51 protein-coding genes and 2 pseudogenes (2 of these 53 only partly in view) are annotated in these 56446 nt (G+C 71.5%); 24 read left to right on the forward strand and 29 right to left on the reverse strand.

The genetic code is table 11. The features are described from left to right. The 3 genes from ACFVKT_RS37140 to pssA all read left to right on the forward strand — a co-directional run. Positions 1-205: the end of an acyl-CoA dehydrogenase family protein gene (locus ACFVKT_RS37140; RefSeq protein WP_385740334.1), read on the forward strand. The gene continues 1001 nt to the left of window position 1, outside the view; 205 of the gene's 1206 nt are visible here — the last part of the coding sequence; the start codon falls outside the window, past its left edge; the stop codon is at positions 203-205. A gap of 173 nt (positions 206-378) precedes the next feature. Continuing rightward, complete coding sequence (locus ACFVKT_RS37145) at positions 379-1035, forward strand: phosphatidylserine decarboxylase (RefSeq protein ID WP_385740337.1); 657 nt, start codon at positions 379-381, stop codon at positions 1033-1035. A 28-nt stretch (positions 1036-1063) separates the two neighbouring features. Then, positions 1064-1882 carry a CDP-diacylglycerol--serine O-phosphatidyltransferase gene (pssA, locus tag ACFVKT_RS37150; RefSeq protein WP_385740588.1) on the forward strand — a complete coding sequence of 273 codons (819 nt, stop codon included), beginning with the start codon at positions 1064-1066 and terminating at the stop codon, positions 1880-1882. Positions 1883-1992: 110 nt separating this feature from the next. Here the strand turns inward: pssA and ACFVKT_RS37155 are convergent, their stop codons facing one another. Next, positions 1993-3117 carry a glycerate kinase gene (locus ACFVKT_RS37155; RefSeq protein WP_385740591.1) on the reverse strand — a complete coding sequence of 375 codons (1125 nt, stop codon included), beginning with the start codon at positions 3115-3117 and terminating at the stop codon, positions 1993-1995. A 186-nt stretch (positions 3118-3303) separates the two neighbouring features. Here ACFVKT_RS37155 and ACFVKT_RS37160 point away from each other — a divergent pair, with 186 nt between their 5' ends. The 3 genes from ACFVKT_RS37160 (at position 3304) to ACFVKT_RS37170 (ending at position 5854) form a co-directional block, all read left to right on the forward strand. Then, positions 3304-4419 (forward strand): ADP-ribosylglycohydrolase family protein, encoded by a 1116-nt coding sequence (locus ACFVKT_RS37160; protein WP_385740340.1) that lies wholly within the window; start codon positions 3304-3306, stop codon positions 4417-4419. Continuing rightward, complete coding sequence (locus ACFVKT_RS37165; protein ID WP_385740343.1) at positions 4416-4907, forward strand: NUDIX domain-containing protein; 492 nt, start codon at positions 4416-4418, stop codon at positions 4905-4907. The genes ACFVKT_RS37160 and ACFVKT_RS37165 overlap by 4 nt, the downstream gene beginning before the upstream one ends. Before the next feature lie 209 nt (positions 4908-5116). Beyond that, positions 5117-5854 carry an NAD-dependent deacetylase gene (locus ACFVKT_RS37170; RefSeq protein ID WP_385740345.1) on the forward strand — a complete coding sequence of 246 codons (738 nt, stop codon included), beginning with the start codon at positions 5117-5119 and terminating at the stop codon, positions 5852-5854. 40 nt (positions 5855-5894) lie between these two features. Here the strand turns inward: ACFVKT_RS37170 and ACFVKT_RS37175 are convergent, their stop codons facing one another. Together ACFVKT_RS37175 and ACFVKT_RS37180 are read right to left on the reverse strand one after the other, a co-directional pair. Next, positions 5895-6383, reverse strand: coding sequence for a hypothetical protein (locus ACFVKT_RS37175; RefSeq protein ID WP_385740348.1), 489 nt, complete (start codon positions 6381-6383; stop codon positions 5895-5897). A gap of 68 nt (positions 6384-6451) precedes the next feature. Further along, positions 6452-6643, reverse strand: coding sequence for a hypothetical protein (locus ACFVKT_RS37180; RefSeq protein ID WP_385740350.1), 192 nt, complete (start codon positions 6641-6643; stop codon positions 6452-6454). 274 nt (positions 6644-6917) lie between these two features. Here ACFVKT_RS37180 and ACFVKT_RS37185 point away from each other — a divergent pair, with 274 nt between their 5' ends. Beyond that, entirely contained in the window at positions 6918-7913 is a 996-nt protein-coding gene (locus ACFVKT_RS37185; RefSeq protein ID WP_385740353.1) for an AraC family transcriptional regulator, read from the forward strand. A gap of 266 nt (positions 7914-8179) precedes the next feature. Here ACFVKT_RS37185 and ACFVKT_RS37190 read toward each other — a convergent pair whose 3' ends face one another. The 3 genes from ACFVKT_RS37190 to ACFVKT_RS37200 all read right to left on the reverse strand — a co-directional run bounded on the left by ACFVKT_RS37190 (position 8180) and on the right by ACFVKT_RS37200 (position 12266). Further along, entirely contained in the window at positions 8180-8665 is a 486-nt protein-coding gene (locus ACFVKT_RS37190) for a methylated-DNA--[protein]-cysteine S-methyltransferase (RefSeq protein WP_385740356.1), read from the reverse strand. Positions 8666-8724: 59 nt separating this feature from the next. Next, positions 8725-10197, reverse strand: coding sequence for an AlkA N-terminal domain-containing protein (locus tag ACFVKT_RS37195; RefSeq protein ID WP_385740594.1), 1473 nt, complete (start codon positions 10195-10197; stop codon positions 8725-8727). A 116-nt stretch (positions 10198-10313) separates the two neighbouring features. Continuing rightward, a complete protein-coding gene (locus tag ACFVKT_RS37200) occupies positions 10314-12266 on the reverse strand; it encodes a heavy metal translocating P-type ATPase (protein WP_385740359.1) in 1953 nt (650 codons plus the stop codon). 35 nt (positions 12267-12301) lie between these two features. Here ACFVKT_RS37200 and ACFVKT_RS37205 point away from each other — a divergent pair, with 35 nt between their 5' ends. Further along, complete coding sequence (locus tag ACFVKT_RS37205; RefSeq protein ID WP_384393834.1) at positions 12302-12664, forward strand: ArsR/SmtB family transcription factor; 363 nt, start codon at positions 12302-12304, stop codon at positions 12662-12664. A gap of 46 nt (positions 12665-12710) precedes the next feature. Continuing rightward, the gene (locus ACFVKT_RS37210; RefSeq protein WP_385740597.1) at positions 12711-13865 is read left to right on the forward strand and encodes an MFS transporter; all 1155 of its coding nucleotides are present in this window, start codon (positions 12711-12713) and stop codon (positions 13863-13865) included. Positions 13866-14023: 158 nt separating this feature from the next. On the opposite strand, the gene ACFVKT_RS37215 is transcribed toward ACFVKT_RS37210, so the two are convergent. Then, complete coding sequence (locus tag ACFVKT_RS37215; protein ID WP_385740362.1) at positions 14024-14959, reverse strand: M48 family metalloprotease; 936 nt, start codon at positions 14957-14959, stop codon at positions 14024-14026. A 194-nt stretch (positions 14960-15153) separates the two neighbouring features. Continuing rightward, a pseudogene (locus tag ACFVKT_RS37220) lies at positions 15154-15522 on the reverse strand (BlaI/MecI/CopY family transcriptional regulator); the annotation flags it as partial. A 115-nt stretch (positions 15523-15637) separates the two neighbouring features. On the opposite strand from ACFVKT_RS37220, the gene ACFVKT_RS37225 reads away from it, so the two are divergent. Genes ACFVKT_RS37225 through ACFVKT_RS37240 form a run of 4 tightly spaced genes read left to right on the forward strand, consistent with a single transcriptional unit; the run spans position 15638 to position 19228 of the window. After that, positions 15638-16339 carry a DedA family protein gene (locus ACFVKT_RS37225; RefSeq protein ID WP_385740365.1) on the forward strand — a complete coding sequence of 234 codons (702 nt, stop codon included), beginning with the start codon at positions 15638-15640 and terminating at the stop codon, positions 16337-16339. Further along, positions 16336-16989 (forward strand): phosphatase PAP2 family protein, encoded by a 654-nt coding sequence (locus ACFVKT_RS37230; protein ID WP_385740368.1) that lies wholly within the window; start codon positions 16336-16338, stop codon positions 16987-16989. The genes ACFVKT_RS37225 and ACFVKT_RS37230 overlap by 4 nt, the downstream gene beginning before the upstream one ends. A gap of 8 nt (positions 16990-16997) precedes the next feature. Then, positions 16998-17660, forward strand: a complete 663-nt coding sequence (locus ACFVKT_RS37235) for a response regulator transcription factor (protein ID WP_385740371.1) — start codon at positions 16998-17000, stop codon at positions 17658-17660. Then, entirely contained in the window at positions 17657-19228 is a 1572-nt protein-coding gene (locus ACFVKT_RS37240) for a sensor histidine kinase (protein WP_385740374.1), read from the forward strand. The genes ACFVKT_RS37235 and ACFVKT_RS37240 overlap by 4 nt, the downstream gene beginning before the upstream one ends. Here ACFVKT_RS37240 and ACFVKT_RS37245 read toward each other — a convergent pair. After that, positions 19209-20060: a hypothetical protein gene (locus ACFVKT_RS37245; RefSeq protein ID WP_385740376.1), complete on the reverse strand. Its 852-nt coding sequence runs from the start codon at positions 20058-20060 to the stop codon at positions 19209-19211. The genes ACFVKT_RS37240 and ACFVKT_RS37245 overlap by 20 nt on opposite strands. A 39-nt stretch (positions 20061-20099) precedes the next feature. Beyond that, on the reverse strand, positions 20100-21425 hold the full coding sequence (locus ACFVKT_RS37250) for a histidine kinase dimerization/phospho-acceptor domain-containing protein (RefSeq protein WP_385740379.1): 1326 nt from the start codon (positions 21423-21425) through the stop codon (positions 20100-20102). Between the two features lie 161 nt (positions 21426-21586). Here ACFVKT_RS37250 and ACFVKT_RS37255 point away from each other — a divergent pair, with 161 nt between their 5' ends. The 5 genes from ACFVKT_RS37255 (at position 21587) to ACFVKT_RS37275 (ending at position 27193) form a co-directional block, all read left to right on the forward strand. Continuing rightward, positions 21587-22189: a hypothetical protein gene (locus ACFVKT_RS37255; RefSeq protein WP_385740381.1), complete on the forward strand. Its 603-nt coding sequence runs from the start codon at positions 21587-21589 to the stop codon at positions 22187-22189. 11 nt (positions 22190-22200) lie between these two features. Then, positions 22201-22905 (forward strand): ABC transporter ATP-binding protein, encoded by a 705-nt coding sequence (locus ACFVKT_RS37260; RefSeq protein WP_385740384.1) that lies wholly within the window; start codon positions 22201-22203, stop codon positions 22903-22905. Next, a complete protein-coding gene (locus ACFVKT_RS37265; RefSeq protein ID WP_385740387.1) occupies positions 22892-23605 on the forward strand; it encodes an ABC transporter ATP-binding protein in 714 nt (237 codons plus the stop codon). Before ACFVKT_RS37260 ends, ACFVKT_RS37265 begins: the two co-directional genes overlap by 14 nt. Positions 23606-23792: 187 nt before the next feature. Next, the gene (locus tag ACFVKT_RS37270) at positions 23793-26432 is read left to right on the forward strand and encodes an FtsX-like permease family protein (protein WP_385740390.1); all 2640 of its coding nucleotides are present in this window, start codon (positions 23793-23795) and stop codon (positions 26430-26432) included. A gap of 29 nt (positions 26433-26461) precedes the next feature. Beyond that, positions 26462-27193: a response regulator transcription factor gene (locus tag ACFVKT_RS37275; protein ID WP_385740393.1), complete on the forward strand. Its 732-nt coding sequence runs from the start codon at positions 26462-26464 to the stop codon at positions 27191-27193. Between the two features lie 13 nt (positions 27194-27206). Here ACFVKT_RS37275 and ACFVKT_RS37280 read toward each other — a convergent pair whose 3' ends face one another. Next, on the reverse strand, positions 27207-28148 hold the full coding sequence (locus ACFVKT_RS37280; RefSeq protein WP_385740396.1) for a lysylphosphatidylglycerol synthase domain-containing protein: 942 nt from the start codon (positions 28146-28148) through the stop codon (positions 27207-27209). Next, positions 28145-29647, reverse strand: a complete 1503-nt coding sequence (locus ACFVKT_RS37285) for a hypothetical protein (RefSeq protein WP_385740399.1) — start codon at positions 29645-29647, stop codon at positions 28145-28147. Before ACFVKT_RS37285 ends, ACFVKT_RS37280 begins: the two co-directional genes overlap by 4 nt. A 236-nt stretch (positions 29648-29883) precedes the next feature. On the opposite strand from ACFVKT_RS37285, the gene ACFVKT_RS37290 reads away from it, so the two are divergent. Continuing rightward, positions 29884-30267, forward strand: a complete 384-nt coding sequence (locus ACFVKT_RS37290) for a BlaI/MecI/CopY family transcriptional regulator (RefSeq protein WP_385740402.1) — start codon at positions 29884-29886, stop codon at positions 30265-30267. A 289-nt stretch (positions 30268-30556) separates the two neighbouring features. On the opposite strand, the pseudogene ACFVKT_RS37295 reads toward ACFVKT_RS37290, so the two are convergent. The 6 genes and pseudogenes from ACFVKT_RS37295 to ACFVKT_RS37320 form a co-directional block, all read right to left on the reverse strand. Then, a pseudogene (locus tag ACFVKT_RS37295) lies at positions 30557-31627 on the reverse strand (HoxN/HupN/NixA family nickel/cobalt transporter); the annotation flags it as partial. 147 nt (positions 31628-31774) lie between these two features. Then, positions 31775-32527: a class I SAM-dependent DNA methyltransferase gene (locus ACFVKT_RS37300; protein ID WP_385740405.1), complete on the reverse strand. Its 753-nt coding sequence runs from the start codon at positions 32525-32527 to the stop codon at positions 31775-31777. A gap of 72 nt (positions 32528-32599) precedes the next feature. Beyond that, the gene (locus ACFVKT_RS37305) at positions 32600-33109 is read right to left on the reverse strand and encodes an O-acetyl-ADP-ribose deacetylase (RefSeq protein ID WP_385740408.1); all 510 of its coding nucleotides are present in this window, start codon (positions 33107-33109) and stop codon (positions 32600-32602) included. After that, positions 33106-34515, reverse strand: coding sequence for a phytoene desaturase family protein (locus ACFVKT_RS37310; RefSeq protein WP_385740600.1), 1410 nt, complete (start codon positions 34513-34515; stop codon positions 33106-33108). The genes ACFVKT_RS37305 and ACFVKT_RS37310 overlap by 4 nt, the downstream gene beginning before the upstream one ends. A gap of 216 nt (positions 34516-34731) precedes the next feature. Further along, complete coding sequence (locus ACFVKT_RS37315; protein WP_385740410.1) at positions 34732-35577, reverse strand: inositol monophosphatase family protein; 846 nt, start codon at positions 35575-35577, stop codon at positions 34732-34734. 163 nt (positions 35578-35740) lie between these two features. Next, on the reverse strand, positions 35741-37732 hold the full coding sequence (locus ACFVKT_RS37320; protein WP_385740413.1) for a gamma-glutamyltransferase family protein: 1992 nt from the start codon (positions 37730-37732) through the stop codon (positions 35741-35743). Positions 37733-37902: 170 nt separating this feature from the next. On the opposite strand from ACFVKT_RS37320, the gene ACFVKT_RS37325 reads away from it, so the two are divergent. Beyond that, complete coding sequence (locus ACFVKT_RS37325; protein WP_385740416.1) at positions 37903-38967, forward strand: biotin/lipoate A/B protein ligase family protein; 1065 nt, start codon at positions 37903-37905, stop codon at positions 38965-38967. Positions 38968-38992: 25 nt separating this feature from the next. On the opposite strand, the gene ACFVKT_RS37330 is transcribed toward ACFVKT_RS37325, so the two are convergent. Next, positions 38993-39625 (reverse strand): DUF4232 domain-containing protein, encoded by a 633-nt coding sequence (locus ACFVKT_RS37330; protein ID WP_385740419.1) that lies wholly within the window; start codon positions 39623-39625, stop codon positions 38993-38995. Positions 39626-40131: 506 nt separating this feature from the next. On the opposite strand from ACFVKT_RS37330, the gene ACFVKT_RS37335 reads away from it, so the two are divergent. Beyond that, a complete protein-coding gene (locus ACFVKT_RS37335) occupies positions 40132-40584 on the forward strand; it encodes a hypothetical protein (RefSeq protein ID WP_385740422.1) in 453 nt (150 codons plus the stop codon). Between the two features lie 223 nt (positions 40585-40807). On the opposite strand, the gene ACFVKT_RS37340 is transcribed toward ACFVKT_RS37335, so the two are convergent. The 9 genes from ACFVKT_RS37340 to ACFVKT_RS37380 all read right to left on the reverse strand — a co-directional run bounded on the left by ACFVKT_RS37340 (position 40808) and on the right by ACFVKT_RS37380 (position 52378). Next, positions 40808-42337 (reverse strand): NCS1 family nucleobase:cation symporter-1, encoded by a 1530-nt coding sequence (locus tag ACFVKT_RS37340; protein ID WP_385740425.1) that lies wholly within the window; start codon positions 42335-42337, stop codon positions 40808-40810. 140 nt (positions 42338-42477) lie between these two features. Further along, on the reverse strand, positions 42478-43500 hold the full coding sequence (locus ACFVKT_RS37345; RefSeq protein ID WP_385740428.1) for a TIGR03842 family LLM class F420-dependent oxidoreductase: 1023 nt from the start codon (positions 43498-43500) through the stop codon (positions 42478-42480). A 40-nt stretch (positions 43501-43540) separates the two neighbouring features. Beyond that, positions 43541-44941, reverse strand: coding sequence for a dihydropyrimidinase (hydA, locus tag ACFVKT_RS37350; protein ID WP_385740431.1), 1401 nt, complete (start codon positions 44939-44941; stop codon positions 43541-43543). 139 nt (positions 44942-45080) lie between these two features. Continuing rightward, entirely contained in the window at positions 45081-45923 is an 843-nt protein-coding gene (locus ACFVKT_RS37355) for a nitrilase-related carbon-nitrogen hydrolase (RefSeq protein ID WP_385740434.1), read from the reverse strand. 148 nt (positions 45924-46071) lie between these two features. After that, entirely contained in the window at positions 46072-47628 is a 1557-nt protein-coding gene (locus ACFVKT_RS37360) for a PucR family transcriptional regulator (protein ID WP_385740437.1), read from the reverse strand. Between the two features lie 22 nt (positions 47629-47650). Next, positions 47651-48937 carry an aspartate aminotransferase family protein gene (locus ACFVKT_RS37365; protein WP_385740440.1) on the reverse strand — a complete coding sequence of 429 codons (1287 nt, stop codon included), beginning with the start codon at positions 48935-48937 and terminating at the stop codon, positions 47651-47653. Beyond that, positions 48934-49776 (reverse strand): nitrilase-related carbon-nitrogen hydrolase, encoded by an 843-nt coding sequence (locus ACFVKT_RS37370; RefSeq protein WP_385740443.1) that lies wholly within the window; start codon positions 49774-49776, stop codon positions 48934-48936. Before ACFVKT_RS37370 ends, ACFVKT_RS37365 begins: the two co-directional genes overlap by 4 nt. 163 nt (positions 49777-49939) lie before the next feature. After that, on the reverse strand, positions 49940-51949 hold the full coding sequence (locus ACFVKT_RS37375) for a hypothetical protein (protein WP_385740446.1): 2010 nt from the start codon (positions 51947-51949) through the stop codon (positions 49940-49942). Between the two features lie 174 nt (positions 51950-52123). Then, positions 52124-52378, reverse strand: coding sequence for a helix-turn-helix domain-containing protein (locus ACFVKT_RS37380; protein ID WP_385740449.1), 255 nt, complete (start codon positions 52376-52378; stop codon positions 52124-52126). 32 nt (positions 52379-52410) lie between these two features. Between ACFVKT_RS37380 and map the strand changes: the two genes are divergently transcribed. Next, entirely contained in the window at positions 52411-53178 is a 768-nt protein-coding gene (map, locus tag ACFVKT_RS37385) for a type I methionyl aminopeptidase (protein WP_385740452.1), read from the forward strand. Between the two features lie 46 nt (positions 53179-53224). On the opposite strand, the gene ggt is transcribed toward map, so the two are convergent. Beyond that, positions 53225-55030 (reverse strand): gamma-glutamyltransferase, encoded by a 1806-nt coding sequence (gene ggt, locus ACFVKT_RS37390; RefSeq protein WP_385740455.1) that lies wholly within the window; start codon positions 55028-55030, stop codon positions 53225-53227. A 104-nt stretch (positions 55031-55134) separates the two neighbouring features. Between ggt and ACFVKT_RS37395 the strand changes: the two genes are divergently transcribed. Next, positions 55135-55893: a hypothetical protein gene (locus ACFVKT_RS37395; protein WP_385740458.1), complete on the forward strand. Its 759-nt coding sequence runs from the start codon at positions 55135-55137 to the stop codon at positions 55891-55893. Positions 55894-56009: 116 nt separating this feature from the next. Beyond that, positions 56010-56446: the beginning of a CocE/NonD family hydrolase gene (locus tag ACFVKT_RS37400; protein ID WP_385740461.1), read on the forward strand. Its footprint extends 1138 nt past the window's final position; the window shows 437 of its 1575 coding nt (coding positions 1-437); its start codon is at positions 56010-56012; its stop codon lies beyond the right edge, outside the window.

A 56446-nucleotide genomic window follows, 5' to 3' on the forward strand; every position in this document is an offset into this window, starting at 1 on the left:
GGCGAAGTACCTCGCCTCCGAATACTGCAAGGAAGTAGTCGAGGACGCCTTCCGGATCCACGGCGGTTACGGCTTCTCCAGGGAGTACGAGATCGAGCGCCTCTACCGTGAGGCACCGATGCTGCTGATCGGCGAAGGTACCGCCGAGATCCAGAAAATGATCATCGGGCGCAGGCTGCTCGAAGAGTACCGACTGCAGGGATAGATGTCCCGGTTAGGGGTGTTTCCTTCGAGAAGAACGTCACACCCCGTCAGCACTCTTCAGCCGCCGACTCGGCTTCCTGGCTTGCCCAGTTGTGGCCCGCGACCGGTACGATCCCGGGAAAGCCGCCGTCCCCCGTTTTCTCAGCGCGGCATCATCCGCTACGAAGGTCATCCATGCCCCACAGCCAAACCTCTGCACCTCGCGACAGCCTGGCAGGCGTACGCCTCGCGCGCGGAGCATCGCCGTGGCTTCTCCCGACCGTCGCCACCGCAGCACTCAGCCTGGTACGCGCGCGCCGCTCCGGCGCCGCCAAGGCCGTGGCCGTACCCGCCACCGCGCTCGCGGCGGGCATGCTGTGGTTCTTCCGGGACCCCGAGCGCGAGATCACCCAGGGCCGGGTCATCTCGCCCGCCGACGGTGTGGTGCAGAGCATCATGCCCTGGAAGGACGGACGCACCCGCGTCGCGATCTTCATGAGCCCGCTGAACGTCCACGTCAACCGCGCGCCCCTCGCCGGCACGGTGACATCGGTCGAGCACATCCCCGGTGGGTTCGTCCCGGCGTTCAACAAGGAGAGCGAGAACAACGAGCGCGTCGTCTGGCACTTCGACACCGAGCTCGGTGACATCGAGATGATCCAGATCGCCGGCGCGGTCGCCCGCCGTATCGTTCCCTACATCCCTCAGGGTACGAAGGTCGAGCAGGGCGAGCGGATCGGTCTGATCCGGTTCGGCTCGCGCGTCGACATCTACCTCCCCGAGGGTGTCGAGGTGGACGTGGAGGTCGGTCAGAAGACCGTGGCTGGGGTGACTCGAATTGACCGTGATTGATCCCGAGACGCAGGCCCGCAGCGGCTGGGTGCCGGAGGCCGACGAGGCGGACGACGAGGAGGAGATGCCCCTCTCCCTCCGCCTCTCAATAGCGGACACCCTCACCCTGGGCAACGCGACCTGCGGCTTCATGGCGGTGTACTTCACCACCACCGGCATCCTGATCCCGCACCTCACGGGCAGCCAGGAGACCGGCATGGCGCGGCACAGTGCCGCAACGGCCGTCATCCTCATGCTGTGCGCGGCGGTCTTCGACCTCTTCGACGGCCTGGTGGCCCGCAAGCTGCGCTCCTCCCCCATGGGCGCGGAACTGGACAACCTGTCCGACCTGATCAGCTTCGGGCTCGCTCCGGCGTACTTCGTACTGGTCTACGGCATGGTCGCGGACGACGCGCACCAGCGGGTGGCGGCGGTGGGGGCCATCGTGGTCCTCCTCGCGGTCGTCCTGAGACTCGCGCGCTTCTCATGCGTCACGGTCAAGGACGGCACGTTCCAGGGCATGCCGTCGCCCTTCGGGGCGCTCACCGTAGTCTCCATCGTGCTGCTGGAGCTGCCGTTCGTCGCCACGCTCATGGCGATCCTCGGCACCGCCTGGCTGATGGTGAGCCGGGTCGAGTACCCGAAGCCGCGGGGGCCCCTCGCGGTGGCGATGCTCTCCTGGATCGTGGTCTCCATGACCCTGCTCGCCGCCTGGGCCTTCGACGCCCCGGGTGGCCAGCTGCTGCTCCAGACCGGCTGTGCGCTGCAGCTGGTGACGGGCGCGGTGATCCCGCTCTTCGCCACGGCCCGCAGGGTGAACAACTTCCGGGACAACCGGCGTGAGGCGCGCGCGGCTCAGCTGCCGTAACGCGCTTGTACGTGACTGAAGGGCCCCGAACCACCCTGGTTCGGGGCCCTTCGGCGTTTTTGCTGTCGGAGGGTGGGGGTGGGGGTGTTTTTTCGCCCCCACCCCCACCCTCAGTTCAAGAAGTCCCGTCCGATGTTCTCCGCGACCTTCTCCAGGATCGGCCCCGCGTCCTCGATGCACTTGACGATGTCGGGCTCCACCTCGGTGAGGGGGTACGCGCGACGGATGCCGGCCTTACCGAGGGCTTCCGGGCGCAGACCCAGGCGGCCGCAGACCGCGACGACCTCCTTGCCCGCGGCACGCGCGGCGGCGGCAACCCCGGCGGGAGCCTTGCCGTGGAGGGTCTGCTCGTCGAGCGAGCCCTCCCCGGTGATCACCAGCGTGGCCCGCTCCAGCGCTGCCCCGAAGCCGAGGACATCGAGCATGACCTCGATTCCGGGGCGGAAGCGCGCGCCGAGCACGAGGGCGCCGTACCCGATACCGCCCGCGGCCCCCGCACCGGGCGCCGCCGCGTACTCGGCGGCCCTGGAACCGATGGCCTTCTCCAGGACGGCGGCGAAGTGGGCGAGGGCCGCGTCCAGGGTGGCCACGTCGTCGGGGTTCGCGCCCTTCTGCGGCCCGTACACGGCGGGCGCGCCCTTGGGACCGGTGAGTGGGTTGTCCACGTCGGAGGCGAGCACGAAGTCCACCGAGGACGAGGAGAGCCGGGCGTCGAGTCCGGACAGGTCCGCGGTCACGACATCGCTCAGCGCACCGCCGCCCGGGGCGACGGGCTCACCCTCCGCGTCCAGGAACCGCGCCCCGAGCGCGGACAGCATGCCCGCACCCCCGTCGGTCGTGGCGCTGCCACCCACGCCGAACACGATGGACCGGGCCCCGGCGTCCAGCGCGGCCCGCAGCAGCTCTCCTGACCCGTACGTCGAGGACGTGAGGGGCGCGAAGACCCCGGCGGGCAGCCGCTGCAGCCCGCTGGCCTCCGCCATCTCCACGACCGCCGTGTCGCCGCGCAGCGCGTACGCCGCCGTGACCTCGTCACCGAGGGGCCCGGCGACCCGTACCTCACGCCGCTCGAAACCGGCCGCGACGGCCGCGACGACGGTGCCGTCGCCGCCGTCGGCCACCGGCAGCGACTCGACCTCGACCTGCGGCGCGACCCGGCGCAGCCCGGCCGTCACCCGCTCGGCGACCTGCACGGCCGTCAGCGATCCCTTGAACTTGTCCGCGGCGATCAGCACACGTGCCGCCTGCCGGGTCCGGTTCACAGCAGCGTCCGCCACCTTGCATCCCCTTGCTTTCTGGCCTTGCTCACGTCAAGGCAGTCGCGCCGCTGCGACCTTAACCGGAGGAAGCCCCCGCCGTCATGCCCCGCCGGTCCCCCGGAACACCGCGCGCGTCCGCCCGGAATTGGGTAGACCGGAACCATGACCTCTGTGGGCACCGAGTTCGCCGACCGCATCCATGGGGGCTGGCTGGGCCGGATCGCGGGCAACATGCTCGGCAAACCGGTCGAGCAGGGCGACCACTGGACGCGGGACCGGATCGACCGCTATCTGCGGCAGGCCTCGGCCCTGCCCCTCACCGACTACCTGCCCGGGCCTGCCGCCGACGGAGGCGGGAGCGGTGAGTTCGAGCTGCGGCCCGAGTGGCGCAGTTGTGTACGAGGCCGTATCCACGGGAGCTGCCGGGACGACGACGTGGACTACGCGATCCTCGGGCTCGACCTCCTGGAGACGCACGGCTTCGATTTCAGCACCGAGCAGGTCGGTGACCTGTGGCTGCTGCGGCTGCCGTATCTGCAGACGTTCACGGCGGAGCGGGCCACGTATCGCAACCTCGCCAACGGCATCAAGCCGCCGCTGACAGCGACGTACGACAATCCCTACCAGGAGTGGATCGGGGCTCTCATCCGCGCCGACGTCTACGGTTGGACCTGCCCCGACGCGCCGCGCCGTGCGGCCTCGCTGGCCCGCCGCGACGCCGTCCTCTCGCACACCGGCAACGGTGTCTACGGCGCGATGTGGGCCGCGGCGCTGATCTCGGCGGCCTTCACCGCGCCGACCGTGCGGCACGCGCTGGACACGGCGCTCACGGTGATCCCCGCGAGCTGCCGTCTCGCGCGCACCGTGCGCCGGGTGCTCACGCTCCACGAGACCCGGATGACCTGGGAGGACACGCTCGCCACGGTCTCCGAGGAGACCGCGGGGCTCGGCTGGATCCACACGATCCCGAACGCCGCGGTCCTCACCGCCGGGCTGCTGTACGGCGACGGCGACTTCACCCGCACCATCACCCTGACTGTCCGCGGCGGCCTGGACACCGACTCGAACGGCGCGACCGCGGGCTCCGTGGCGGGCGTCCTGTGCGGGGCGGCCGCGATCCCCTCGCAGTGGCGGGACCCGCTGGAGGACACCGTACGCAGTGCGGTGTTCGGGTTCGACGGGGTGCGGATCAGCGAGCTGGCGGCACGGACGGCAGCGCTGACGCGCCCTCGGCTCACTGGAGCCGGGGGCGTCGCCTTGAATACCCTTCGTGAGTGACCACTCAAGACTTCGCGACATACATCGCGGGCCTCCCCCGCGTCCTCGCCGGTGCGGCCGCCCTGTTCCGTGACGCCGACGGGCGGGTTCTGCTCGTCGAGCCGAACTACCGTGACGGGTGGGCCCTTCCGGGCGGCACCGTCGAGTCGGACGAGGGGGAGACTCCGCGCCAGGGCGCCCGTCGGGAGACCGCCGAGGAGATCGGCCTCGACATCGAACTCGGCCGGCTGCTCGCGGTGGACTGGGTGCACGGCACGGCACGGCCCCCGCTGGTGGCCTATCTGTACGACGGCGGAGTCCTCACCGAGCGGGATCTCAAGGCGATCCGCTTGCAGGAGGAGGAGCTCCTGTCCTGGCGCCTCGTCCCACGGGACGAGCTGGCCGAGCACCTCCCGGGCGCGCTGGGGCGTCGCGTCATGACCGCGCTCGACGTACTGGCGGAGGGCACGGGGACGGCGGAGCTGGAGAACGGGCACCGGGTCGGCTGACCCTGCGAACCGGCCTCCGGATCAGCCCTCACCCCAGAGGCCAGAGCCCTCAGCCCTCAGCCAGATCCTGCGGCTTGATGTCCGCCCTCCGCAGCGCCTCGTCCCGCGTCGCGGTGCGCATGGCTGGACTTTAGAACCGGCTGGATCACTGGCCCCTGGCCCGGCAGTAATCGTTCGCCTCGCGCGGACACGCGTCCTACCCTCGGCCCATGAGCAAGCCTCTCGTCGCCCTCCTCAGTGGAGCCGGCGTCTCCACCGATTCCGGGATCCCCGACTATCGCGGGCCGAACGGCCTGTGGCGGCGGGATCCGGAGGCCGAGAAGCTCGTGACGTACCAGTACTACATGGGCGATCCGGAGATCCGGCGTCGGTCCTGGCAGCTGCGCCGGAAGAACCGGACGCTGCGGGCCGAGCCCAACGCGGCGCACCGGGCGGTGGCGGAGCTGGAGCGGTCCGGGGTACCCGTGCGGGTGATCACGCAGAACGTGGACGGACTGCACCAGCTGGCCGGCATGCCCGCCCGCAAGGTGCTCGAACTGCACGGCACGGCGCGGAGCTTCGTCTGCACCGGATGCCACGTGCGCGGGCCGATGGCGGAGGCGATCGCCCGCGTCGAGGCCGGTGAGGAGGACCCGCGGTGCCTGAAGTGCGGCGGCATCCTCAAGTCGGCGACGGTGATGTTCGGCGAGCGGCTCGACCCCGTCGTACTCGGTGACGCCCTCGCGATCACCAAGGCGTGCCAGGTGTTCATCGCCGTCGGGACCAGCCTCCAGGTCCTGCCCGCCGCCGGACTCGCCGAGGTGGCCGCGGACCACGGGAGCCGGCTCATCATCGTCAACGCCGAACCGACGCCGTACGACGACCGCGCCGACGAAGTCATCCGGGAGCCCATCGGCACCGCCCTGCCCGAGCTGCTACGTCGGCTGCGCACCGAGGGCGACTCCTAGCACCCCGCACACCCTCGTGCCCCTCGTACTCCGTGCGCGTCTAGACCTGGGTGACCCGCGAGGCGATCCCCTGCGCGATCGTCACCTCAACGGTCAAGTTGCCGCCCTTCGCGGCCCCTTCGAGGTCCTCGGGGGTGCAGGTCTCCGCCGCCTGGGTCTCGGGATCACCGCAGATGTCACCGCCCACGATCTCCGTGTCCTCGGCGACGTAGAAGGGACGTCCGTCGACCTCCAGCTTGCCCGGCGCGAAATAGGTGAGCGTGCCGGTGACCGTGCCGTCCACGCGGTTGTCGGCACTGGCTTCCTCGGCGTCGTCCTGCCCGGTGTCGTCCTGCACAGTGTCGTCCTGCCCGGCCGGCGCCTCCGTGGCGTCGGTGCCCTCGCCGGTCCCGACGACCTCGGTCGCTATACCCTTCTTGATCGTCACCTGGGCCGTCACGTTCCCGGTCTTGGCAGCCTCGTCCAGTTCCTCGGCGGTGCAGGTCTCCGCCGCCTGGGTCTCGGGGTCACCACAGATCTCCCCGCCCACGATCTCCGTGTCCTCGGCGACATAGAAGGGACGTCCGTCGACCTCCAGCTTGCCCGGTGCCAGGTAGGTCAGCGTGCCGGTGACCGTGCCGTCTCGCGGTTCTCGGCACTGGCGTCCGTGGCGGAGGCGGCGCCCGAAGGGGTGGTCGCATCGGAGGCGGCACCAGTACCGTCGGGGCCGCACGCGGTGAGGAAGAGACCGGTGGCGGCCAGGAAGGCGACGGCGGCGAGCGTACGGGAACGGGTGTGGGTGAGCGACATGTCGGGGTGCCCTTTCGGCGACGTTCCTTGTGGATCTCAACCCGTCAAACGGCATACGCAGCAAGCCGGTTCATTGGCGCTCTCTCCTGTTGCACAGCCAGGATGAACCGCCGGTATCTGTTACGAGGCGCCGTTCCCCCGTGACGGTTCGGATGTATTTGCGAGAGTCGTCCATCCGCCTGCACAGCCCTGCCCGAATCACTCGGCCGACTCTGACGTCCTTACTGACGGCCATGCCTCTTTGAGCCATCCTGGTGATGACGAGGGGACAATCATGGAGGTGCAAAGGCCACAGACCGTCGATTTCTCCAGCTTCGTCACACGCGAGGTGGACGAGGTCCGGGCGACCGTGAACACGATTTTCAGCGAGGCTCGTTTCGACGTCGTGGGAGACGCCGGCGACCTCGTCGCGGACTTCGCGGTCATCAACCTGGGCGCACTGACGGTCGGCAAGGTCAGTTACGGGACAGAGGTCAAGGCGCGTACCGGCGAACTTGGCTACTACCACGTGTCGGCGCCCATCGCCGGCTCCCACAGCGTGCGGCAGGGCAGAGGGCCGATCTCGTACGCCACCACCCGCCGGGGGGTGGTCGTCGATCCCGCGAGCGGCGACAACCGCATCGAGGACTACTCGCCCGACTGTGCCGCCATCAACGTGAAGATCGACAAGGCAGCCCTGGCAGGGCAGTTGGAGACACTCCTGGGCCGGCCGGTTCAGCGCATCCCGGCCATCGAGCCGACCTTCGACATCGGCAGCGGTCCGGGGCTGAGCTGGCTGAATCTGGTGTCCTGGAGCCTGCTGGACAGAGATATGCCCAACGGCCTGCTGCGGCAGCCGATCTTCGCCGGACGGATCGAACAGACCCTGCTGGAGGGCCTGTTACTGGCAACCGATCACCCGTACCGGGCTGCGTTGGACGCGCCGCCGCCGTCCATGCGGCCCGCCGCGGTCAAGCGGGTGATGGACGCGGTACGCGAGCGGCCCGCCGAGCCCTACGACGCCGCCCGGCTCGCGGCCATCGCCCAGGTCAGCGTGCGCACACTGCAGGACGCCTTCCGCAAGAACCTGGGGATGTCCCCGATGACGTATGTCAGCGAGGTGCGGCTGCAACGGGTGCGGGAGCAGCTGAAGGTCTCGATTCCGGGGACCGTCAGTGTCACTGATGTCGCCTACCGGTGGGGGTTCGCGCATCTGGGCAGGTTCGCGCAGCGCTATCGGGCCCGGTTCGGGGAGACGCCGTCCCAGACACTGCGGTGCGTGTGCACCTGAGCGGGAACAAACCTCCTGCGTAATCCGGACAGCGCCGCGCAATGCGGAGCGACCCCGGTCCGCGTGCCGCCGTACGGTCTCCATACCGCCTCTCGAAAGGTGCGGACGCAGACAGGACGGACGGGGTCGGCGCCGCCCGTTCCCGCAACCGCCTTTCGGCGACGGGCAAGGACACGGGTGCGGGAGCCCGTGCCTCCCGGGTCCGGCCACTCCCCCTCGTCAGGTGGGCCGGACCCGGGCCTCCAGACCGCGCGGGCCATTGGGCCCTAGAAAAGGGCGGCACCGCTCTCGAAGTCCAGCAGCCGCTGCTTGCGGTCCAGACCGCCGCCGTACCCCGTGAGACTGCCGTTCGCGCCGACGACCCGGTGACAGGGCACGATGATGCCGACCGGGTTCTTGCCGTTGGCGAGGCCCACCGCGCGGGAGGCACCCAAGTTGCCGAGGGCTTCGGCCAGTTCGCCGTACGAGCGGGTCTCGCCGTAGGGGATCTTGCACAGTTGCTCCCAGACTCCGCGCTGGAAGGGCGTGCCGTCGAGGCGCAGCGGCAGGTCGAACTCCTTCAAGTCGCCCGCGAAGTAGGCCGCGAGCTGACGTGCCGTCTCGTCGAAGAGGGTGTCGTCGTCGCGTGCGCCGAAGCTCTCCTCGGGAGGGCGATGGCGCTGGCCGGCCATGTAGAGGCCGCAGAGGGCGCCTTCGTCGGCGACGAGGGTCAAGGGCCCGTAGGGGCTGTCGGTCACGGTGTGGCGCTTCATGGAACATCCTTGTGCGGGCTCATAGATCCTCGTAACGGTGATCTCGTGCGGTCACGGTCCTACGCGGGAAGGAAGTTGATCGGGTGGCTGTCCGTCGCCCACAGGTACTGGACCGCGTACGCCCGCCAGGGACGCCAGGCCGCCGCGCGTGCCGTGAGCGCGGCGGGGGTGGACGGCAGGCCCAGCTCCTGGGCGGCGCGCCGGATTCCGAGGTCGGTGGGAAGGAAGGCGTCGGGGTCGCCGAGGGCGCGCATGGCGATGACGTCGACCGTCCAGGGGCCGAAGCCCGGCAGAGAGAGAAGCCGGGCGCGGGCCTCCTCCCAGTCACTCTCCACGCCCAAGTGGAGGGTTCCGTCGGCGAGTTGTCGGACGAGCGTGGTGAAGGTGGCGCGGCGGGTGCGCGGCATCGCGAGGGACTCGGGGTCCAGCGCGGCCAGTGACCCGGGCGACGGGAAGAGATGGGTGAGGCCGCCCTCGGGATCGTCGACGGGCTCGCCGTGCGCGGTGACCAGGCGGGCCGCGTGGGTACGGGCGGCGGCCGTGGAGACCTGCTGGCCCAGCACGGCCCGTACGGCGAACTCGGCCTCGTCGACCGTGCGGGGCACCCGGCGGCCGGGCGCCTTGTCCACAAGCGGCGCGAGCAACGGATCGGTGCGCAACTGGTCGTCGACCGCGACCGGGTCGGCGTCCAGGTCGAGCATGCGGCGGCAACGGCTGATGGCGACGGGCAGGTCGCGGAGGTCGCTGAGGGTGAGGCGGCAGGCGATGTGGTCGGCGTTCGGGGTGAGTCCGACGATCCCGTGGCCGTAGGGCAGGCGCAGGGTGCGCCGGTACGCCCCGTCGCGCCACTCCTCGACGCCGGGTACGGCCGTCGCCGCGAGGTGTCCGAAGAGATTGTCGGGGCTGAGCGGGGCGCGGAACGGGAGGCGGAGGCTCAGCACTCCCGGTGTGGCGGCCCCCGTCCTCCTCTTGGGCAGCCGTGCGCGCAGCTCGCTCGGCGACAGCGCGAAGACCTCGCGGACCGTGTCGTTGAACGTGCGGATCGAGGAGAACCCGGCCGCGAAGGCGATCTCCGCCATCGGAAGCGCGGTGGTCTCGATGAGCAGCCGTGCGGTCTGGGCGCGCTGGGCCCGGGCGAGCGCGAGCGGTCCCGCGCCCAGCTCGGCCAGGAGTTGCCGCTCGATCTGGCGGGTGCTGTAGCCGAGCCGGGCGGCGAGGCCCGGTACGCCCTCGCGGTCCACGATTCCGTCGCCGATCAGGCGCATGGCGCGGGCGACGAGGTCGGCGCGTTGGTTCCACTGGGGCGAGCCGGGGCTGGTGTCGGGTCGGCAGCGCTTGCAGGCCCGGAATCCGGCCTGCTGGCAGGCCGCCGCGCTGGGGTAGAACGTCATGTTCTCCGGCTTCGGCGGCACCACCGGGCAGCTGGGCCGGCAGTAGATCCGCGTGGTCAGGACGGCCGTGAAGAACCAGCCGTCGAAGCGCGCGTCCTTCGACTGGACGGCGCGCACGCAGCTCTCCGTGTCGGTGTGCATCCCGTTCTGCATGCCCAAAGCATCGGGCACGCGCGAGGCCGGAGCTGGCGGGAATCCGACATCGACCTCGCGTGCGCTGGGAACCGGCCTCCGTCCTCTGCGGCCGTGCACCAGCCCTACGTCCGCCGCGACCCGCCGGACCGCCACGCGGAGTCCCGCAGCAGCCGCAGCCCGTTCAGACCGACCAGGACGGTCGAGCCCTCGTGCCCCGCGACGCCGAGCGGGAGCGGGAGGTGACCGGCGAGGTCCCACAGGACGAGGGCGGTGATGAACGTACCCGCGATGACGAGGTTCTGGGTGACCAGGCGGCGGGCGGTGCGGGAGAGCCGTACGACCGCGGGGATGGCCGCGAGTTCGTCGCGGACGACGACGGCGTCCGCCGTATCCAGGGCGAGATCGGACCCGGCGCGGCCCATGGCGATCCCGGCGTGGGCGGCGGCAAGGGCGGGGGCGTCGTTGACACCGTCGCCGACGAACAGCACCTTGCGGTCGGCGAGTTGGAGTACGGCGGCGACCTTGTCCTGGGGCAGCAGACGCGCGCGTACGTCCGTGATGCCGGTGGCGGTGGCCACCTGGGCGGCGGCGCGCGGGTTGTCGCCGGTGAGCAGCACGGGTGAGGTGCCCGTGAGGGCGGTGAGCGCGGCGACGGTTTCGGCGGCGTCGGGGCGGAGGCGGTCGGTGAGGGAGAGGGTGCCGACGCGGGCGCCGTCGCGTTCGACCAGGACGACCGTGTGGTGGGTGTCGTCGTCCGGATGCGGGTCCGGGCGGCCGACGGTGACGATGTGGCCGTCGACGGTGGCGATGACTCCGTGCCCGGGCTTCGCGGTGAAGTCGTCGGCGGGCGCGAGGCGCAGGCCGCGGGAGCGGGCGGCGGCGACGATCGCGCGGGCGAGCGGATGTTCGCTGGGGTGCTCGGCCGCGGCGGCCAGGGCCAGCAGGGTGTCCTCGTCGAGGCCGGACTCCGGCGCCGGCCGGACGGCCGTCACCTCGGGCGCGCCCTCGGTCAGGGTGCCGGTCTTGTCGAGGGCGGCCGTGTCGATCTCGCCGAGGCGCTCCATGGCGACCGCGGACTTGACCAGGACGCCGTGGCGCCCGGCGGTCGCGATGGCCGACAGCAGGGGCGGCATGGTGGCCAGGACGACCGCGCACGGCGAGGCGACGATCATGAAGGTCATCGCCCGCAGCAGCGCGCCGGTGAGGTCCGCGCCGAAGGCGAGCGGCACCGCGAAGACGGCGAGGGTGGCGGCCACCACGCCCACCGCGTACCGCTGTTCGACCTTCTCGATGAACAACTGCGTCGGCGCCTTGGTGCGCGAGGCCTCCTCGACCAGGGTGACGATCCGGGCGATGACGGAGTCGGTGGGGTCGCGTTCCACACGGACGCGCAGCACGCCGGTGCCGTTCAGGGTGCCCGCGAAGACCTCGTCGCCGGGGGTCTTCAGCACCGGCAGCGGTTCGCCGGTGATCGTCGCCTGGTCGGCCTCACTGACGCCGTCGACCACCCGCCCGTCGGCACCGATCCGCTCGCTGGGACGGATCAACAGCACGTCTCCAAGCGCGAGTTGAGCAGTGGACACCTGCTCCTCGCCGTCCGCGGTCACTCTCGTCGCCGTGGCGGGCGCCAGGTCGAGCAGGCCGCGTACGGAGTCGGCGGTACGGGCGGTGGCCAGGGCCTCCAGCGCGCCGGAGGTGGCGAAGATGACGATCAGCAGGGCGCCGTCCAGCGCCTGTCCGATCGCGGCCGCGCCGAGCGCCGCGACGATCATCAGCAGGTCGACGTCCAGGGTCTTCTCGCGCAGCGCGCGCAGCCCTTCGAGGGCGGGCTCCCACCCTCCGGCGGCGTACGCGATCACATACAGCGGTGCGTACGCCCAGCCGGGCGCGCCCCCGAGGTGGAGAGGGAGCGCGAGCAGGAAGGCGACCGTGGCCACGAGCGCCCAGCGGGCCTCCGGCAGTGCGAGGACGCGCGTGCGGCGACGAGGGAGCCCCGGGGCGGAGGGGGCGGCGGCGGGAGACGGGGCGAGAGTGGGAGACACGCGGCCACCATACAGGAACACATGAAGACTCATTCATTCCTTCATGTACGACGGGTAGGATGCCGCCCATGGGTCATGGAGCCGTCACCACCGCGCAGGACGCCACCCCGCGCGTACGTCTGGACGCGGCCAACGTCGCGAAGGTGGCCACCACGCTCCAGGCGCTGTCCACCCCCTCGCGCCTGCTGATCCTCGCGCGGCTGCGCGAAGGCCCGCTGCCGGCCACCGAGTTGGCCGCCGAGGTCGGCATGGAGCAGTCCGCGTGCTCGCACCAGCTACGGCTGCTGCGCAACCTGGGCCTGGTCGTCGGCGAGCGGAGTGGACGCTCGGTCGTCTACGCACTGCACGACCACCATGTCGCCGAGCTCCTCGACCAGGCGGTCTACCACGTGGAACACCTGCGGCTGGGGCTCAGTGACGCGCCCGAATGAGGCGGCGGGGACGACCTCGCCGCGGAGCGGGGCGTCCTCACAGCAGATGTGGCCGCTGTACGCCGCCGGGTTCACGACCGCGTTCGGGGCGCACGGCATCGCCGCGAACCTCGGCGGTCAGTCCGAGGACGGGGTCACCTCGCTGCTCGTCCTGGGTGGCCTGCTCGCCCTTTACGACGGCGCCGAGGTGCTGCTCAAGCCGGTGTTCGGCACGATCGCCGACCGGGTCGGCGCCCGGCCCGTCCTGCTCGGCGGCCTCGTCGCCTTCTGTGCCGCGTCCGTTCTGTACGTAGTCGTCGACAGCCCCGGGTGGCTATGGGCCGCCCGCCTCGGTCAGGGTGCGGCGGCCTCCGCGTTCTCGCCCGCGGCCTCCGCACTGGTGGCCCGGCTCAATCCGGCGGCCAAGCACGGGCGGGTGTACGGGAGTTACGGCTTCTACAAGTCCCTCGGCTACACCATGGGGCCGCTGCTCGGCGGCGTCCTTGTGTGGGCGGGCGGGCTGCGGCTGCTGTTCACCGTGCTCGCGGGGCTCGCTGCCGTCGTCGCCGTGTGGGCCCTGTCGGCCGTGCCGGACGTGCCGCCGCTGCCGCGCGCCCGGCAGACCGTGCTCGATCTGGCCCGCCGCCTCGCCGACCCGGCCTTCCTCACGCCGACCGCGGCGCTGGCGGGGGCGACCGCCGCCCTCTCCGTGGGGGTGGGGTTCCTGCCCGTCTCCGGTGCGGTCGTGGGGCTCGGCACCGTGGCGACCGGGGCAGCTGTCTCGGTGCTTGCGGCCTGTGCGGCGGTTGTCCAGCCGCGGGCCGGGCGGGCCCTGGACGCGGGGCGGTTGAGCGCCCGCGTGGGCATCGGTGCGGGGTTGGGTCTCGCCGCTGCGGGGCTGGCCTGCGCGATGCTTCCCGGTCTGACGGGTGTTCTGCTCGCCGCGGCGCTGATCGGCGTCGGCACGGGGTTGATCACCCCGCTGGGGTTCGCCGCGCTGGCTTCCCGTACTCCCCAGGAGCGGCTCGGGCAGACGATGGGGGCGGCTGAGCTCGGGCGCGAACTGGGCGACGCGGGTGGGCCGTTGCTGGTCGCGGGGGTCGCGACGGTGGCGACCTTGACGTACGGGTACGGGGCGCTTGCCGTGTTGCTGGCGGTGGGGCCCGTGGTGGGGGTGCTGCTGCGGAGTCGCTCGGGAGATGGGGGACGAGACCGCGCTTAGAGGGACGGTGGGCTGGGGCCGAGTGGTTTTCGCCCCCCTCCGCCCCTCTTCCCGTCCCTTGTTCATGCGGGCTGCCGCCCCCAGACCCCCGCTGTCGGCCTGAACGGCCTCGTCCTCAAACGCCGGACGGGCTGAAAGATCCCCCCGGCGCCGGCAGGTCAGCGCGACTCCTCCCCCTGGGCTACCTCCACCTCGTGGTGGAAGGCGAGGACGCCGCCCACCGCGGCTCCGGCGGAGACGACGGCGCACGCGGCCAGGAGCAGGGCGATCCAGGAGGCGGCGCGGGGGCGGCGTACGGGGGAAACGAGGAGGGCGGCCACTCGACGGGGGACGGGGCCCGTGGTCGCCGCGGGGGCGAAGCCGGGGCGGGGGGACTCGGCGGCGCGTGTGGTGGCGAGGGCGGCACGGGCGATGGCGCGCGCGGTCAGCCGGCGGTCACCGACCGCGGCGGCCGCGGCCTCGTCGGCGACGCGTTCCGCGGCGAGCGCGACGGTCGCACGGACCGGGCGCAGTCCCGGGTGGCAGTGGGCGGCGAGCTCGGCGGCAAGGAGGAAGCGGTGGTGGGCGCCCGCGTTGTGGGCCCGTTCGTGGGCGAAGAGCGCCTCTCGTTCGTCGGCGCCGAGGCTGCGGAGCATCCCGGTGGTGACGACGATGCGGTTCGGGCGGCCCGGGAGGGCGTACGCGTCCGGGTGCGGGGAGTCGATGACACACAGGTCGCCCGCGGCGGGGCGGCGGCCGGCCAGGGTGCGGGCACTGCGGAAGGCGCGCACTTGGTGCAGCGCCGAGCGTACGAGGGTCCAGGCTCCGACCGTGAGAACGCCGGTGGCGGCAGCGGCCGCGGGCAGGACGAAGTAGTCCGACGCGGTGCGCAGCGGGTGGATCAGCTCGCCGAGGCCCGCGAAGAGCGGCAGCTTGAGCAGGCCGGTCAGGACCAGCGCGCCGAGCGCCGCCACGGAGGCACCGGCCAGCACGAGGACCGCGAGGGTCAGCGCCCACAGCGCGGCGGGGGGTGTGAGCCGGTCCAGGCAGCGGCGGGCCAGCGGCGGCACCGCGAAGGGCACCAGCAGCGGGACGAGCAGCAGCAGAGCGGTCACCGGTCCCCCGATTCCGGCCGGTCACCTGATTCCGGGCGATCCCCGTGCCCGAGTCCGCCGAGGCCGACACCTGACACCGGCAGTGCGTCACCTTGGCCATGACCGGCCCCCGGCTCCGACAGCCCCCCACCCAGGCCGGCACGCGGCTCCGGCAGTCCCCCACCCTGCACCGGGCCGGCCCCCGCCTCCGCCAGTTCCTCGCCGCTTTCCAGCAGGTCGCGCAGCAGGCGCTCGTCGTCGGGGCTGAGCTGGGCCACGAAGCGGGCCAGTGCCGTCTCGCGGTCCTCGTCGCGGTCGAGTTCGGTGTGCATCCGCCGGGCGGTGAGCCCGTGCGGGTCCTGGACGGGGAAGTACGCGTAACCGCGGCCCTGACGCTCGCGGCCGACGACGCCCTTCTCGTGCAGCCGGGACAGGATCGTCGTCACCGTCGTACGGGCGAGGCCGGAGGCCAGCTCCAGTTGTACGCGGCCAGGTGTGAGGGGCGCGTCGGCGGCCCAGAGGGCGGCCATGACGGTGGCCTCCAGCTCGCCCGCCGGACGGCGCTCGTCCTTGTCGCTGGTCATGGGAACGATCCTCACCCCGCTATCGTCTACAGTTCAGTAGACCGTCTACAGCATTGTAGTCAGTCGGGTGCGTCTCAGCCGTACCCGCTCGTCCAGTATGAGAGGGCACGCGACGATGGCGGCAACTTTGTTCGCAGCTTCACAGCTCGCGGGGTCACAGCTCGCAGGCTCACAGCTCGCGGTGAACGTTCTCAGTGCGCAGTCCCTGCTCGCCACCTTCGGTGTGCTGGGCGTCGGCGTGGTGATGTTCGCCGAGACAGGGCTGCTGATCGGCTTCTTCCTGCCCGGTGACTCCCTGCTGTTCACGGCGGGCCTGCTGTGCACGGGCTCGGGGCAGGGCGGTCTGAAGCTCTCACTCGTGCCCCTGCTGGCCGCCGCCGCGATCGGTGCGCTGGCCGGTTCGCAGACCGGCTTCCTGCTCGGGCGCAAGGCGGGCGGAGCACTGCTCGCCCGCAGCCGCTCACCCCGGCTGCACGCGGGGGCGCAGCGCGCCGAGGAACTCCTCGAGCGCTACGGCCACGCGAAAGCGATCGTGCTGGCCCGTTTCGTTCCCGTGGTGCGCACGGTGCTGAACCCGGTGGCGGGCGCGTTGAACGTGCCGGCGCGGACGTTCACCCTGTGGCAGGTCGTCGGCGGCCTGCTCTGGACCCTCGGCCTCACCCTCGGCGGATACGCACTGGGCTCCTCGATCCCGAACGTCGACCGCTATCTGCTCCCGATCATCGCGGTGATCATCGTCGTGTCCCTGCTCCCGCTCGGCGCCGAGCTGTACCGCTCCCGCCGGGCCTCCACCGCGGAGAAGGGCACCGAGGGATGATCCTCGCTTTCGACGGCTCCTCGATCGACGGCTCCTCGATCGACGGCTCCGCCTACAGCTACGTGGTGGACCTCGCCCAGGACTCCCCCGGGTGGCTGGACAGCCTGGTGTCCGCGTGGTCGACGTACGGGCTCGGGCTGTTCGCGGTCTTGATGGTGGTGGGCTGGTGGCGGGCGCGACGGGTGAGTGCGCGGGCCTCGCTGATCGCGCTCGCCGTGCCGGTGATCGCCGTCGTGGCGTACGGGGTGAACTCCCTGCTCAAGATGGCGGTTCGCGAGGACCGGCCCTGTCAGAGCCTGCACGTCTCGACACTGGAGGCGTGTCCGGCGCCGGGTGACTGGTCGTTCCCCAGCAATCACGCGGTCATCGCCGCCGCGGCCGCCGTCGCCCTGCTCCAGGTGTCCCGTCGCCTCGGCACCGTCGCGGTCCTGGCCGCCTGCGCGATGGCCGTCTCCCGCGTCTGGGTCGGCCTGCACTATCCGCACGACGTCGCCGCCGGTGTGCTGGTCGGCACGGTGGTCGCGATGCTGCTGACGACTGCGCTGCGAAGGATCCCGGGATCGCTGGCGGGGCGGCTGACGGCCACGCCGCTCGGGCCGCTCCTCGTCGCGCCGCACCTCGCAGGGACGACATCGTACGAGAGCGGGTGACGGGGACCATGCGTCACCGGATTCTGGTCGTCGAGGACGATCACGCCCTGCGTGACGTGCTGCGGCGCGGGCTGCGCGACGAGGGCTTCGACACCGTGCCCGCGTCGGACGGCGCGACCGCGCTGCGGCTTGCTGGGGACGACGTCGACGCGGCCGTGCTCGACGTCGGCCTGCCGGACGCGGACGGGCGGGACGTGTGCCAGGCCATCAGGGCCAACGGATTCCTCTCCCCCGTCATCTTCCTGACGGCCCATCACCACCTCACTGACCGGCTGGCCGGATTCTCGGCCGGGGGTGACGACTATCTGCCCAAGCCGTTCCATCTGACCGAACTGGCCGCCCGGCTGCGGGCGGCACTCAAGCGAGCGGGTCCCCTCCCGGCGGCGACGGCCGGAGACCTGGTCCTGGACCCGGTCCGGCACGGCCTCACCGTCCGAGGCTCCCAAGTCGCCCTCACTCCCACGGAGTTCAGACTGCTGGCGGTACTCATGGCGGCGTCGGGAGGCATCGTGCGCAGGCGCGAGCTGCTCCGGGCGGGCTGGCCCGAGGGCGCCCAGGTCAGTGAGAACACGCTCGACCAGTATCTGACCCGGCTGCGGCGCAAGCTCCGTGACGGCGGCAGCGAGGTGACCGTCACCACGGCGCGCGGCATCGGACACCGCCTCTCATGAAGGCGTTCGCCTCGCGCCGGCCATCGCCTGTCATGAAGGCGCTCGCCTCCCGCCTGCCGGCGCCTATCAGGAAGTCGCTCAACTCGCTTCGACCACGGCCGCGCAGGAAATCGCTCAGCTCCCGCCGACCACCGCCGCTCAGGAAGTCCCTCGCCTCGCGTCGACCACCGCCGCTCAGGAAGACGACCGCCTCCCGTCGCCCACCCCCTGCCCTCACGGCGTTCGCCTCCCGCTGGTGGCCGCGCACCCTGCGCGGCCGGCTCTCCCTGGTCGCCCTCACCACCGCCACGCTGCTGATGGTGATCCTCACCGTCGCGTTCAACGCCGTCGTACGGCAGCACCTCCAGCACCAGGCGGACGACGTGCTGCGCACGCGGGCCGCCGCCGTCGCCGCGACGGTCGACACCCGCGGCTCCCAGGTGCGCGTCCTGGAGACGCCCGGAGAGGAGCTCCTCGATACGAACGTATGGATCTACGCGGGCGACCGGCTCCTGGAAAGGCCTCCGTCCACCACCGCCACCAGCGCGCTGACTACGGCCGCCACGCGGCTTGCCGCGCCCGGGGGCCCGCAGTGCGTCACCGCCGGCGCCCAGGGCACCGTCCGGCTGTGCACGCGAGCGGTGCCGGGCGGCACCGGCGCCGCGACGGTCGTCACGGCGCTGGACCTCTCCCCGTACCGCAGTTCGGCCGACACCCTGCTCCTGGCGTCGCTCGCACTGGACGCCGCCATGCTGGCGTGCACCTATGGGCTGACGCGGCTGGCGGTGGGGCGCGCGCTGCGTCCCGTGCGCACGATGACCGACGACGCCACCCGGTGGAGCGCCATCGCTTCCGAGGAACGCTTCGGGGCCGAGGCCCGCCCCACCGAACTCGCCCGGCTGGGCGGGTCGTTGGACGCCCTCCTGGACCGTATCCGCGCGCTGCTCAGGCATGAGCAGCAGCTCACCCGGGAGTTGTCGCACGAGCTGCGCAACCCGCTCGCCCGGATCATCGCCGAGCTGGACTGGTGGCAGGCTCGGCCCCGCTCAGCCGCGGACACCACGGCCACCCACGCGGCCATCGCCGACGCCGCCCGGTCCATGCGCACGATCTGCGACACCCTCCTCGACGACGCCCGCCACAGTGCGCCGACCGCACCCGGCACCGCGGACGTCCTGCCTGTGCTGCGACGCCTCACGGACCGCCTCGGTCCAACAGAGGACGTCATCGTCACCGTCCCGGACGCCGGGCTGTCGGCCGGGGTGCCGGACGCCCTCCTGGAACGGATCGTCAGCCCCCTGCTCGACAACGCCCTGCGGTACGCGCGCACCCGTGTCGAGATCCGCGCCGTCGCGCACACCCACGGCATACGCGTCGAGGTCACCGACGACGGTCCCGGCGTACCGCCGTCGTTCGCGGCGCGGCTCTTCCAGCCCGGCCGACGGGCCGATCCCGGCGACGGACACGGCGGAGCGGGCCTCGGCCTGTCGCTTACGCGACGCCTGGCCCGCTCCGTCGGCGGCGAGGTGCACCACGACGAACGGCACACCCCTGGCGCGAAGTTCGTGGTCAGCCTCCCTGCGGGGTGAGCCGGTCGGGCCCGGCGACGTCCTTCCGCGTCACCGACAGGAACACCACCAGGCCGAGGATGACCGCCAGGAAGAGAACGCTCGTGATCACGGTGCCGAGGCCCAGGCCGCCGTCCGCGGTCGGCTGCGACAGGTAGTCGCCCATCGATGCTCCGAGCGGCCGGGTGAGGACGTACGCGATCCAGAAGCTCCACACCGCGTTCAGGCCGAACGCGAAGTGGACGAGCGCGACCGCGGCGATCGCCAGGCCGAACAGGACGGCGGACACCCAGTAGCCGAGGGCCATCCGCTCGGCGACCAGGTCACCGGCGGCGGTGCCCAGCGCGAAGGTGAACAGCACCGCCAGCCAGTAGAACGACTCGCGGCGCGGGGTGTCGATGCTGTGGATCGACAGGGTCCGCTCGCTGCGGTACCAGGCGACGAAGACGACGGCGAGGGCCACGGCGAAGACGGTCGTGCTGGTCGTCAGCGGCACGCCCAGGTTGTCGGTGAGGTTGTCGCTGATCAGCGTGCCGACGACGCTGATCAGGGCCACGGCCGACCAGTAGACGCCGGGCCGGTAGGCCTTGGTGCGGAACTGGACGACGAGAACCACCGCGAGCAGCGCGCTCATCAGCAGCGATACGCCGGTCAGGCCGAGTCCCAGTTTCTCGTTCAGGAGGTCCGCCGCGGTCTCGCCGACCGTGGTGCACAGCACCTTGATGATCCAGAAGTACGCGGTGACTTCGGGAACCTTGTTCCAGCGGAGGCGGTGTCCGGGGGCGCCGGTACCGGCGCCGCCGTAGGCCGCGGACGTCTCGGAAGCCGATGTCTCAGAGGTCTCGGATGTCATGAGGCCGACCGTGCCAGCCGGAGCATGAACGCATCCTGACTACCGTGCGGCCTCACCCGAAACAGCCCCCTCGTCCTGGCGGACCGGGACGAGCAGCGTGAACGTCGTGGGGTCGCCGCTCGCCAGAAACAGCCTGCCGCCCAGGGAGACGGCCAGGTCACGGGCGAGGGCGAGGCCGATGCCCGTACCGCCGGCGCCGCCGCCGGTGTGCCCGCGGGCGAAGACGCGGCCGGGTTCGGAGCGCAGGCGGCCCTCGTCGGTGACGTCGAAGGCGAGGGCGTCGTCGAGGTCCCGGACGGTGACGCGGACGCCGCCGTGTCCGTGCGTACGGGCGTTGTCGAGCAGGACGCCGAGGATCTCGGCGACGGGTCCGCCCGGGACGCGTACGTCGGCCGGTGCGTCCTGGGAACCGCAGTCTAGACGCCGGCCGTCCTGGGCGAAGAGCCCGTGCCACCGTTCGTCGGTCTCGTCGAGCAGCTGTGCCACCGGCCGGTCCGGTACGGCCCGGTGCGGCAGGCCGGGTGAGCCGGCCAGCCGCAGCACCTCCTCCACCGTGTGGTGCAGGCGTCGAGTGGTGGCGAGGGCCTCCTCCAGCACGGGACGCAGCCGGGGGTCGTCCTGCGCGAGCCCCGCCTCCAGGGTGAGCTGGAGGCCGGTCAGCGGGGTGCGCAGCTGGTGGGAGGCATTCGCGGTGAAGTCCCGTTCGTGCCGCAGGAGTTCGGAGAGGCTGTGCAGCATGTCGTTGTGCGTGCGTGCGACCTGGTCGATCTCGGCGATGGTGCTGGGCCCGGCCCTGGCGGTCAGGTCGCCGTCGGTGACGGCCCGGGAGTGCCGGGAGAGCTCCTCCAGCGGGGCCGCGAGCGCACGTGCCTGACGCCGGGCGACGAGCACGGCGACCGTGAGGGCGAGCACGGCCGCACCGAGGAGGGCGGCCCAGCCGAGCAGCACACGGTCACGGACCGCCGACACGGCCGATGAGGCCCTTACGACGCCGATGACCTGTTCGTTGTGCGAGACGGGTACGGCGACGACGAGCTCGCCGGCCGTCTGGTCACGGGCGATGACGGCGCCGAGCGCCTGGCTGACCGCCGCGTCGCCGGTACGGGGGCCGCTGCCGGCGCGCAGGCTCAGCTTCGGGTCGTACAGGCCGAGGCGCTCGCCCGCCCCCGGCGCCGGCAGCTCCACCGGGTCGCCGGTCGCGTAGTCCGGGTTCACGCGTACGGCAGCGGCGAGCGCCGCCCGTTCGAGGGTGTCCCGCTGGTCGGCGTACAGGGTGGACCTGACGGCGAGTGCCAGGGGGATCGCGAGGAGGACCAGCGCGACCAGCACCGCGGTGACCGCAACCCGCACGACGCGCTGTCTCATGCCCCTCATCATGCGGGCCGCCCACCCGGCCGGGCGAAGCCCGCCACGCGCTTTTGCCGTCGTCTAACCCTCGCCGTGCGGGGCGTTAACCCGTCGCTTCCTAGCGTCGGTGCCATGACCGCATCCGGTCGGTCGGCAGGTCTCTCAGGAGGGCAGTGGCCATGGCCATGGCACGCGTACGGACCATCGGTGTCGTCGGACTCGTACTCGCGGCGGCGGTGACCGCGGGATGTTCCTCATCCGGCGCCGCTTCCTCGGGTGGGCCCAGCAGCACCGCCGCAGCACCCACCGAGTCCAATCCGCCCGGTGACATCCCCGACAACCAGGCGTACGTCGCCTACCGGCCGTCCGGTGGAGGGTTCACGGTGAAGGTCCCGGAGGGCTGGGCCCGCAGCACGCAGGGCGGCACCACTGTCTTCACCGACAAGCTGAACCGCGTCGAGGTCTCCCCCGTGTCCGCGTCCTCGGCACCCACCACCGCGTCCGTCACCGGCACGGTCGTTCCCCAACTCACCAGCCAGGTACCGAAGTTCAGCGGAGCCGCGGTGTCGCAGGTGACCCGGAACGGCGGGAGTGCCGTCCTGCTGAAGTACCAGGGGGACTCGGCCCCGGACCCGGTGACCGGCAAGGTCGTGCGCGACGCGTTCGAGCGCTACGCGTTCTACCGGCAGGGGCACGAGGTGGACGTCACGCTGTCCGGGCCCGTGAACGCCGACAACGTGGACCCCTGGCGCATCGTCAGCGACTCCTTCACATGGAAGTGAGGGTGAACGCCATGTCGGACGTCGTGCGGGAAACCGCCCTGAGGTCCGAAGCGGGGCTCAGCGCACGGGAGTTGTACCGCTTCTTCCAGGCCGGCGAGGAGGAGACACTTGCCCTGCGCGGGGTGTCCCTGCGGGTGCGGCCCGGTGAGACCGTCGCCGTCGTGGGGCCGTCGGGGGCGGGCAAGTCCACGCTCCTGTCGTGCCTCGCCGGCCTCGACGAGCCCTCGGGCGGAGAGGTGCGCGTCGGGGACGTACGGGTCAGCCACCGGCCGGAGACCGAGCGCGCCCGGCTGCGGGCCCGCCACATCGGCGTACTCCTCCAGACCCGCAATCTCGTCGCGCATCTCAACGTGCGCGACAACGTGCGGCTCGCACACAGTGCCGCACCGGGCCGACCCGCTGTGCCGGCAGGGGACCTGCTGGAGCAGGTGGGGCTCGCCGGGCGGGCGCACGCGCTGCCCCGCCAACTGTCCGGTGGGGAACTGGCTCGGGCGGGCCTGGCCGTAGCCCTCGCCAACTCCCCCGGGGTCCTGCTCGCGGACGAACCCACCGGCGAACTCGACGGCGACACCGAGCGCCTGATCCTGCGGATGCTGCGCGACCGTGCCGCCCTGGGCTGCGCGGTGCTGATCGTGACGCACAGCGCGGAGGCCGTACGGATCGCCGACCGGGTGATCGCCCTGGACGACGGGAGGGCACACGATGTCTCCGCATGAGACGGCAGCTGCGCATGAGACCGCGCTCACCGCCGACGACGTACTCGTCGCCTGCGACGACGCCGCCCTGACCTTCGGTCGCGGCGCGAACGCCGTGGTCGCCGTGCACGGCGCGACCCTGCGGGTGCGCGCCGGTGACCGGCTCGCCGTCGTCGGCCCCTCGGGTTCGGGCAAGTCCTCGCTGCTGCATCTGCTGGCCGGCCTCGAACGCCCCACGAGCGGCACCGTCACCTGGCCCGACCTGCATGCCGGTGTCGGCGACATCGGGCTCGTCTTCCAGGGCGACAGCCTGATCCCCGCCCTGGACATCGTCGAGAACACCGCGCTGCCGCTGGTGCTCGCCGGAATGCCGGACGACCGCGCCCGTCAGGAGGCCATCGCGGCCCTCGCCCTGGTGAACGCCTCCGAGCTGGCCGAGCGGTTGCCCGAGGAGATCTCCGGCGGTCAGGCGCAACGCGTCGCCGCCGCCCGCGTGCTGGCCCGGGCCCCCCGCCTGATCCTGGCCGACGAACCCACCGGCCGGCTCGACCACACCACCGGAGGGCACGTCCTGGACGCACTCCTGACGGCCGCCGGACGGACGGGCGCGGCCCTCGTCATCACCACGCACGACCCGGCCGTCGCCGCCCGCCTCACCACCCGACTGACCATGCGGGACGGCCGGTTGATCCTCCAACAGCCAACCGAGGAGACGACATGAAAGCCGCACGAACCCACGCCGACCACCCCACCACCCAACCGACCATGCGCAAGAGCCGGTTGACCACCCGCCGGCCCGACCGAAAAGACGGCCCGAAAACCCCACGAACCCACGCCGACCGCCCCACCACCCAACCCACCATGCGCGATAGCCGGTTGACCGCCGGACGGAAAGCCGAGGAGGCGTCATGATCACCGCGTGGGCCGGCGGGCTCGCCCGCCACCGCTCCGGGCGGCTGCTGGCCGCCCTGGCCGGGATCGCCCTGGCCGTCGCCCTCGTCGCCTCGCTCGGTTCGTTCCTCACCGCGTCGAAGGCGACCATGACACAGCGCGCCGTCCGCTCGGTCGCCGTCGACTGGCAGGTCGAGGTGCAGCCGGGCGCCAACGCGGGGACGACCCTGTCCCTGGTTAAGCGGACGCCCGGCGTACAGGCCGCCGTCCCGGTCGGCTTCGCCCACAGCAGCGCGTTCACGGCGAAGGCGCAGGGCACGACACAGACGACCGGGCCCGGCATGGTGCTCGGTCTCCCGGCCGGCTACCAGAAGCTCTTCCCGGGCGAGATCCGTCCGCTGACCGGCTCCTCCAGCGGCGTACTGCTCGCCCAGCAGACCGCCTCCAACCTGCACGCGGCCCCCGGGGACACCATCGGCATCCGGCTCCCGGGCTCCGGCGTACACCAGGTCCGGGTGGCCGGAGTCGTCGAACTCCCGCAGGCCGACTCGCTGTTCCAGAAGGTCGGCGCGCCCACCCAGTCCCAGCCGGCCGCGCCGCCCGACAACGTCGTCCTCCTCCCGTCCGCAGACTTCGCCTCCCTGACGGCCAACACCCCGGTCACCACGCAGATCCACACCGCCGGCGACGCCAGGCTGCCCGCCGACCCCGCCTCCGCCTTCAACTCCGTGACGCGCGCCGCCCACAACCTGGAGGCCCGCTCCTCGGGCGGCGCGATCGTCGGGAACAACCTCGGCGCCGCCCTCGACGCCGCCCGACAGGACGCCGCCTACGCCCAGATCCTCTTCCTCTTCCTCGGTGTCCCGGGCGCGATCCTTGCCGCCGCGCTGACCGCCGCGGTCGCCGCCGGTGGTGGTGAACGGCGCCGCCAGGAACAGTCCCTGCTGCGGCTGCGCGGCCTGCGGCCGAGGCGGATCGCCTCGCTGTCGGGCCTGGAGGCCGGACTTGTGGGGGTCACCGGCGGCCTCGCCGGACTCGGCACAGCCGCGCTGACAGGTCGGGTCGCCTTCGGCTCGGCGTCGTTCGGGACGAGCGCCGGGGCGTGGGTCTTCTGGTACGCCCTCGCCTTCCTGCTCGGCGCCGCCGTGGCCGCGGGTGCCGTCCTGGTCCCCGCGCTGCGCGACCTGCGCGGGGTGACGGTCGCCGACACCCGCAGGCCGGGGCGGCGTACGGGCTCGGTGTGGTGGATGCGGTACGGGCTCGACCTCGCCCTGCTGATCGCCTCCTGGCTGGTGTTCCGGGCCTCGTCCGGCAACCAGTACGCCCTTGTCCTCGCCCCCGAAGGGGTGCCGAGCATCTCGGTGTCGTACTGGGCGTTCCTCGGGCCCGCGCTGCTGTGGGTCGGCTCCGCCCTGCTGCTGTGGCGGCTCACACTCCTCGGCCTCACCCACGGCCGCCGGGTGCTGACCCGGCTGTCGCGTCCGCTGACGTCGACTCTCGCGGGAACGACGGCCGCGGTGCTCTCCCGGCGCCGGCGTCCGCTGGCCCGTTCGGTGGTCCTGCTGGCACTCGCCGTGTCGTTCGCGGTGTCGACGGCGACCTTCAACGCGACGTACAAGCAGCAGGCCGAGGTCGACGCGCGTCTCACCAACGGCGCGGACGTCACGGTGACCGAGCCCCCCGGGGCGCAGACGCCGCCCAGCGCCGCGGCCTCCCTCAAGGTCTCCGGCGTACGCCATGTCGAGCCGCTGCAGCACCGGTTCGCCTACGTCGGCTCCGACCTTCAGGACCTGTACGGCGTGAACCCGGGCACCATCGCCTCGGCCACCTCGCTCCAGGACGCGTACTTCTCCGGCGGCACCGCCGCCTCGCTCATGGACAGGCTCGCGAAGCAGCCGGACGCGTTGCTGGTCAGCGCGGAGACCGTCACCGACTTCCAGCTCTCCCCCGGTGACACCGTCAGGCTGCGCATCCAGGACGCCCACACCAAGTCGCTGCGCACGGTGGCGTTCCACTACGCCGGGATCGCCAAGGAGTTCCCGACCGCGCCGAAGGACAGCTTCTTCGTCGCCAACGCCTCCTACGTGGCCAAGGCCACCGGCAGCGACGCGGTCGGCGCGTTCCTCGTGGACACCGGCGGCACCCACCAGAAGCAGGTCGCGGCGCAGCTCGGCAAGCAGCTTGGTACCGGTGCGACCGTCACCGACCTCACGCAGACCCGGGGCGCGGTCGGCACCAGTCTGACCTCCGTGGACCTGGCCGGACTCACCCGGATCGAGCTGGCCTTCGCGGTGCTGCTCGCGGCCGGGGCGGGCGGACTTGTCCTCGCGCTCGGCCTCGCGGAACGGCGGCGGACCTTCGCCATCGCCACCGTCCTCGGCGCCCGGGCCGGCCAACTGCGCGGCATGGTCCTCACGGAGGCGCTCCTGCTGGCGGGCGGAGGTCTGGCCGGTGGCGCGCTGATCGGCTGGGGCCTGTCGGAGATGCTGGTCAAGGCGCTGACGGGCGTGTTCGACCCGCCGCCGGCCTCGCTGTCCGTGCCCGGCACCTATCTGGTCCTCACCGGCTGCGCCGCCGCGGCGGCGCTCCTGGCGGCGGCCCTGAACGGGGTGCGCCGAGCCGCCCGACCCGCCGTGGAGGAACTCCGGGATCTGTGAACACCCCGTCCGGCTCTACGCTGCCCACCATGAGCACGCCCGCCGCACCCGACCGCAGCCGGTACAGTCGCGCCCGCGTTCTCGTCGTGGAGGACGACGACACCATCGGCCGCCATCTCGAAACCGGACTGCGCGGCAACGGCTACGGGCCCACGTGGAGCCGGACCGGCGCGGGCGCCCTCGCGGAGGCCGCGCGGTCCTCGTACGACGTCCTGCTCCTGGACCTCGGTCTGCCCGACATGGACGGACTCGACGTGGCCCGCACGCTGCGCGCCCGCTTCCCCGATCTGCTGATCCTCATCCTCACCGCCCGTACGGACGACATCGACGTCATCGCGGGGCTCGACGCGGGGGCCGACGACTACCTGGTCAAGCCGTTCAGCATGACCGTGCTGCTCGCCCGGCTGCGGGCCCATCTACGGAGGCGGGCCATCGCCTCGCCGCCCCAGGAGCCGATCCTGCTGGGCGATCTCGTCGTCGACATCACGGCGCGCCGCTGCACGCTCGACGGCCGTGAAGTCGGCCTGCGGCCCAAGGAGTTCGAGCTGCTCGCCGTGCTCGCCCGGCACGCGGGCGAGGCCGTGTCCCGCGAGACACTGATGGCGGACGTCTGGGACGAGAACTGGTTCGGTTCGACGAAGACGCTCGACGTCACCATGGCGGGGCTGCGCCGCCGGCTCACGGACGCCGTGCCGGAGCCGTACCGCGCTCCCCTGATCACGACACTTCGAGGACACGGCTACCGTCTCGAACTCGCTTAGCCCGAGCGGCGGTTCACACCACCCGGCGCCGTACCAGCATCCCCAGCGCGAGCAGCCCCGGCAGCAGTGGCAGCCACACGGTCAGCAGCCGGTAGCCGAGGACGACGGATGCCGCCGCGGCTGCCGGTGCTCCGACAAGGGTGAGGGCCAGGGCGAGGGCGGCGTCCAGGGAGCCGAGGCCGCCGGGGGTGGGAAGCAGGACGGCGGCGCTGCTCGCGGCGAGGTAGGCGAGGGCGACCTGGGCCGGGGGCAGCGGCAGATCGAGGGCCTGGGTCACCGCGATCACCACGGCCGCGTGCAGCGAGGCGAAGGCGAGCGAGCCGCCCCACAACGCGGCCGCCCGCGCGGGGAGTTCGTGCACGGAGCGCACGTCCTTCAGTACGGCCCGCAGGGCCCGCCGCAGCGGTCCCTTCAGGAGCAGCACGGCGAGGCCGGCCACGGCGACCGCCACCGTCACCGCGATCGCCGGGACGTGCGGAGGGTGCAGTACACCGGGACAGGCCAGCGCGAGTACGGCGATCAGGACGCCTCGTACGACGGTCCCCGCGGTCGCCTTCACCGCGAGCGCGGTCGCCGAACGGGCGACCGGCAGCCCGCACCGGGTCAGGAAGCGCAGGTTGACCGCGCCCGCCCCCAGACCCGCGGGCAGCAGATGGTTGGCGGCGGACGCGGCGAACTGCACCGCCACCAGCCTGCGGGCCGGCAACGGCCGTGCCACCGCGCCCTGTTGGGCGAGCGCCGAGCACGCCCAGGTCGCCACGGTGGCGGCGGTCGCCACCAGCAGCCAGCCTCGGTCCGCGACCGCCAGCCGGGCGGCTCCGGTCTCGATCACCGGCCAGTGACGCCGCGCGAGATACAGCGCGCACCCCATCACGAGGAGCGAGATCCCGGCCTGCCAGGAGACCCGCCTGCGGACGGCGGTCGAAGTCGGCGGGGCGGCCGGCGGAGCGGTCATGTCGCCGGGCCTCCCACTGCGCCGGGCGCGACGTGGAGGCGCAGGTCACCGATGGTGTACGACGGCCAGGTACGGGCGTACGCGGGCGGATGTCCGCCGAGGGTGGTGAGCACGGCGAGGGGCTCGCGCAGTGCGGCCCGAGCGATGTCCGCCGCGGTGGTGTTGGCGTTGGGTCCGCTCGTCGCGACGGAGGAGCAGCCGGCGTAGAAGGCGATCGGGACGGCCTGGTACCCGGTCAGGCGGCAGGGCGGCCGTACGCCGAGGCGGTGCAGTTCCGTCGCGGTGCGGGCCCAGGCCTGATGGGCGGCGGTGGTGCGGTGCACGGTCCTCTCGAGCACCACGTACTGCACCGCCAGATGCCCGGCCAGGCCGAGCGCCACCAGGACCACGGCGAGCGGCCGCCATGCCCTGCCCGGGGCGGCGACCAGGTGGACGAGCGCGTCGGCGACCGGGATGGCGAGGAGCGCGTAGACGGGCAGCAGGAAGCGCGGAGCGGCGTACCCGATCATGAACAGGTACGGGAAGGCGGCCGTCGCGGCGCAGGCCAGGAGCAGCAGCGTGCTCGCCGTGCGCCGGGCTCTGACCGCGAACACGAGGCCGAGGGCGGCGAGCAGCGGCAGGGCGAACCACCACATCGTCACGGCGGCGCCCGGCATCGGCGCGGTGCACGGGCGGCACAGGGTGCGCCCGCTCAGGCTGCGCAGCTGGTCACCGACGGCGAAATTCCAGCCCAGGCCGCCCTGGATCCGCGATCCGTCGGAAAGCCGCTGCACCAGGCCGCCGTAGCTGACGTACGCCTCGACGACCCACTCGGCCGCCCCGGCCACCAGGCCCGCGGCGAGTGCGACGAGCAGCCGCGGCCGGCGCCAACGGCGGACACCCACGGCGAGGACGAGCAGCGGCATGGTCACCCAGACCGCGTCGGTGGGCCGCATCCACGCCATCAGTGCCGCGCTCAGGCCCACTCCCCACAGCGCCGCCCGGTCGGAGGGGTCGGCGTGGGCGCGCAGGAAGCAGCCGGCACAGGCGAGGGCGCCGATCGCGACCCAGTAGTTGGGCATGGCCTGCGGGCCGTAGAACACCGTCACCCAGAGCGTGGCGAACAGCGCGCCCGCAAGGGCCAGTACGGGCGTCGGGAACAGCTTCCGCCAGATGCGCAGCGCCAGGTACAGGCCGAGTCCGGAGAGCAGCGCCAGCCAGACGCGCAGGAGTTCCGTGGATGACGACCAGGAGGTGATCAGTGCCACGAGCAGGGAGACGCCACGGGCCCGCGGCGCGCTGAAGAACGCGGCGGGCGCGTGCGCGCTCACCTGGCTGACGTACACCGTCTCGTCCCAGCCGAGGCCCATACCGGGGCGCACGAGGAGCAGTTGGGTCACGGTGAAGGCAGCCGCCACCAGTGCGAGCCACAGCTCGGAGGAGCGTCGGGACATGCGGGCACCCGCGGGCGGGCCGTGGCGCGCGGCGCCGACGAGCGCCGCGTTCAACGTCTTGGCCATCGTCCACCCTTCACCCCTACAGACCGTAGGGTTTCTTCACCCTACAACGCGTAGGGTGAAGGCGGAAACCGGGGCAACTCGACGAAAGCCCGGAAATCTGCAACAGGCCGCAATCGGAGGAAACACGGATAAATTACCTCGCGCCGCCTGGGAGTGCAGGGCGGGTGGTACATCCGGACGTGCCGCGGGACGCCGCCCGAACTCTCCCCTCCCCTACACGCTGTAAGGTGGCCGCCATGGCTGGCACAGGCCCCCACGGCAGGGCGGAACGGCGCGGCGCCGGCGAGCTGGAGAGCGAAGTCCTCGCCGCCCTCTGGGCCACCGACGACGCTTTGACGCCCGCCGAGATCCAGGCCGAGATCGGCGGCGCCCTCGCCTACAACACCGTGCACACCATCCTCAAGCGCCTGTACGACAAGGGCCTGGTCCTGCGTGACGTGGACGGGCGGCGGGGCGCTTACCGGCCGGCCAAGGACGCCGCCGAGCTGACCGCCGAGGCCATGCACGAGGCGCTCGACCGCGGGCCCGATTCCGTCGCCGTGCTCCAGCAGTTCGTGACCGGGCTGAGCCCCAGGGAGGAAGCGGCCCTGCGCGAGCTCCTCGGGGGGAGCGGGGCGTGAGGGTCGACGTCAGGTACGTCGGCGCTGCCCGGGTGGTAGTCGGACCCAGCCCGAGGGGTGGTCGGGCGTATCAGTCTGCGGTCTGGTGCGCGGGGTGGCGCAGGTCGGCGGATTGCCCGGCCGGTCCGGGCGACTCAGCCGTCCCCGGGCGGTGCGACTCAGCCGTCCCGGGGCGGCGAAGCTCGTCCGTGTCGGGACGGTGCAACTCGTCCGTGTCGGGACGATGCAGCTCGACCGCATCGGGACGGTGCAGCTCGACCGCCTCAGGACGGCGCAGCTCGACCGCGTCGGGGAGGCGCAGCCCCGCCGTCCACTTCTCCTCGATCCGCCCCACCTTCCACACCACCAGGGCGATGACCCAGGTGGCGACGAACAGGCCGACGATGACGAAGCCGATGACGTTCAGGTCGAGGCCGCCGACCCAGTCCCAGAAGGTCCCGTGCAGGTGAAGTTGCTCCGCGAGCAGGCCGAGGAGTTCGACGGTGCCGATGATTAGGGCGACGGCGACGGACAGTCCGGTGATGGTGAGGTTGTAGTAGACCTTGCGCACCGGCTTGGAGAAGGCCCACCCGTACGCGAAGTTCATGAACGAACCGTCGATCGTGTCCAGCAGGGACATGCCCGCCGCGAACAGGACGGGCAGGCACAGGATCGCGTACCAGGGCAGTCCGGACGCGGCGCCCGATCCCGCGAGGACCAGCAGGGCCACCTCGGTGGCCGTGTCGAAGCCGAGACCGAAGAGCAGGCCCACCGGGTACATCTGCCAGGGCTTGGTGACCGACTTCATGACACGGCCGAGCAGGCGGTTCATGAACCCGCGGTTGTTGAGCTGCTCCTCCAGGGCCGCCTCGTCGAAGTGGCCGGAGCGCATCTGCCGGAAGACCTTCCAGATTCCGGCGAGGATGACGAGGTTGATGGCGGCGATGACGTACAGGAAGGTCCCGGAGACCGTCGTGCCGATCAGCCCGGTGATGTCGTGCAGGCTCGAATTGTCGTCGCGCACCGGTCCGGCAAGCGTCCGCACACCCAGGGAGAGCAGGAAGGCCAGCCCGAAGACGATGCTGGAGTGGCCGAGCGAGAACCAGAAACCGACCGACAGCGGCCGCTGCCCCTCGCCCATCAGTTTGCGGGTGGTGTTGTCGATGGCCGCGATGTGATCGGCGTCGAAGGCATGCCGCATGCCCAGCGTGTACGCGGTCACGCCGATCCCGACGCCGAAGGACTTCGCGCCGATGCTGTAGTGCTCAGGCGCGACGACGGCGACCAGCGTGAACCAGCCGGTCACGTGCAGCCCGAGAATGAACGCCCCCATCCCGCCGAGCCGGCCCCACTCCTGCCGCGTGAGGGACGTACGACGCATGGTGGGGACCTTCTTCTTCCGGGGCGGGCCGTGCGTCCTCCACCCTCATGCTCAGCTTTCCCACCTGCAATCTAGTCGCAGTAAAGCTTGGGCCAGCACTTGTCCAGCCGACTCCCGGCGGTCTCTCGGGCGGACCTCTCGGGCGGGCTACGCGAGCGGCTGAGCAGCGGGTTTCTCCCAGATCGAGACATGCCGGCCGCTCTCGCTGGTGAACGGCTCCCGCGTCCATCCCTCCCACCGCTCGGAAAGCCGCAGCCCGGCGAGCTGAGCCATCAGGTCGAGTTCCGCCGGCCACACGTAGCGGAAGGGAATCGAGTGGTACCTGCCTCGCCCGTCGACGACCTCGACGTAGTTCGAGCTCATCTGCTGAGTGGCGACGTCGTAGGCGTCGAACGCCCATCGCGTCGGGCTGACGTGGAACGGCACGACGCTCTGCCCCGCCGGGAGCTTGCGCAGGTCGGGGGTCATGACCTCGATGACGAACCGGCCACCGGGTTCGAGGTGGGCCGCGACGTTGCGGAAGCAGTCCACCTGTGCCGCCTGGGTCGTCAGGTTCATGATCGTGTTGAAGACGAGATAGGCGACGGAGAACGTGCCGTCCGCCTTCGTCGTCGCGAAGTCGCCGATCGTCACGCCGATCGCGTCGCCGCCGGGTTTGGCGCGCAGCCGGGCGACCATCGCCCGCGACAGGTCGATGCCGTGGACCGGGACTCCCCTGCGGGCCAGTGGCAGCGCGATTCGCCCCGTCCCGATGCCCAGTTCCAGGGCCCGGCCGTCGCCGGCCAGCCCCGCCAGTACGTCGACCGCCGCCTCCACGACGCCCGCCTCGAACTCGGCCGCCTCCGACTCGTCGTAGGTCGCCGCGACACTCTCTCCGAAGTACCCGTCCGTATCGGTCACCGCAGGACGGTACTGCGGCAGGCGTCGCGGACGCCCGGCAATTTCCGCGGTCCGCCGCCCCGGCCGGGACGGTCAGCGGACCTGCTCCGCGAACGCCTCGTACGCCCGCTCGTCGAAGAGAACGAACCTGACCTCTTCGACCGTCGTCTCGGTGTCCCTGACCGTCTCCACGGCGACGCGGGCGGCCTCCTCCATCGGCCATCTGAAGACGCCGGTCGAGATGGCCGGAAACGCGACGGTCCGCGCGCCCAGTTTGTCCGCCACCTGGAGGGACTCCCGGTAGCAGGAGGCGAGGAGCGAGGGGTCGCTGCCGGGGCCCTGCCACACGGGGCCGACCGTGTGGATCACCCACTGCGCGTCCAGCGCGCCGGCCGTGGTGGCGACTGCTCGTCCGGTGGCCAGGCCCTTGCCGTAGCGGGAGGCGCGGAGCTTGCGGCACTCGGCGAGGATGGCGGGACCGCCCCGGCGGTGGATGGCCCCGTCGACGCCGCCCCCGCCGAGCAGCGAGGAGTTCGCCGCGTTGACGATGGCGTCGACGCTCTGCCGGGTGATGTCGCCCTGCACCAGGGTGATCGTGGTCATGACTGCCTCAGTCTTCTCCATACCGCCTTCGCCGCGTTGTGCCCCGACATGCCGTGGACGCCGGGGCCCGGCGGGGTGGCCGAGGAGCAGATGAAGACGGCGGGGTGCGGGGTGCTGTACGGGAAGAGGGAGATCTTGGGGCGCAGGAGGAGCTGGAGCCCGGAGGCGGCGCCGGAGCCGATGTCACCACCCACGTAGTTCGCGTTGCGTGCGGCCAGTTCGGGCGGGCCCGCCGTCGCCCGGGCGAGGACGCGGTCGCGGAAGCCCGGCGCGAAGCGCTCCAGCTGGCGCTCGATCGCGTCCGTGAGGTCCCCGGTCCAGCCGTTCGGAACGTGCCCGTACGCCCAGAAGACCTGCTTGCCCTTGGGTGCCCGGGAGGGGTCGACGACACTGGGCTGCACGGTGATCAGGAACGGCGCGTCGGGCGCCCGGCCCTCGCGGGAGGCCGCCCGCAGTGCGGTGCTGATCTCCGCACGGCTGGCCCCGAGCTGGACGGTCCCGGCGGTGCGCGCCTCCTTCGCCGTCCACGGCACGGGTCCGTCGAGCGCGTAGTCGATCTTGAAGACGCCCGCTCCGTACCGGTACCGCTCGTAGTAGCGGCCGAAGCCGGCGATCCGGGAGAGCGCGGTGGGCGAGGTGTCGAAGACGTAGGCGCGCGCGGGCGGCAGGTCGTCGAGGCGCTTGACCTCGTAGTCGGTGTGGACGCCGCCGCCGAGGTCCTTCAGATACGCGGTGAGCGCGTCGGAGATCGACTGGGAGCCGCCCCGGGCGACGGGCCAGCCGCGGGCGTGTGCGGCGAGGGCGAAGACCAGGCCCACGGCGCCGGTCGCGATCCCGTCGAGCGGGGCCATGACATGGGCGACGAGGCCGGCGAACAGCGCCTTGGCCCGCTCGTCGCGGAAGCGGCGCATCAGCCAGGTCGAGGGCGGCAGTCCGGCGAGGCCGAAGCGGGCGAGGGTGACCGGGTCGCGGGGCAGCGCGGTCAGGGGCAGCGACATGAAATCGTGGGCCAGCGTGTCCCACTTGGGGAGGAACGGCGTGACCAGGCGCCGGTACGCACCGGCGTCGCGCGGCCCGAACGAGGCGGCCGTCTCCGCCACCGACCGCGAGAGCACCGCCGCCGTGCCGTCCGGGAACGGGTGCGCCATCGGAAACTCCGCGTGCAGCCACTCCAGGCCGTACCGCTCCAGGGGCATCGCCCTGAACGCCGGGGAGTTGATGCCCAGCGGATGCGCCGCCGAACACGGGTCGTGCCTGAAGCCGGGCAGCGTCAGCTCTTCGGTGCGGGCTCCGCCGCCCACGGTGTCCCGCGCCTCGAACACGGCCACGGAGAAGCCCCGGCGGGCCAGCTCCACGGCAGCCGTCAGTCCGTTCGGCCCCGCACCCACCACGACCACATCGAGCATCGACGGCACCTTCGGACTCCTTTGTCAGCCGATGGCAACTGGGATCAGGATATGCCGGAGGATCGACAGCCTTGACGGCGCGGGCGGTTGCGGTGCCGCCGGAGGACAACCGCCCCCGGCGAACAGGCTCCGGCCCCCTCGGCACTCAGACTCCGGCCGCCCCCGGTGGGACAGCTCCAGCCCCGCTCGCCGCTCAGGCTCCGCCGCCCCCGGCACTCAGGCTCCGGACGCCAGGAGCCCGACCACCCTGCGGGCCGTCGCCTCGTCCCGGGCCGCCGTGAACGGCAGTGTGTTGCCCCCGGTGATACGGAACGGCTCACCCGCGAGCGTCAGGTGGGCGCCGCCCGCCTCCTCGACCAGCAGCAGGCCCGCCGCGTGGTCCCAGGCGGCTTCCCAGGAGAAGGCCGTGGCGTCCAACTCCCCGCGGGCCACCGCCAGATACTCCAGGCCCGCCGAGCCGCACGGGCGGGTGACGACTCCCTCGGTGCGCAGGGCGAGCAGGGCGTGCTTCTGGTCGTCCGTGGTGTAGTCCGGGTGCGAGGTGGCGATGTCGAGGTCGCGGCCGGGCACGGGCGAACCCGCCCGCAGGGGCGCACCGTCGAGGACGGCGCCCCGGCCGCGTATCGCGGTGGCGAACTCGTCGCGCGCGGGAGCGAACGTCCAGGACGCGTGCACGACGCCGTCCAGCGCGAGGGCGACCAGCATGCAGAATCCGGGGTCGCCGTGGACGAACTGCCGTGTCCCGTCGACCGGGTCGACGATCCAGACCGGCGCGGAGCCGCGTATCGCCTCATAGGTCGCCGGGTTGGCGTGCACCGCCTCCTCGCCGACCACGACCGAGCCCGGCAGCAGCGCGGTGAGGGTCTCGGTGAGGTACGCCTCGGCCAGCCGGTCGGCGTCCGTCACCAGATCGTGCGGGCCGGTCTTCTGGTCGATCTCGTGCGCGGCGAGCTGCCGGAAGCGCGGCAGGACCTCGGCGGCGGCCGCCTGCCGGACCACTTCTTCGACGTCGGAGGTGCGGTGGGTGAGAAACTCGTCGATGGTTTCGATGTCCAGGATCATGCCTCCATGACAGCACGCGCCTCTGACAATCCTCACCGAGCGGGTGCACTCCGGGTGGAATACCCATGAATTCCCGGAGCCGACGGCTACGCAGAGTGCGCGCACACCCCGCATACCGCGACCATGCAACACGCCTGGTTACGTCACGACGCCGCGTGCTGGGTCAGCGCCCCACCGCGTACCCCTGCATCCCCCGCGGGTTCGCCGCCGCCGACAGCACGCCCGTCTCCGGATCCCGTGCCACCGCGCACAGCCGGCCCTCGGACCAGGCATCGCCGACCTGGACGTCGTGGCCGCGGCGGCGCAGCTCCTCGACGACCGCGGCGTCCATGCGGGCCTCGACGGTGACGCTGCCGGGGTGCATTCCGCGCGGGTAGAAGGAGCCGGGGAAGCTGTCGTTGTGCCAGTTCGGCTCGTCGATCGCGCCCTGGAGGTCGAGGCCTCCGCGCACCTCGGCGCGCAGGGCCACGGAGAGGAAGAAGTGGGTCTGCCACTGGTCCTGCTGGTCGCCGCCCGGTGTGCCGAAGGCCATGACCGGCACCCCGTCGCGCAGCGCGAGCGAGGGGGTCAGGGTGGTGCGCGGACGGCGGCCCGGCGTCAGGGAGTTGGGCAGCCCTTCGTCCAGCCAGGCCATCTGGAGCCGGGTGCCGAGCGGGAAGCCCAGCTCGGGGACCACCGGGTTGGACTGCAGCCAGCCGCCGCTGGGCGTCGCGGCGACCATGTTGCCCCAGCGGTCGACGATGTCGAGGTGGCAGGTGTCCCCGCGGGTACCGCCGTCCGGCGCCACCTCGCGGTCCGCGAGGCTACCGCCGCCCGGAGCCACCCCGGGATCCGCGACACCCCTGACCACGCCGGGATCCGCGACACCCGTGGCCACCCCGGGATCCGCGACACCCGTGGCCACCCCGGGATCCGCGACACCCGTGGCCACCCCGGGATCCGCGACACCCGTGGCCACCCCGGGGCCCGCGGCAGCCCGGGCCACCGTGGGTTCACCAGCCCCCGGCACCGCGAGCGCGTCGAAGCCCAGCTCCCCCGCGGCCACCACGCGCGCGTGCCCACTCATCCGCGGCACCCGCCCCCCGGGGCTGCCGGGGCACAGCTCGTACGACGCCTTGTCCCCGACGAGCGCGCGCCGGGCGGTGTTGTACGACTCCGAGAGCAGCACCTCGAGCGGCACCTCGGCCGCGTCCCCGTACCAGGCCTCCCGGTCGGCCATCGCGAGCTTGCAGCCCTCGATCAGCAGGTGGACGTACTCGGCGGAGCCGTACCGCGGCAGTTCCGGCGGCAGCAGCGCCAACTGCTGGAGCAGCACCGGGCCCTGGCTCCAGGGGCCCGCCTTGCACAGGGTCCAGCCACGCCAGTCGTACGTCGCCGGGGCCTCGTAGCTCGCGGACCAGGAGGCCAGATCGGTGGTCGTCAGGGTGCCGGTGTGGCGCTCGCCGCTGGTGTCCAGGGTGGGACGCCGTGCCTGGCGTACGAGTGCCTCGGCAATGAACCCGGAACGCCACACGTTCCGCGCGGCCTCGATCTGCGCCACCCGGTCGGCCTCCTCGGAGACCTCCGCGAGCAGCCGTCGCCAGGTGTCGGCGAGGGCGGGATTGCGGAACAGCTCGCCGGGCCGCGGAGCCCTGCCGCCCGGCAGATACACCTCGGCCGAGGACGTCCACTCCGTCTCGAAGAGCTCGCGCACGGTCTCCACCGTCTCGCCGACACGCTCCACGGGCGCGTGCCCGTCCTCGGCGTACCCGATGGCGTACTTCAGGACGTCGGCCAGGGACTTCGTGCCGTGGTCGCGCAGGAGCAGCATCCAGGCATCGAAGGCGCCTGGTACGGCGGCGGCGAGCGGCCCGGTGCCGGGTACGAGATCCAGACCGAGTCCCCTGTAGTGGGCGATCGTCGCTCCGGCGGGCGCCACGCCCTGCCCGCACAGCACCCGCACCTCGCCGCCCGCGGGGGCGAGGATGATCGGGACCTCGCCCGCGGGTCCGTTGAGGTGTGGCTCGACGACGTGCAGGACGAAACCGGCGGCGACCGCGGCGTCGTAGGCGTTGCCGCCGTCCTCCAGGACGGCCATCGCCGACTGGGAAGCGAGCCAGTGCGTCGAGGACACCATGCCGAAGGTGCCCTGGAGCGTCGGTCGGGTCGTGAACATGCCGTGCCACCTCGCTGAGCCGAACGATCAACCTCGCTCTCGACTATGGCACTTGCGGCTCCCCGGAGGACAGGGCACGCGGGCACCGCGGGCACCCCGCCCGCAATGACCGGAATCATTCATCCAGGGTCGGCGTTGGTGCTCTTGAAGCGGACAACGGAGGCGGATCGGTGCACGGTGAGTACAAGGTCCCCGGCGGCAAGCTCGTCGTGGTGGATCTGGACGTAGCGGACGGAGTGCTGTGCCGCGCGCGCGTGGCGGGCGATTTCTTCCTCGAACCGGACGAGGCGCTGGACGCCGTCAACCACGCGCTGAACGGCGCCCCCGCGGACACCGACGCGGCAGGACTGGCCGCCCGTATCGACACGGCGCTCCCGGAAGGCACGGTGATGTACGGCCTGTCCTCGGAGGGCATCGCCATCGCCGTCCGCAGGGCCCTCGCGCACGCCACCGACTGGACCGACTACGACTGGCAGCTGATCCACGAGGGCCCCCAGTCCCCCGCGCTGCACATGGCCCTGGACGAGGTCCTGACCGCCGAGGTCGCCGCGGGTCACCGCCCGCCGACGCTGCGCGTGTGGGAGTGGGCCGCACCCGCCGTGATCATCGGCAGCTTCCAGTCGCTGCGCAACGAGGTCGACCCGGCAGGCGCCGAGCGACACGGCATCGAGGTCGTACGGCGGATCTCCGGCGGCGGCGCGATGTTCGTGGAACCGGGCAACACCATCACGTACTCGCTCTCCGTGCCCGAGGCCCTCGTCCAGGGGCTGTCCTTCCAGGACAGCTACGCGTACCTCGACGACTGGGTGCTCGGCGCGCTCGGTGACATGGGCATCAAGGCCTGGTATCAGCCGCTGAACGACATCGCCACCGAGGCCGGCAAGGTCGCGGGCGCCGCGCAGAAGCGGATGGTCGGCCCGGGCGGCGGTCCCGGCGCGGTGCTCCACCACGTGACCATGGCGTACGACATCGACGCCGCCAAGATGCTCGAAGTACTGCGCATCGGCCGGGAGAAGCTCTCCGACAAGGGCACGCGGAGCGCGAAGAAGCGGGTGGATCCGCTGCGCCGGCAGACCGGCCTGGCGCGCGAGGCGGTCATCGAGCGGATGATCGACTCCTTCCGCGGCCGGTACGGCCTCACGGACGGCAAGGTGACACCGGAGGAACTGGCGCGCGCCGAGGACCTGGCGCGGACGAAGTTCGGGTCGCCGGACTGGACGAGCCGGGTGCCGTAGGCGGGGGCCGGGTAGATCATCGCCTTCAGGAGGCCGAATTCGGGGCAGGGGCCCACGGATGCGTACCGAGTATGTTCTCCGGGCCGATGTCGAGGGGCCATTCAGGGCGTACGTTCACTGCGCCCCGCACCTTGTCCGGCGCGACGCGGAGGTACGTGCCGTCCTCGGCCGCCATCCGCCACACCAGCCCCGCCTCGGCGGTCTCGCCCGGTCCGAGGGTGAAGGGCTCGGGGCCGGAGTCCTCCGACGCCATGGGCACGCCCTTCGTCCCTTCGATCGTGCGCACGCCCGGAATCGGGTCGCCCGCCTCGTCCAGGACGCTGACGGAGGGGTAGCCGTTCAGCTCGTACGGCTGCTCGCCGCAGTTGGTCACGGAGAGCGTCATGACCCGCAGCCCCATGGCCCCGTCGATGGGACCGGCAGCGAAACGCAGACCGGATGACGGGCAGCCGCTCACCGGCTGGACCGATACCGAGGGCGCGGACGAGGGCGTCGCGGACACGGGCGGTGGCGCGGCCCGGGTCTCCGAAGGCGTGGGCGTCCGTTCGGGGTTGAGTTCGCGGTCCAGCTCGGCGGAGAACCCGCACCCGCTCGCGGTCAGCGCCAGCAGACAGGCGAGGACGGCACCACGGGTCGGCTTCAGACGTATCGCGATCACCCGCCGATGATGGCATGCGGCCTCGACGCGAGCCGTGAAGCGGCGAAGCGGCGAACCTCACGACTTCCCGTATTGCAGAGGCAGTTGGGCGCAGCCTGCGAACCCGCCCACCGCACGCCACGTCGGCGCACGCACAGGTGACGAGCCCCACAGTCCCTCGACAGTGAGTCACTGTCACCGCACAGGCACAGAGCGAGTTCGCACTTCCGCCCCACAGGGACTCGTGTGACACTGGCGTCCCCGTCCGCAGTGCGGGCCACCTCCGCACCGTCCCCCACGAGAAGTGCGCCGTGAGTTCTCTTCCTTTGCCGCTCGCTCTCGCCGCGCGCCTGCTGCCGGTCGCCTTGCTCGCCTCGGCGGGTTGGGCGTTGACGTCCGGTCCGCTTGCCGCGACCCCGACCGCCGCTGCGGACAAATCGTCGCAAAAGCCCACGGATTCGGCGTCCGCACCCTCGACGTCCGCGGCCACAAAAACGTACGCCGCGTCCCCCGCGCCCTGCGTCAGCGTGACCGAAAAGACGATCAAGGCGCTGGTCCCGGGTGCCAAGACGGCCGGTCAGGAGATCGCGTCGACCGACAAGTCGGTCCGCCGCACCTGCTCCTGGAACGCGCTGAAGGGGTTCGACTACCGCTGGCTCGACGTCTCGTACGAGATCAAGGAGTCGGACGCGGCGGCGGAGACGTCCTACAAGGAGCGCGTCGCTGACAAGAGCGGCGGAGGGGCCGTCCCCGGCGTCGGCGACACGGCCTACTCCGTCGTGAACCTCACCTCCGAGGACAAGCAGGACACCCGCGAGGGAGTGGTGGTCGTCCGCGCGTCCAACGCCGTGATTGTCATCACGTACAACGGCAGCGACTTCGAGACGAAGAAGTCACCCAGCGCGGATGTGATCAACAAGGGGGCCATCAGTGCCGCCAAGGACGCGGTGGCGGCACTGGAGAAGACACAGCAGAGCTGACCCGTCAGACACAGCCGAGCCGACTCTCAAGGCCGTCAAAGCGCGGTCGATCCGACCCTCAAAGCCGTCAAAGCGCAGTCGATCCGACCCTCAAAGCCGTCAAGCAGCAACCGAGCTGACCCGTGAAGCCGTCAGAACACAGCCGAGCCGACGCTAAAAGCCGTCAAAGCACAGCGGGGCCGACCGTCACCAAAGGGGCCAGCCCCGCCCAAGTGCCTCTGAATCAGACAGCCACCTTCCGCCGGCCGCGCGCCAGCATCAGCGACAGATACAGCACCATCGACGTGCCGAGACCGACCGCCCAGCCGTAGTCGGCCAGCGACTCAAGGGCCGGAATGGGCCGCCCGTCGATCAGCGGATGGAAGTCGGCGCCGCCGATGGCCAGCACACCGCCGGTGACGAAGGCGACGACGGCCCGCCAGTTCCAGCCGCCGTCGTACCAGTAGCGGCCGCCCGTGCTGTACAGGTCGGCGAGGTCGAGCTTGGTGCGGCGCAGGATCCAGTAGTCGGCGATGAGGATGCCCGCGACCGTGCCGAGCAGACCGCCGACCAGGCCGAGCCAGGTGAAGATGTAGCCCTGCGGGTCGGAGTACAGCTTCCACGGGAAGATCAGTACGCCGAGGACACAGGTCGCCAAGGCACCGGCGCGGAAACTGATCTTCTTGGGCGCGATGTTGGAGAAGTCGAAGGCCGGTGAGACCAGGTTGGCCGCGACGTTCACCGACAGGGTCGCGACGAGCACGGTGACCAGCGCGAAGATGATGCCGAAGACGTTGTCCGTCTTGGCGGCCAGCTGGACCGGGTTCCAGATCGGCTCGCCGTACACCGCCTGCGAGCCCGAGGTGACCATCACGGACAGGAACGCGAAGAGCGTCATGGTGGTGGGCAGACCGAGCGCCTGGCCCCAGGTCTGGGCCCTCTGACTCTTCCCGTACCTGGTGAAGTCCGGAATGTTCAGCGACAGCGTGGACCAGAAGCCGATGACACCCATGAGGGCGGGGGCGAACACCTTCCAGAAGTCCGCGCCCCAGCCGAGCTTGGACGGCTGGTCGAGCAGCGGGCCGAAGCCGCCCGCCTTGTCGCTCATCCACCACAGCATCACGCCCGCGCCGACGAGCACGAAGGGCGCCGCCCAGTTCTCGAAGCGGCGGATCGTCTCCATACCCCGGTAGATGATGGCGACCTGGATCACCCAGAAGATCGCGAAGGACAGCCACATGGTCCAGGCGTAGCCGCCGACCTGGCCGGCATTGGCCCAACTGTCACCGAAGAGCTTCCCGGCGAGGAAGAAGATCGCCTCGCCGCCGATCCAGGTCTGGATGCCGAACCAGCCGCAGGCCACCAACGCCCGTACGACAGCCGGCAGGTTGGCACCGCGGACGCCGAAGGAGGCGCGGGCGAAGACCGGGAAGGGAATTCCGTACTTGGGACCCGCATGCCCGGTGAGCAGCATCGGGACGAGCACGATCAGGTTGGCCAGGCCGATGGTGAAAAGGACCTGCTTCCAGTCCATGCCCGCCTCGATCAGACCGGAGGCCAGGGTCCAGGAAGCGATGTTGTGGGCCATGCCCACCCAGAGCGCCGAGAAGTTGTACGTGGTCCAGGTCCGCTTCTCGATCGGAACCGGCAGCAGGTCCTCGTTGGCATAGGGACCGCTGGGCACGGGCGCGCCGGGGGCTATCTCCACCCGGCCGTCCGGGAGAGTGACTTGGGCGGCGGGCGGCGGACTGTCGGTGGGGACGGTCTCGGTCATGGGCAGGCCAATCAAGTGAGGAGTGACGGGAAAGGCCGTGCGGGGCGACTTGGGGGGCGCGGGGAGCGCCCTGATCCCCTTCCCGGGACGGCGGGAAGCGGGAAGGGGAGAACAAGGGGGGATCCGCAAGGACCCCCGTGCTACTGACCGTTGACGGCCGGGATGACCTTCGTCCCGTACGCGTCGATGGTGGCCTCCTGCGCGTCGTGCATGTCGTACACCGCGAACTGGTCGACGCCCAGGGCGCGCAGTGCGTTCAGCTTCTCGATGTGCCGCTCGGGTGTGCCGATCAGACAGAACCGGTCGACGATCTCGTCGGGCACGAACTTGGTGTCGGGGTTGTCGCTGCGGCCGTGGTGCGAGTAGTCGTAACCCTCACGGGCCTTGATGTACTCGGTGAGTTCGTCGGGTACGGCGGCGGAGTGCTCGCCGTACTTGGAGACGAGGTCGGCGACGTGGTTGCCGACCATGCCGCCGAACCAGCGGCACTGTTCGCGGGCGTGGGCGAGCGCCTCGGGTGAGTCGTCCTCGGTGATGTACGCGGGCGCCGCCACGCAGATCTTGACCTCGGACGGGTCACGGCCCGCGCCGATGGCCGCGTCCTTCACCGCCTTGACCATGTACTCGGTGAGGTACAGATCGGCAAGCTGGAGAATGAACCCGTCGGCCTCCTCGCCGGTCATCTTCAGGGCCTTGGGCCCGTACGCGGCCATCCAGACCGGGAGTTCGGCGCCCGGCCTGACCCAGGGGAACTTGATGACGGTGCCGCCGAGGTCGGCCTCGTCGCCACGTGCGAGGGCTCGGATGACCTTCATGGCACCGCTGATCCGGGCGAGCGTGTTGGGCTTGCGTCCGGCGACGCGCATCGCGGAGTCGCCGCGTCCGATGCCGCACACCGTGCGGTTGCCGTACATGTCGTTGAGGGTCGCGAAGGTGGAGGCGGTGACCTCCCAGGTGCGGGTGCCCGGGTTGGTGACCATCGGACCGACCGTCAGCTTCTCGGTGTTCGCGAGGATCTGACTGTAGATCACGAAGGGTTCCTGCCACAGCACGGCGGAGTCGAAGGTCCAGCCGTACGTGAAGCCGTTGCCCTCGGCCCGCTTCATCAGGTCGATGACGCGGGAGGCAGGGGGGTCTGTCTGCAGGACGAGTCCGAAGTCCATGGCGCCACTCCTGGTCGCTCGGAGAAGGTACGGAGAAGGTTCAGAGAAGGTACTGGCAGGTGGAGCGGGGGGTGTAGACGCCGTGGCCCGCGCGTCCGGTGAACTCCCGCTCGGTGATGACGTGTTCGCCGCGCGAGAGCACCGTCTCGACCCGGCCGGTGAGCCGCTTGCCCTCGTACGCCGAGTAGTCGACGTTCATGTGGTGTGTCTCGGCCGACAGGACCTGCTCGGCGTGCGGGTCGTAGATGACGATGTCGGCGTCGGCGCCCGGCGCGATGGTGCCCTTCTTCGGGTACAGGCCGAACATCCGGGCCGGGGTCGCGCAGGCGATCTCGATCCAGCGGCGGCGCGAGATGTGCCCGTCGACGACGGCCTGGTGGAGCAGGTCCATCCGGTTCTCGACGCCCGGCAGCCCGTTGGGAATCTTCGAGAAGTCGCCGCGGCCGAGCTCCTTCTGGCCCACGAAGCAGAAGGGGCAGTGGTCGGTGGAGACGACCTGGAGGTCGTTCGTACGCAGCCCGCGCCACAGAGCGGCCTGGTGCTGCTTGGGCCGAAGTGGCGTACTGCAGACGTACTTCGCGCCCTCGAAGTCGGGCTCGGCCAGGTTGTCCGTGGACAGGAAGAGGTACTGCGGACAGGTCTCGCCGAAGACGTTCAGGCCCTCGTCGCGCGCCCGTGCCAGCTCGGCGACCGCCTCCTGCGCCGAGACGTGCACGACGTACAGCGGCGCCCCGGCCACCTGCGCGAGCTTGATGGCACGGTGGGTAGCCTCGGCCTCGAGGAGCGCCTTCCGCACTTCGCCGTGGAAGCGGGGATCGGTCTCCCCTCGCGCAAGCGCCTGCTCCACCAGCACGTCGATCGCGATGCCGTTCTCCGCGTGCATCATGATCAGGCCGCCGTTCTCGGCGGAGCGCTGCATGGCGCGCAGGATCTGGCCGTCGTCGCTGTAGAAGACGCCTGGGTAGGCCATGAACTGCTTGAAGGAGGTGACGCCCTCCTCGACCAGCAGGTCCATCTCCTTGAGCGTCTCCTGGTTGACGTCGGAGACGATCATGTGGAAGGCGTAGTCGATGGCGCACTTGCCGTCCGCCTTGGCGTTCCAGGCGTCGAGGCCCTCGCGCAGCGAGTGGCCCACGCTCTGCACCGCGAAGTCGATGATGGTGGTGGTGCCGCCCCAGGCCGCGGCCCGGGTGCCCGTCTCGAAGGTGTCGGAGGCGAAGGTGCCGCCGAAGGGCAGCTCCATGTGGGTGTGTGCGTCGACGCCGCCAGGGATGACGTACTTGCCGGTGGCGTCTATGGTCCGCTCGGCCGTCCACGCGTCGGCCGCCGGGGTGCCGGTGGCGGCGAGAGCGGCGATCCGGCCGTCCTCGATCAGGACGTCGGCATGGATCTCGTCGGACGCGGTGACGACGAGGCCACCACGGATGACGGTACGGCTCATGCTCCCTCTCCTTCCGGTCGTACGTGCACTGGGGGAACACCGAAGCTGTCGAGAACCGAGATCAACGCTGTTCCCTGGTACGGAAATTGGTCCCGCGGGCCCGGCCCCCCGTGAGCCGGGCCCGCGGAGTTCGACGCGGCTACGGAGCCGTCAGCGGCCCGTACGCCCCGGGAGCGCGGTCCCGGTAGAACTGCCACCGGTCGCGCACCTCGCGGAGCTTGGCCAGGTTCAGGTCCCGGACGACGAGCTCCGTCTCCTTGTCGCCGGCCACCTCGCCGACGAACTGGGCTTCCGGGTCCACGAAGTAGGAGGTCCCGTAGAAGTCGTTGTCGCCGTACTCCTCGACGCCCACCCGGTTGATCGCGCCCACGAAGTACTCGTTGGCGACGGCCGCGGCCGGCTGCTCCAGCTGCCACAGGTACCCGGACAGACCGCGCGAGGTGGCCGAGGGGTTGAAGACGATCTCGGCGCCCGCGAGGCCCAGCGCACGCCAGCCCTCCGGGAAGTGCCGGTCGTAGCAGATGTAGACACCGACCTTCCCGACGGCGGTGTCGAAGACCGGCCAGCCCGAGTTGCCCGGGCGGAAGTAGAACTTCTCCCAGAATCCCTCCACTTGGGGGATGTGGGTCTTGCGGTACTTGCCCAGGTAGGAGCCGTCGGCGTCGATCACCGCCGCCGTGTTGTACAGGACGCCGGGCTGCTCCTCCTCGTACATCGGCAGGACGAGGACGATGCCCAGTTCCCTGGCCAGCGCCTGGAAGCGCTGGACGATCGGGCCTCCGGGGATCTGTTCGGCGTACTCGTAGAACGCCTTGTCCTGGACCTGGCAGAAGTACGGCCCGTAGAACAGCTCCTGGAAGCACAGGACTTGGGCCCCCTGCGCGGCGGCGTCGCGGGCCGCCTGCTCGTGGACCTGGATCATCGATTCCTTGTCGCCGGTCCACGCGGTCTGGAAGACGGCGGCTCGGATCACTCTGCTCATCGGGACCTCCGGTCATCGCTCGGTGTGCGAGGAGCCTAGGAAGTCCTGGAGCCGGGTTTGAGTTGCACCGTGTCACGTCTGAAGTGCTCTGCCGTTCCACGGTGTCACCTCCTCGTAGTCCCATGTTTCACCTGAGCCGTGCGATGTTTCATCGTTGTTGCGCGTCGTGCGCGAGAAGCGCGATGTGTACGGAGGCGGCCTGCTCGAAGTCGTCGAGGTCGACGCCGAGGCGGGCCTCTATCGCCTCCAGACGGCGGTACAGCGCGGGCCTGCTGACGTGGTGCAGCTGTGCCGTGCGGGACTTGTTGCGGCCGGTCGCGAGATACGTCCGCAGCACGGGCAGCAGCTCCGACTCGGCGTCGGCGCCGCACAGCAGGCCGTCCAGCTCCCGTTCGGCGAAGGACTGCACGTCCGGGTCGTCCCGCAACAGCCGTACCAGGCCGCGCAGATGGACGTCCCGCAGCCGCAGGAGCACCGGCCGCTCCTGGTCGGCGGGGGCGTCGGCGGCGGCCTCGACGACGTGCAGCGCCTCACGCAGGCCCGCGGGCACGTCGTCCCATGCCGTACGGGGGGACGCGGCGGCCACGGTCGTGGGCGCCCCGCTCTCGTGCCGCAGCCGTACGGCGAAGTGCGTGGCCAGCGCCTCCGCGTCCTGGTCCCGGGCGAGGCTGAGCAGCACGGCGGTGGCCCCGTCCGCGAGCTCGGCGACCAGCCCCGGAAGCCCCAACAGGCGCAGCAGACGGTCGAGTTCAGTCGGGTCACCGTCACGCACCACCAGCGGAACGAACGCTCGCCGGTTGACGGGCAGCCCGGCGGCCCGGGCCCGTGGCAGCAACTGCCGGGCCGGTACGACACCGCTCACCAGGTCGGTCAGCAGGCTCTGCGCGGACTGCTCCTCCCAGGTGTGCACGGAGCCGGAGAGCATCCGGTGCAGGACGAGGGCCTCGGCGGCCCGGTCGGCGAGCAGCCGCCCGGTGGCGGCGTCACCGCGGTACCCGCACAGCACGATGCGGCCCCACCGCTCCCCCCGTCCGCCCAGTTCGGCCCTGATCCACCCGTCGCCCTCGCTGCCGCCCGCCTGCCGGGAGATGCGCTCCCAGTCACGCAGCACGTCGTCCACGGCGGACCGCTCCCCGGCAGTTGCGAGGACCCGGTGGGCGACGTTGGTGACGACGACGGGACAGGCGGCGTGCCCGGCGATCTCGTCGAGCATCCGCTGCAGCGGAGCGCCCGAGGTGATGAGTCCGGTCAGCGCCGTCCGTACGGCCTCGGAGAGACTCACAGCCGCGAACTTGCTTCTGACCAGCCGGGATTGGACCTCTTCGGTCAACTCGGCGAAGGGGAAGGGCCGGTGGAGCACCACCATCGGCAGCCCGCACCGCTCGGCCGCCCTGCGCATCACGTCCGGCGGCGTGGGGAAGGCCCGGCCGAGTCCGAGGACGACGGCCGCGGCCTCCGCCCGGTGCAGCGAACGGATGTACTCGGCCTGCGCCTCCACGTCGCCGGCGAGCAACACCCCGGTGGTGAGCACCATTTCACCGCCCGTGAGCATCACACCGACGTCGGCGGCCTCGGCGACATGCACCCAGCGCACGGCCCGGTCGAGCTGGCTCGCCCCGGCCACCACCTCGGGCTCTCCGGCGAGCACCCGGTCCAGGTTGAGGACCTGGCGTACCGAAAGCGCGGGTTCCAAGGCGGTGGTCATGGCGACGTTCCCTTACTCGGTCCTACGGGGTGATACACCTCAGCGCGCGCTCCAGGATCGCCGCGCCCTCCTCCGCCTCCGCGACGGTGAGGGTCAGCGGCGGCGCGATCCGCAGCACGCTGGTGTTGTGACCGCCGCCCTTGCCGATCAACAGGCCTTCGTCCCGGGCCGCTTCGAGCACGGCCGCGGCTCCTTCGGGATGAGCCTCATCCGTGCCGGGCTTGACCAGCTCGACGCCGATCATCAGTCCACGGCCGCGGACCTCCCGTACGCCGTCCACCTGCGCGGTGATCGCCCGCAGCCGCTCGATGAGCAGACCGCCGACGCGCCGGGCGTTGCCCTGGAGGTCGTGTTCGAGGAGGTACGTGAGGTTCGCGAGCCCCGCCGCCATCGTGACCGGCGAGCCGCCGAAGGTCGAGATGGAGTTGGAGTCGAGGCAGTTCATGATCTCGGCGCGCGCCACGACACCGCCGACGGACATGCCGTTACCGATGCCCTTGGCGAAGGTGAGCATGTCGGGCGGGCCGGCATCCGCGTGCGCCTGCCAGCCCCAGAAGTGCTCGCCCGTACGCCCCCAGCCGGTCTGCACCTCGTCGGCGATCCAGAGGATGCCGCGCCGGTCCAGGACCTCGCGGAAGGCCGCGAACAGACCGTCGGGCGGCGCCGTGAAACCGCCGACGCCCTGGACGGGCTCCGCGATCAGGGCCGCCGGCGGCCGCACGTGACCGAGCAGGTCCTCCAGGTCGGCGACACAGGCCGCGATGAACTCGGCGTCGCTGAGATGCGCGTACGGGCCGCGGGTGCGGACGCCGCCATGGACGTACAGCGTCTGGAGCGGTGAGAGCGAGGTCGGGGACCAGCCCTTGTTGCCGGTGATGCCGACCGTGGTGAACGAGCGGCCGTGGTAGCTGTTGCGCATCGCCAGGATCTGGTTGCTTTTCCGGTACGCCGTGGCGAGCAGCAGGGCCGTGTCGTTGGCCTCCGTGCCGGAGGTGGTGAAGAAGACGCGGGCGTCCGGGATGCCGGACAACTGGGCGATCCGCTCGGCCAGTTCGACCATCGGACGGTTGAGATAGAGGGTCGAGGAGTGGATGATCCGCCCGGCCTGCTCGCTCACCGCCTTCGTCACCTCGGGCAGCGCGTGCGCCGTCATGGTGGTGAGGATGCCGCCGAAGAAGTCGAGGTACTTCTTGCCCTTGGCGTCCCAGACGTGCCGGCCCTCGCCGTGGGTGATCTCGATCGGGTCCTCGTAGTAGAGGGCGAGCCACTCGGGCAGCACGGCCTTGTGGCGCGCGTACAGGTCGGTCACGGCTGCACCAGCCCCTCGTAGGCGTCGGGACGCCGGTCGCGGTAGAACGCCCACTGTTGGCGCACTTCGTCGATCAGGTCGAAGTCGAGGTCGCGGACGACGAGTTCCTCGGTCTTGTCGCTCGCCGTCTCGCCGACGAACTGGCCGCGCGGGTCGACGAAGTACGAGGTTCCGTAGAAGTCGTTGTCGCCGTATTCCTCTTCGCCGACCCGGTTGATCGCGGCGATGAAGTACTCGTTGGCGACGGCCGCGGCGGGCTGCTCCAGCTGCCAGAGGTAGGAGGAGAGGCCGCGGGAGGTCGCCGACGGGTTGTAGACGAGCTGGGCGCCGTTGAGGCCGAGCTGACGCCAGCCCTCGGGGAAGTGACGGTCGTAGCAGATGTAGACGCCGACGCGGCCCACCGCGGTGTCGAAGACGGGCCAGCCCAGGTTCCCCGGTTTGAAGTAGTACTTCTCCCAGAAGCCCTTGACCTGGGGGATGTGGTGCTTGCGGTACTTGCCGAGGTAGCTGCCGTCGGCGTCGATCACCGCCGCGGTGTTGAAGTAGAAGCCGGACTGCTCGACCTCGAAGACGGGCACGACGATGACCATGCCGGTCTCCCGGGCGAGCTCCTGCATACGCGTGACGGTGGGCCCGTCCGGCACCGGCTCCGCCCAGGCGTAGTGCTCGGGCTCCTGGACCTGGCAGAAGTAAGGGGCGTTGAAGACTTCCTGGAAGCCGATGATCTTGGCGCCCTGCCGGGCCGCCTCGCGGGCGTGCTCCTCGTGCTTGGCGACCATGGATGCGGTGTCGCCGGTCCAGGTGGCCTGGACGAGAGCGGCGCGTACGACGTTGGCCATGAGCTGCTCCTTCGACAGGGACGTCAGAGAGCTTCTACGCCCGTAGACAAAGGCGGTAGAGGCTCGAAAGTAAGCCCACTGAACAGCCTTGCCAAGACCATCGTCGTTAACCCGCTGAGTCGATCACGTTTCGCACCTCTTGTGGGTGAGCGCGCGCGACCGCTCAGGTGGTGAACCCGGCGACGCGGAGGGCGTGCACGAGATCCCGGTGGCGCTCCTCGGAGACCCCCTTGGCGGCCTCCAGGAGGAGTGGCACCAGCCGCTGCGGGTCCGATTCCACGCTGCGGGCGGTCTCCTCCGGGGTGCGCATCCGTACGTACGCGCCGAGGAGAGCGCGGGCCTCCCGGTGGCGGCCCTCCTCCGCGAGGCCCAGTACGGCGGCGCCGATCTCCGGCGCGGGGCGGGCGACGCCCTGGCGCAGCAGTTGCTGCCCGTCGGCCGTGCGGCCCGCCGCGACGAGCGCGTCCGCGGCGGAGACCAGCCGGTCGGCGGGCAGTGAGGCGGCCTCCCACAGCAGGGTGGCCCAGTCGGCGTCGAGGCCCGCGCGGTGCAGCTCGGCGGCGAGCAGCGGGAAGCGGGGGGCCGGCCAGTACGCGGCCTCCACGAGGAGGGCGTGCGCCTCACCGCTGCGGTGCTCGCTCCGGAGCCGGAGGAGCGCCCGCACGGTCTCGACGGTCTCCTGGCGTGCCTCGTCGTCCAGCGGGACCCGCTGTGGCTGCACCGCTTCCTTCTGAGTGGCGGCTCCGGCGAAACGGGCCCCACGGGGGGTACGGCCGCCTTTCGCGGCCGGGGTGGGCGCGGCGGGCGCCACCGTCTCGGGAGCGCCCGAGGGGCCCGTCTCCGCCTCCGGCTCCATCATTCCGGCGAAGCGCGCGCTGCCTCGGGAGCGGCGCTTCGAGCGTTGCTTGGTGGCGGGGGGCGTGCGGTCCTCGGCGGGGGGCTGGGGGCCGTCGGACTGTGCGCCGGGCGTGTGAGTGCCCTCGGGTTGCCCGGCGGGGGCGTACGCGCCGTCGCGGTCGCGGTGCGCGTCAGGGGCGTGCATGCCGTCGTCGCGGGGAGCCGTGGGTGCGTACGCGCCGTCGCGGTCGCGGTGCGCGTCAGGCGCGTGCGTGCCGCCGTCGCGGGGAGCCGTGGGTGCGTACGCGCCGTCGCGGTCTCGGTGCGCGTCAGGCGCGTGCATGCCGCCGTCGCGGGGAGCGGTGGGTGCGTACGCGCCGTCGCGCCGGCTGTGCGCGCCGGGGCTTGAGCCGTCGGCGAGGTACGCGCCTTCACGCCGGGCGCGCGGGGCGTACTCCGGGGCGTACTCGTCCGGATACGCCCCGGCAGCGGTGTTCGAGGTGGGGCGCGCGGTGCCCGGGGAGGGCGCCCCCGGGATCGCCCAGTCGTCCGGCATCCCGTCGTCCGCCATCCCCGTGTCGGGCATTCTCGTGTCGGGCATTCTCGTGCCGGGCACCCCATCGTCCGCGGACGGCGACCGCGGGCCCGACTGCTCGGGGACCCTCGCGCGACGGCGGGCCGCCCGGCCCGGGCCCAGCCCCCCGCGGCTCGCCTCGGCCGACTGGTCCGCAGCGCCCTCCCCGGCAGTGGCGCCATCGGACGGCTCCGCCCCGTCCTCGGGCTCCCACATCCCGAGGTTCGGTGCGTTCCGGGAGTGCGGCTGGAGCGCGCTCCGGTCGATGTCGTCCATGCGGCGGCGGATCTCCGCGCAGCGGGCGGTCGCCCGTTCGTGGTCGTCGTGGGCCCAGGCGAGGTCGAGGCGGATCGAGTCGGCCTCCTCCTGCGAGGCGGCCGAGCGGAGCAGCCGGCCCAGCTCCGCCTGGCGCTCCGCGGCGTAGCGCTGTTCGCGGAGGACGACATCGAGACGGTCAGTGAGGGCGTCGCGGCCGCCCGGCCTGGCGTCGTACGCGGCGAGCGAGGCGCCGTGCAGGGCGCGGGCCCGCTCGGTCTCGCGGGCGGCGGCGCGGTCGCCGTACTCAGCCGCGACGTCCTGGAGGAGCGCCTCCACGACGTCCCAGGGCGGCACCTCCCACCCGCCCAGGCAGGCCCGCATACCGTCGGGATCGCGCTGCCAGAACACTCCGCACCAGCCGCCGCCCTGGTCGAGCCGTTCCATCAGCGTGTTCAGAAACCTTGCGAACTCCCCCACCTGAACCGGGAGTTGTTCCACAGCCATCACACAACTCCCGCGAGAATGGAGTGCTCTGATCCGGTAGAAAACACCCTCCGTGTTACGGAACGGCTACGAGTAGTTTTCGGACCGGACGCAGAGTCCTGTGACCCCACCGGGAGTTGAGGTGATCCGGCGGGGAGTCGGGGGCCCTCACAGGCCCGACGACAGCCAACCCGGTCACATCGCGGCCAGCAACGCGCACTCTCCCGCGAGGTCGTCCATGGACAGCCCGAGCGCCCGCGCGAGCGCCGCCACGGTGAAGAAGGCGGGGGTGGGGGCCCGCCCGGTCTCGATCTTGCGCAGGGTCTCGGCAGAGATCCCGGCATGGGCGGCGACCTGAGCCATGCTCCGGCCGCCGCGGGCTTCACGCAGCAGACGCCCGAGCCGCTCGCCGCGTTCACGCTCTTCGGGGGTCAAGGGGTTACGGACCATGACCGCATTCTAATACCGGTATAGTAATTGGCATGGTGGAACTGAAGACGGACACATCGATCGACGAGATGTACGAGGCGGGCCAGGTCGTGGGCCGGGCCCTGACGGCAGTGCGGGAGGCCGCCGACGTGGGGGTCTCGCTGCTGGAACTGGACGAGATCGCGCACCAGGTCCTGCGCGACGCGGGGGCGAGTTCCCCCTTCCTCGGCTACCGCCCCTCGTTCGCGACGACTCCGTTCCCGGCGGTCATCTGCGCGTCCGTGAACAACGCGATCGTGCACGGCATCCCGACCGGCTACCGGCTGCGCGACGGCGACCTGGTCTCCATGGACTTCGGTGCCGAACTGGGCGGCTGGGTGGGCGACTCGGCGATCAGCTTCACCGTCGGAACGCCGCGCGCCGCCGACGTACGCCTCATCGAGGCCACCGAGCGCGCCCTCGCGGCGGGCATCGCGGCCGCCGTGGTCGGCAACCGCATCGGGGACATCGCGCACGCCATCGGCACCGTGTGCCGCGCCGCGGGGTACGGCATCCCGCAGGGCTTCGGCGGCCACGGCATCGGCCGCCACATGCACGAGGACCCGTCCGTCCCGAACGAGGGCCGCCCCGGCCGCGGCTTCCCGCTCCGCCACGGCATGGCCCTCGCCATCGAGCCCATGCTCATCGGCGGCGGCACCGACGGCTACCACGAGGCCCCCGACGGCTGGACCCTCCGCACGAACGACGGCTCCCGCGCGGCCCACGCGGAACACACCGTGGCGATCACGGACTCGGGCCCGCGCATCCTGACGGCACGCTGACCCACGTCCGGTGAGGCGGACGACCGGGCCGTCCGCCTCCTCGCCGCTACGACGCCGGGCGCACCACCATCGCCGAACCGCCGCCCCGCCGTACCGTCTCCGCCGCCGCGAGCCACTGTCCGTTGGGCAGCCGCTGTACGCCGGTCGCGGCGCCGATCTCCGGGTTCTGCCGGAAGGCCTGTCCGACGGACTCGAGCTGGGCCTTCAACGGACTGTTCCACAGGCCAGGTTCGAGTTCGGTGGTGGTCTGGTTGCGCTGGCTGGCGCGCGGCGCCGCGATCGCGTCCACCAGCGGAAGGCCCCTGTCCACGAACTCCGTCAGGGTCTGCAGCACGGTCGTGATGATGGTCGCGCCGCCGGGCGAACCGAGCGCCACGACCGGCTTGTTGTGCTGGTCGAGGACGATCGTCGGCGAGATCGACGAGCGCGGCCGCTTGCCGGGACCCGGCAGGTTCGGGTCGGGCACACTCGGGCTCGCCGGGGTGAAGGAGAAGTCCGTCAGCTCGTTGTTGAGGATGAAGCCGCGACCCGGGACCGTGATTCCGCTGCCACCGGTCTGCTCGATGGTCAGGGTGTACGCGACGACGTTGCCCCACTTGTCGGCCACCGTCAGGTGCGTGGTGTTCTCGCCCTCGTACGTCGTCGGGGCCGCCTCTCCGGCCGTCGAGCAGGCCGCCGGGTTCCGCGGGTCACCCGGCGCGAGCGGGCTCGTCAGGGTCGCGTCGTCCTTGATCAGGCACTCGCGCGAGTCGGCGTACTTCTGCGACAGCAGTTCCTTCGTCGGTACGTCCTCGAAGGCGGGGTCGCCCACCCAGCGCCCCCGGTCCGCGAACGCGATCCGGCTCGCCTCGATGTAGCGGTGCAGGTACTCGGCTTCGCTCGCCTTCGAAAGGTCGGTCTTCTCAAGGATGTTGAGCGCCTCGCCGACCGTGGTGCCGCCCGAGGAGGACGGGGCGATCGAGTAGACGTTCAGACCGCGGTACGAGGTCTTCGTGGGCGCCTGCCGCTTGGCCTCGTACGCCGCGAGGTCGTCGAGGGACAGCTCACCCGGGCGGGCGTTGTAGCCGGAACTCGGGTCCACCGGCGGGTTGTTCACGGTGTCGACGATCTCCTGGCCGAGTTCACCGTCGTAGATCTCCTCGACGCCCTTCCTGCCCAACTCCTGGTAGGTACGGGCCAGATCGGGGTTCTTGAAGGTCGAGCCGACCACCGGGAGCGCGCCGCCCGGAAGGAACAGCTCGGCGGTGTCCGGGAAGTTCTTGAACCGGGCCTGGTTGGACTCGGTCTGCGAGCGGAAGGTGGCGTCGACCGTGAAGCCGTCGCGCGCGAGGCGCTCAGCGGGCTTGAGCACGGTGCTCAGCCGCTCACTGCCCCAGCTGTCCAGTGCCGTCTGCCATGTCGCGGGCGTGCCCGGCGTACCCACGCCAAGGCCGCTGGTGACGGCGTCGGCGAAGGGGATCGGCTGCCCGTTCTCCAGGAACAGCCCGGAGTCGGCCGTCAGCGGCGCGGTCTCCCGGCCGTCGATGGTGTGCACCTTGCGGGACTTGGCGTCGTAGTAGACGAAGTAGCCGCCCCCGCCGATACCCGACGAGTAGGGCTCGGTGACACCGAGGGCCGCCGCCGTGGCGACCGCCGCGTCCACCGCGTTGCCGCCCTTCTTCAGCACCTCGATCCCGGCGGCGGAGGCGTCCGCGTCGACACTGGCGACCGCACCGCCGTACCCGACGGCGACCGGCACCTTCTCCGGGGCGGGCGCACCGCCTGTGGCGGACGGTGGCGCCGCTGCACCGACCGACACCACCGCGGCCGAAACCGCCAAGACCGCCAGATTCCGCACAACAGGGCGACGCATCCGTACCTCCAGTCAACAACTTTCCGCGCAGCGTAACTTCAGCACGGTGCTCACGTCAGGAACCCCTCGAACACCATTGCGCATTCCCGCTAGCATGCGCGCCCATGACTGACGACGTGCGCAACATCGTCCTTGGCGTGCTCGCCGCCGGCATCAGCGCCGCGCTCGGCTGGGTCGCACGGACCTATCTGTGGAAGCGCAAGCTCCGCCGCAAGCAGGCCTTCTTCGGGCTGCCCGCCAACTCCGAGTCGCTGCTGGTGGTCAACCGCGACGCGGGCAGCGCCGACCTCGCGGTGCACCGCTACGACGTGTTCGCACTCCTGGAACTCGCCGCGCTCATCAAGGACTGCGGCTCCAACGCCCAGGTGATCACTCATGAATCGGCCCGGCAGGGCTTCGGGGAGCGTACGGAGTTCTGCGTCGGCGGCCCCGGGTCGAACCGGCGCATGGCGGCCCATATGCAGGCCATGCTGCCCGGGGTACGCGTGAACACCGACCCTGAACCGGTCCCGGACCGGCTGGCGTTCCAGGTCGGCAGCGAGCGCTACCGCATGGAGAAGGGCGTGACCGAGTACGTGCTGCTCGCCCGGCTCACGGCCGGGCAGCCCGGCCTGTCCCGGCCCGTCTTCCTGTTCTGCGGCCAGCGCGCGATCACCAACCAGGCGGCCACCCGCTACCTGGCCCGCAACCACGAGCGACTGGCCCGCAAGCACGGCAACAACTCCTTCGTCCTCCTCCTGAAGGTCATCAACTCCCAGGCGTACGGCCCCGATGTCGTCGAGCTCGTCGCGGATGTGACGCGCGCGGCACAGGCCCCGCTGCCGGAGGCGACCGCGGCACGGAACTCGCACCGCGCCTCCTGAATTTCATCACCTTTCAACAATCGTTACTCGCGCGTAACTTACCGGCGGGTTACTTACGGTAAGCCGCCGAGGTTACTGTCGGGTCACTTTCCACCCGCACGTGTGAGGAGTGGCCCGTGGGACACCCGCGCAAAGCCCTGCGTACGACCGCCGCCGGCGTCGTCTCGGCGACCCTGATCGCCGGCACCACCCTCGGCCTGGCCCCCGCCGCCCAGGCCTCCTCCGGCACGGCGGGTGTCCGTTTCGTAGACATCACCGGAGACGGCGGCACCCTCCTCAAGGCCAACGTCGTCATGCCGGCGGGCGCCGCCGGCTCCCACGGTTACCCGCTCATCGTGCTGCCCACCAGCTGGGGCCTGCCCCAGGTCGAGTACCTCGCCCAGGCCCAGAAGCTGGCGGACTCCGGCTATGTGGTGGTCAGTTACAACGTCCGCGGCTTCTGGCAGTCCGGCGGGGAGATAGAAGTGGCGGGCCCACCGGACATGGCCGACGTGTCCAAGGTGATCGACTGGGCGCTCGCGAACACCCCGGCCGACGCCGGGAAGGTCGGCAT

Origin of the sequence: Streptomyces sp. NPDC127595 (assembly GCF_042671685.1) — a bacterium.
Taxonomy (GTDB): domain Bacteria; phylum Actinomycetota; class Actinomycetes; order Streptomycetales; family Streptomycetaceae; genus Streptomyces.

Bases quoted from the DNA above. Each gene is read 5' to 3' on its own strand.
- ACFVKT_RS37145 (WP_385740337.1), top strand. From the start codon at position 379: ATGCCCCACAGCCAAACCTCTGCACCTCGCGACAGCCTGGCAGGCGTA.
- ACFVKT_RS37160 (WP_385740340.1), top strand. From the start codon at position 3,304: ATGACCTCTGTGGGCACCGAGTTCGCCGACCGCATCCATGGGGGCTGG.
- ACFVKT_RS37170 (WP_385740345.1), top strand. From the start codon at position 5,117: ATGAGCAAGCCTCTCGTCGCCCTCCTCAGTGGAGCCGGCGTCTCCACC.
- ACFVKT_RS37180 (WP_385740350.1), bottom strand. From the start codon at position 6,643: ATGTCGCTCACCCACACCCGTTCCCGTACGCTCGCCGCCGTCGCCTTC.
- ACFVKT_RS37185 (WP_385740353.1), top strand. From the start codon at position 6,918: ATGGAGGTGCAAAGGCCACAGACCGTCGATTTCTCCAGCTTCGTCACA.
- ACFVKT_RS37190 (WP_385740356.1), bottom strand. From the start codon at position 8,665: ATGAAGCGCCACACCGTGACCGACAGCCCCTACGGGCCCTTGACCCTC.
- ACFVKT_RS37195 (WP_385740594.1), bottom strand. From the start codon at position 10,197: ATGCACACCGACACGGAGAGCTGCGTGCGCGCCGTCCAGTCGAAGGAC.
- ACFVKT_RS37200 (WP_385740359.1), bottom strand. From the start codon at position 12,266: ATGAGTCTTCATGTGTTCCTGTATGGTGGCCGCGTGTCTCCCACTCTC.
- ACFVKT_RS37205 (WP_384393834.1), top strand. From the start codon at position 12,302: ATGGGTCATGGAGCCGTCACCACCGCGCAGGACGCCACCCCGCGCGTA.
- ACFVKT_RS37210 (WP_385740597.1), top strand. From the start codon at position 12,711: ATGTGGCCGCTGTACGCCGCCGGGTTCACGACCGCGTTCGGGGCGCAC.
- ACFVKT_RS37225 (WP_385740365.1), top strand. From the start codon at position 15,638: ATGGCGGCAACTTTGTTCGCAGCTTCACAGCTCGCGGGGTCACAGCTC.
- ACFVKT_RS37230 (WP_385740368.1), top strand. From the start codon at position 16,336: ATGATCCTCGCTTTCGACGGCTCCTCGATCGACGGCTCCTCGATCGAC.
- ACFVKT_RS37235 (WP_385740371.1), top strand. From the start codon at position 16,998: ATGCGTCACCGGATTCTGGTCGTCGAGGACGATCACGCCCTGCGTGAC.
- ACFVKT_RS37240 (WP_385740374.1), top strand. From the start codon at position 17,657: ATGAAGGCGTTCGCCTCGCGCCGGCCATCGCCTGTCATGAAGGCGCTC.
- ACFVKT_RS37245 (WP_385740376.1), bottom strand. From the start codon at position 20,060: ATGACATCCGAGACCTCTGAGACATCGGCTTCCGAGACGTCCGCGGCC.
- ACFVKT_RS37250 (WP_385740379.1), bottom strand. From the start codon at position 21,425: ATGAGACAGCGCGTCGTGCGGGTTGCGGTCACCGCGGTGCTGGTCGCG.
- ACFVKT_RS37255 (WP_385740381.1), top strand. From the start codon at position 21,587: ATGGCCATGGCACGCGTACGGACCATCGGTGTCGTCGGACTCGTACTC.
- ACFVKT_RS37260 (WP_385740384.1), top strand. From the start codon at position 22,201: ATGTCGGACGTCGTGCGGGAAACCGCCCTGAGGTCCGAAGCGGGGCTC.
- ACFVKT_RS37265 (WP_385740387.1), top strand. From the start codon at position 22,892: ATGTCTCCGCATGAGACGGCAGCTGCGCATGAGACCGCGCTCACCGCC.
- ACFVKT_RS37270 (WP_385740390.1), top strand. From the start codon at position 23,793: ATGATCACCGCGTGGGCCGGCGGGCTCGCCCGCCACCGCTCCGGGCGG.
- ACFVKT_RS37275 (WP_385740393.1), top strand. From the start codon at position 26,462: ATGAGCACGCCCGCCGCACCCGACCGCAGCCGGTACAGTCGCGCCCGC.
- ACFVKT_RS37280 (WP_385740396.1), bottom strand. From the start codon at position 28,148: ATGACCGCTCCGCCGGCCGCCCCGCCGACTTCGACCGCCGTCCGCAGG.
- ACFVKT_RS37285 (WP_385740399.1), bottom strand. From the start codon at position 29,647: ATGGCCAAGACGTTGAACGCGGCGCTCGTCGGCGCCGCGCGCCACGGC.
- ACFVKT_RS37290 (WP_385740402.1), top strand. From the start codon at position 29,884: ATGGCTGGCACAGGCCCCCACGGCAGGGCGGAACGGCGCGGCGCCGGC.
- ACFVKT_RS37305 (WP_385740408.1), bottom strand. From the start codon at position 33,109: ATGACCACGATCACCCTGGTGCAGGGCGACATCACCCGGCAGAGCGTC.
- ACFVKT_RS37310 (WP_385740600.1), bottom strand. From the start codon at position 34,515: ATGCTCGATGTGGTCGTGGTGGGTGCGGGGCCGAACGGACTGACGGCT.
- ACFVKT_RS37315 (WP_385740410.1), bottom strand. From the start codon at position 35,577: ATGATCCTGGACATCGAAACCATCGACGAGTTTCTCACCCACCGCACC.
- ACFVKT_RS37320 (WP_385740413.1), bottom strand. From the start codon at position 37,732: ATGTTCACGACCCGACCGACGCTCCAGGGCACCTTCGGCATGGTGTCC.
- ACFVKT_RS37340 (WP_385740425.1), bottom strand. From the start codon at position 42,337: ATGACCGAGACCGTCCCCACCGACAGTCCGCCGCCCGCCGCCCAAGTC.
- ACFVKT_RS37345 (WP_385740428.1), bottom strand. From the start codon at position 43,500: ATGGACTTCGGACTCGTCCTGCAGACAGACCCCCCTGCCTCCCGCGTC.
- hydA (WP_385740431.1), bottom strand. From the start codon at position 44,941: ATGAGCCGTACCGTCATCCGTGGTGGCCTCGTCGTCACCGCGTCCGAC.
- ACFVKT_RS37355 (WP_385740434.1), bottom strand. From the start codon at position 45,923: ATGAGCAGAGTGATCCGAGCCGCCGTCTTCCAGACCGCGTGGACCGGC.
- ACFVKT_RS37360 (WP_385740437.1), bottom strand. From the start codon at position 47,628: ATGACCACCGCCTTGGAACCCGCGCTTTCGGTACGCCAGGTCCTCAAC.
- ACFVKT_RS37370 (WP_385740443.1), bottom strand. From the start codon at position 49,776: ATGGCCAACGTCGTACGCGCCGCTCTCGTCCAGGCCACCTGGACCGGC.
- ACFVKT_RS37375 (WP_385740446.1), bottom strand. From the start codon at position 51,949: ATGGCTGTGGAACAACTCCCGGTTCAGGTGGGGGAGTTCGCAAGGTTT.
- ACFVKT_RS37380 (WP_385740449.1), bottom strand. From the start codon at position 52,378: ATGGTCCGTAACCCCTTGACCCCCGAAGAGCGTGAACGCGGCGAGCGG.
- map (WP_385740452.1), top strand. From the start codon at position 52,411: ATGGTGGAACTGAAGACGGACACATCGATCGACGAGATGTACGAGGCG.
- ggt (WP_385740455.1), bottom strand. From the start codon at position 55,030: ATGCGTCGCCCTGTTGTGCGGAATCTGGCGGTCTTGGCGGTTTCGGCC.
- ACFVKT_RS37395 (WP_385740458.1), top strand. From the start codon at position 55,135: ATGACTGACGACGTGCGCAACATCGTCCTTGGCGTGCTCGCCGCCGGC.